Raw genomic sequence first — 57,173 nt, forward strand, 5'->3', positions numbered from 1 at the left:
CGACAACATCACCGACGTGCAGGGCCGCATGAAGGACATCCAGTATTCGAGCCGCACGCGGATGGTCACCGACATGCTGCAACGCTCGCAGCGTTTCCGGCACGTGCTGCGCGAGGTGCTGGAGCGCGTCGCGCCCGAGCATCGGCAGGACAGGTGGATCGAGCTGGCGGACGAACTCTCGTGCTCGAAGAAGTACAACGTGATCCACCTGATCTACCGGCACAAGGAGTACGAAGGCCACTTCAAGGACTTCCAGTTCGGCATTTCGACGATGCGCGAGCACTGGACGAGCGGCTTGCAGGACATCCGCGCGTCGCTCGGGCAACCGGGGTGGCTCGACAAACCCGATAACGATTCGGGCTTCGTCACGCACGATATCCATCGCGATATGCACGGGCACGGTTGAACGCGCGATTTGCGCTCAGGCAGGCGCAGTAGTCTGCGCCCAAACAAAAGGCGTCCGTTCTTGCGAACGGACGCCTTTTTCGTCTCACTTCGACGCGCCGTCCGAAAACGGCGCATCGAGGCGAATCGCTTATTTCGGCACGCTTACTTCAGCACGGCGGCGACGGCGGTCGCGACGGCGTCGAGGTTGCGCGTGTTCAGCGCGGCCACGCAGATGCGGCCGGTGCTCACGGCGTAGATGCCGAACTCTTCGCGCAGGCGGTCGACTTGCGCCGCCGTCAGGCCCGAGTACGAGAACATGCCGCGCTGCACGTTGATGAAGTTGAAGTCGCGGTCGACGCCGGCCGCCGTCAGGCGTTCGACGAGGCCCGTGCGCATCGCGCGGATGCGGTTGCGCATTTCGCCGAGTTCGGCTTCCCACATGGCGCGCAGGTCGGCCGAGCCGAGCACGGCGGCGACCACCGAACCGCCGTGCGTCGGCGGGTTCGAGTAGTTCGTGCGGATCACGCGCTTGAGTTGCGACAGCACGCGCGTCGATTCTTCCTTGCTGCTCGTGATGATCGACAGCGCGCCGACGCGCTCGCCGTACAGCGAGAACGACTTCGAGAACGACGACGACACGAACACGTTCAGTTCCGAAGCGGCGAACAGGCGCACGACTTCGCCGTCTTCGGCGATGCCGTCACCGAAACCCTGGTAGGCGATGTCGAGGAAGGGCACGAGCTCGCGCGCCTTCACGACTTCGATCACCTGCTTCCACTGGTCGATCGTGAGGTCGACGCCGGTCGGGTTGTGGCAGCACGCGTGCAGCACGACGACCGTGCCCGCGGCGTAGCCGTTGAGCGCGCTCAGCATGCCTTCGAAGTTCACGCCGTTGGTCTGCGCGTCGTAGTACGGGTAGGCGATGACTTCGAAGCCGGCGCTTTCGAACAGCGCGCGGTGGTTTTCCCAGCTCGGGTCGCTGATCGCAACCTTGGCGTTCGGGTTCACGCGCTTCAGGAAGTCGGCGCCGATCTTCAGCGCGCCCGTGCCGCCCAGCGCCTGCGCCGTGACGACGCGGCCCGCGGCCAGCAGCGGCGAGTCGTCGCCGAGCAGCAGCTTCTGCACGGCCGCGTCATAGGCGGCGATACCTTCGATCGGCAGATAGCCGCGCGGCAGGCCGGCTTCCACGCGGGCCATTTCCGCATCGCGCACCGCGCGCAGCAGCGGAATCTTGCCGTCCTCGTTGGTGTACACGCCCACACCGAGGTTCACCTTGGTCGCGCGCGTATCGGCGTTATAGGCTTCGTTCAGACCCAGGATCGGGTCGCGGGGGGCGAGTTCGACAGCGGAAAAGAGGGACATGATGGTTCGGCAAAAGTGAAGGGAGAAGCTCGGTGGACCACACGCTGCCGATATTCGCCGGTACTTCGGCAGATTCGGGACTTCTTTGGCGCGCTCCTCGCGAGCGACGAGCGCCGGGCAGCCGGCCACGCAACTCGCTATTGTAACGAATCCGCCGGCCGTATTTCCGCCGACTGCGACGTCAGCGGGGCCATTTGGTCTGCACCTGATGTCGCAGCCGCCGCGCCCGCGCGTGAATTTCCGCCGCAGCGTGCGGCGCGGCCCTTGCAGCGGCGCCTGCGACGCCCCATCTGTTCCTTCTGTCAGCTCTCCGCTTGCCTTTTGCCGATGGCGAAAACGGTTCCGGAACGCACGCCGCAGCCGCGCCGTCGCGCCCCGCAAGACCCGGCAGGCGCCCCCAAGGCTCGCCCCCCGGCAAGATCGGGCGAGACGCTAGAATAGTTGTTTGCTCCGCGCACAGGATGTCACCCATGTCCGACCATTCCGTGGCCGACGCGCCCGCGCTCGACGAGTCGAAATTCGTCCAGTACGAAGGCTCGCCGTTCCAGCTTTATCAGCCCTACCTGCCGGCCGGCGACCAGCCGACGGCCATCGAGACGCTCTGCGAAGGCGTGGGCGACGGCCTCTCGTTCCAGACGCTGCTCGGCGTGACGGGCTCGGGCAAGACCTACACGATGGCGAACACCATCGCGCGCCTCGGCCGTCCGGCCATCGTGTTCGCGCCGAACAAGACGCTCGCCGCGCAGCTCTACGCCGAGTTCCGCGAGTTCTTTCCGCGCAACGCCGTCGAGTACTTCGTCTCGTACTACGACTACTACCAGCCGGAAGCCTATGTGCCGCAGCGCGATCTCTTCATCGAGAAGGATTCGTCGATCAACGAGCACATCGAGCAGATGCGGCTGTCGGCGACCAAGAGCCTGATGGAGCGCCGCGACGTGGTGATCGTCGCGACCGTGTCGGCGATCTACGGTATCGGCAATCCGTCCGAGTATCACCAGATGATTCTCACGCTGCGCCAGGGCGACAAGCTCGGCCAGCGCGACGTCATCGCGCGCCTGATCGCCATGCAGTACAGCCGCAACGAGCAGGATTTCCAGCGTGGCACCTTCCGCGTGCGCGGCGACACCATCGACATCTTCCCCGCCGAGCACGCCGAAATGGCCGTGCGCGTCGAGCTTTTCGACGATGAAGTGGAAACGCTGCAACTGTTCGATCCGCTCACGGGCCGCGTGCGCCAGAAGATTCCGCGCTTCACGGTGTATCCGTCGTCGCACTATGTGACGCCGCGCGAGACCGTGCTGCGCGCCGTCGAGACCATCAAGACCGAGTTGCGCGACCGGCTGGAGTTCTTCCACACCGAAGGCAAGCTCGTGGAGGCGCAGCGCCTCGAACAGCGCACGCGCTTCGACCTCGAAATGCTCCAGGAACTGGGCTTCTGCAAGGGCATCGAGAACTACTCGCGGCACTTTTCGGGCGCGATGCCCGGCGAGCCGCCGCCGACGCTGGTCGACTATCTGCCGCCCGACGCGATGATGTTCCTCGACGAATCGCACGTGCTGATCGGCCAGCTCAACGGCATGTACAACGGCGACCGCGCGCGCAAGGAAAATCTCGTCGATTACGGTTTCCGTCTGCCCTCGGCGCTCGATAACCGGCCGCTCAAGTTCAACGAGTTCGAGCGCAAGATGCGCCAGGTGATCTTCGTGTCGGCAACGCCCGCCGACTACGAGAAGCGCGTCACGGGCCAGATCGCCGAGCAGGTGGTGCGGCCCACGGGCCTCGTCGATCCGGTGATCGAGGTGCGGCCGGCGTCCACCCAGGTCGACGACGTGCTCGGCGAGATCAACGAGCGCGTGGCGGTGGGCGAGCGCGTGCTGGTCACCACGCTGACCAAGCGCATGGCCGAGCAGCTCACGGAGTTCCTCGCCGATCACGGCGTGAAGGTGCGCTATCTGCATAGCGACATCGACACGGTCGAGCGCGTGGAAATCATCCGCGACCTGCGGCTGGGCACCTTCGACGTGCTGGTCGGCATCAACCTGCTGCGCGAGGGCCTCGATATTCCCGAGGTCTCGCTGGTGGCGATTCTCGATTCGGACAAGGAAGGTTTCCTGCGCGCCGAACGCTCGCTGATCCAGACGATCGGGCGCGCGGCGCGTAACGTGAACGGCAAGGCGATTCTCTACGGCGACCGCATCACCGACTCGATGCGCAAGGCGATCGACGAAACCGAACGCCGCCGCGCGAAGCAGATGGCCTTCAACGAGGAGCACGGCATCGTGCCGCGCGGCGTGGTCAAGCGCATCAAGGACATCATCGACGGCGTCTACAACGTGGACGAAGCGCGCGCCGAGCTGCGCGAGGAGCAGGAGCGCGCGAAGTTCGAGGATATGTCCGAGAAGCAGCTCGCCAAGGAAATCAAGAAGCTCGAAAAGCAGATGATGGACTACGCGAAGAACCTCGAATTCGAAAAGGCGGCGCAGACGCGCGATCAACTGGCCGTGCTGCGCCAGCGCGTGTTCGGCGCGAACGTGGGCGACCATCCGGCGTGATCGTGGCGCCTGGCGACGGGCGCGAGGGAAAACCGGCGAAGGCGCGCGGGGTTTTTGATCGCGCGCTTTCTTTTTGGCTTGCGCCGGTTTCAGTGTTTTCCTCGCTTAATCCTGCAATTGGCTTTCGGATCGCCGTATCGCGAAAATAGATTCGGATCCAGTCGTAAGGCGCCGTTAAGCTTACGTGTGTAACGGTGCTAAAACCCTGTTGCGATGGGGCTTTCTGGCTTCCACAAATTGTTCCGCACTGGCTTCGGTGTTAAACTCCGCCATTATTGAGAATTGTTCGCATTAACATTTTCAGGTTGATGCGCGTTGTCGGTTCGGTGGTATCACTCATAAAAAAATCAGGAGTTTCGATGCGGATCCAATCTTTCGTGCGCGGCACCGTCGTCATGGCGGCCGCAGCGGCGGCGTTCTCGGCCCAGGCGGCCGAATACCCGATCGGCAAGCAGGCCATCCAGGGCGGCATGGAAATCGGCGCGGTCTATCTGCAGCCGATCACCATGGAGCCGGAAGGCATGATGCGCAAGGCGTCGGACTCGGACATCCACCTCGAGTCGGACATCCACGCGGTCAAGAACAACCCGACCGGTTTTGCCGAAGGCGACTGGATGCCGTATCTGCAGGTCCATTACGAACTCTCGAAACCGGGTTCGAGCTACGTGCAAAAGGGCGACCTGATGCCGATGGTCGCCAACGACGGCCCGCATTACGGCGACAACGTGAAGCTCGCCGGTCCCGGCAAGTACCACCTGAAGCTGATCGTCGAAGCGCCGATGCAGACGGGCCACATGGCGTTCGGCCGTCACGTCGACAAGGAAACCGGCGTGGGCCCGTGGTTCAAGCCCATCACGATCGAATACGATTTCCCGTTCGCGGGCATCGGCAAGAAGGGCGGTTACTAAATCCGCATGCGGCCCGCGCGCGCCAGTCGTCGCGCGGGCCGCGTCGCGAAGCATTCAGCAGGACCCCGAGTCGCGCGCAGTCGCTGCGCGCAGGACACGAAGGAGCAGGTAAGACTCATGACCGGAATTCGCAAGTTTGCGGCGCTCGCGCTCAGCGCGTCTTTTGCAGCGTCGCTGGCGGGCGTGGCCACGGTGGCGCACGCCGAGGATCTGCCGACGTTCAAGCTCGAAATGACCGACGGCAAGCTGAACCCCGCGCGCATCGAAGTGCCGGCGGGCAAGCGCATCAAGATCGAGGTGCGTAACACGGGCAAGGGCGCGGCCGAATTCGAGAGCGTTCAGTTGCGCAAGGAAAAAGTGCTGGCGCCGGGCGCGGATTCGTTCGTCGTGATCGCGCCGCTCGATCCGGGCGAGTACAAGTTTTTCGACGATTTCCATCAGCAGGCGCAGGGTGTGATCGTCGCGAAGTGATGCGATTCGATCGGCCAGAAGCCGTCATCGTCATGAAGTGAAGAACGCGGCCGGCGCGTGTGCCGGCGGCAGGAGCCAAGGAATGGGTCAGGTATTGTTCATCGTCTGGCGCGAGAGCGTGGAAGCGCTGCTCGTGGTCGGCATTCTGTATGCGTGGCTGAAGAACGGCGACGCCGACGCGCGCCGTGGTCTGCCGTATCTCTGGGCCGGCGTGGGTCTGGGCATTCTCGCGGCGATCGCGCTGGGCGCGGCGCTCGTGGGCTTCACCGAAGTGCTCTCGGGCGACGCCCAGGACTACTTCCAGACCGGCATGGTGCTGGTCGCCTGCGTGCTGATCGTGCAGATGGTGCTGTGGATGAAGCAGCACGGCCGCACGCTCAAGCGCGAGATGGAAGAGTCGCTCGAGAAGAGCACGCGCGATGCGAACTGGTGGGGCATCACGGTGCTGGTCGCGCTGGCCATCGCGCGCGAAGGCAGCGAGACGGTGATCTTCCTCTACGGTCTCGGCTTCGGCCAGTCGGGCCACGTCGACGCGAGCCAGTACGTCGCCGTGCTGCTCGGTCTCGGCCTTGCGTTCCTCACGTTCTATATTCTGCAGCTGGGCGGCAAGTACTTCTCGTGGCGCTATTTCTTCCGCGTCACCGAGATCATGCTGCTGTTCCTCGGTGCGGGCCTGTTTCAGACGGGCGTCGACAAGCTGATCGACAAGGAAATCCTGCCGACCATCGTCGACCAGGTGTGGAATTCGTCGGCGATCCTCGACGATTCGAGCACTTTCGGTTCGCTCGTCGCGACGCTCACGGGTTATCGTGCGCATCCGGCGCTGATGAACCTGATCGCTTACGCGGTGTACTGGCTGGTGGTAGGGTTCCTCGCGCGCCGCGCGAGCGGACGTCACGCCGCCATGACCAAAAGGACAGCAGCATGAGGGAAGCAGTATGAGTTGTGCATCGGCCCCGCCGCTGCAAAAGCGGGGCAAGCTGGCCCAGGCGGGCCAATGGATGCAACGGCACGGTGCGGCTATCCGCGCCGTGCAGTGGGTCGTCGTTGCGGTCTATGCGTTCCTGATTCTCGTGCCCGCGGTCATGCCGCTGCCCGACGATACGGCGCACCTGTGGAACAACCTCACGCTCGCGGCGCAGTTCGTGTTCTGGGGCATCTGGTGGCCGTTCGTGCTGCTCTCGATGGTGATGCTCGGGCGCGTCTGGTGCGGCGTGCTCTGCCCCGAAGGCGCGCTCACCGAGTTCGCCAGCAAGTTCGGGCGCGGCTGGGCGATTCCGCGCTGGATGCGCTGGGGCGGCTGGCCGTTCGTGGCCTTCGGCCTGACCACCATCTACGGTCAGATGGTGAGCGTCTACCAGTACCCGAAGGCGGTGTTGCTGGTGCTGGGCGGATCGACGCTCGGCGCGATGATCATCGGATTCCTGTACGGACGCGAGAAACGCGTCTGGTGCAAATACCTCTGCCCCGTGAACGGGGTTTTTGCGCTTCTGGCGCGCCTCGCGCCGTTCCGCTTCAAGGTCGACGAAGACGCGTGGCGCAACTCGTACACGCACGGCGAGCACGGCGGACATCGCGTGATCCCCGTGAACTGCGCGCCGCTTGTGCCCCTGCGCAACATGAAGGGCGCCGCGCAGTGCCACATGTGCGGACGCTGCAGCGGCCACCGCGACGCCATCGCGCTGACGTGGCGCTCGCCGGCGGAAGAAGTGGTCGAACTCGGCGACAGCCAGGCCAGCGGCTGGGACACGGCGCTGATCCTGTACGGGCTGCTTGGCATCGCGATCGGCGCGTTCCACTGGACCGGTTCGCCGTGGTTCATCGACATCAAGCAGTGGCTCGCGGGCTGGCTGATCGACCGCGACATCACCTGGCCGCTCGACACCAACGCGCCGTGGTTCCTGCTCACGCACTATCCGGCGCAGAACGACGTGTTCTCGTGGCTCGACGGCACCATGATCGTCGGCTACATCATGACGACGGGGCTGATCTACGGCACGGTGCTGTTCGCGATTCTCGCGGCGTCGAGCGCGGTGCTCGGCCGCTTCGAGATGCGTCGCCTGCATCACCTCGCGCAGTCGCTGATTCCGCTCGCGGGCGCGGGCGTGTTCCTCGGCCTCTCGGCCACGACGCTCTCGCTGCTGCGCGCCGAGCACGTGCCGCTCGACTGGGCGACCGAGGTGCGCATCGGCATTCTCGTCGTCACGAATCTGTGGAGCGCGTGGCTCGCGTGGCGCGTGACGGGCCGTTACAGCGCGCGTTTCTGGCAGCGCGGACTCGCTTTCGTGGGCTTCGCGCTCGCGCTGGCGGTGGTCGACAGCGCGTGGTGGCTGATGTTCTGGGGCTGGACGCGTTGATCGTGGCGCGCGTTCACTAAGCGCTTCATCGCGCGCGGCCGCTATATGCGGGATCAGCGTGTCGCCGCGCGCCGTCGGATGTTAATCTCGAAAACCGGGTTGGCCTTTGCCACCCGGTTTTTGACTTTTCGGAGAGACGTATGCGAACGCGAGCAGTTCTGACCGAAGAAGATGTGACGAAGGTAGCCGACGCGGCTGCCGCGCACGCCCGTGCGAACGAGTGGAACGTGACGATCGCGGTCGTCGACGATGGCGGGCATTTGCTGTTCTTGCGCCGCCTCGACGGCGCGCCGCCGATCAGCGCCGAGATGGCGCCCGGCAAGGCGCGCACGGCGGCGCTCGGACGCCGCGAAAGCCGGCTCTACGAAGAGGCGATCCGCCAGGGCCGCACCGCGTTCCTGAGCGCACCGCTCACGGCGATGCTGGAGGGCGGGGTGCCGATCGTCGTGAATGGCGACGTGATCGGCGCGGTGGGCGTGTCGGGCGTGAAGTCCGATCAGGACGCGGAGATCGCGCGCGCCGGCATTGCGGCGCTCGGGATCGAGTGAGATTGCCGGGTCGTGTCCGGATTCGCTTAGGGCTGCCGATCGATGTTTCCGGCAGTCGTCTCGACGATTGACCTGAGTAACCGAGCAAACCGCCAGGGTTTACGCGCGGCGAAGCGGAGCTGTGGTTATAATCGCGGCTCACGCATCGCCGCTGTATCGAGCAACACAGTCGAACAAGCAGGCGAGCGCTGGCTGCCATCCCCAGGCGGCATAAAAAATACCCCATAGAAATGACAAACGCCGCGGACCATGCCGCGGCGCTCGCCTCGGGCGGGCACGCTTTGCGCGCCGCTCCGTCATCACAGGTGAGAACAAAAAAATGGCTTGGCTTGCTGTGACGGCTGGCTTGAAGGATGTCTGCACGAAGGGGTCTAGATCTCGCGTGCAAGCCGTCGTTGCTGGCTACTGCCCAACGCCTCTCGATGGAGGCGGTCCCCACAATACTCGGTACTACAACAAATCTGCCTGCCTCACTTGGTGAGAATCAGCTTGCCCAGACGCGTGGCGCGCAGCTGATACGTCTCGCCGTTGTGCAGGATGCTCACATGGCTTCGGCCTTGCAGCAGGGCCGTGCTGTCGAGCGTTCGCTCGCTGCTGGCCGGTGCTGCCGTGCTGGCGGTGTCGGCACTCTTGCGGGCGGCAGCGGCAGTGACGGGTTTCGCGGGTCGCGAGCCGGTCAGCGCGGAACCGTTGCGGCGCAGGCTGAGTGTCGATGAGCGGTTGAATTCAGTCATGAACGTGACGTCTTGTGTGTGTCTCGATTCGATGGATGAATTCTAAATGATAATCGTTCCCATTTTCAACTGCGATAAATTCATCGGATTCGTGCGCCGATAGTTTTATGCGTGACGCGTGAAATAAGGCTTGAAAAACAAGGTCGACGCGCGCCCGGCAACCTCCGCGCGCGCGTCGTGCATCGGCAAAATTCTCAATGCAGCGGCGCGTCCTGCTCGCCGGGCATCCCCTGCACGTACTGTCGGATCAGCCGCACGGTGTCGATATCCGACTCGCGATACGCCGACTTCACGATCTCCGAGGTCTGGCGATCGTCCTCGTTTTCGGCGGCCGGCAGGGTGGTGCGGTACTCGAAGCGCAGGAACAGCTGCGCCTCCTCCGGTTCCTCGATCGTCATCGTGAGCGAGCCGCCGACGTGTTCGGCGGTCGGCAGGATGTCGTAGCGCACGCTCTCGTTGAGCGTGAACGTCACGCGGTCGCGCACCGTGGCCTGGCCGTAATGCAGCTCGCGCTCCATCGTGTTGGCTTCCTGCGCGAGGATCGTGCAGCCGTCGAGGCCGATCACGAACAGCTGCGGCTGCTCGGCGCGCAGCACGAGGCCTTCCCAGAGCTGGTCGCGTGTCATCGGCAGGACGAGCGGGTTCTGCGGGTCGTTGATCTGGATAAGGTGTTCGAAATTCAAGGCAACGTCCTGTGTGTCTATGTCCGTGCGCCGGGCGCGCCGCCTTCAGGCGACGACGAGCCCCGAGCGGATCGTGATCGTATTCGTGAGCACTTTATGCACCGGGCACGCGTTCGCGATCTGCAGGAGGCGCTCGCGCTGCTCCTCCGTGAGATGGCCTTCGAGCGCGATCTGGCGGTCGATCGTGGTGCCCGCGCTGCCGGTTTCCATCGACAGTTTCACGCGCACGCCTTCGAGCGGCCATTCCTTGCGCTGCGCGTACATCTTCAGCGTGATCGACGTGCAGGCGCCCAGGCTCGACAGCAGCAGCGAAAAGGGCGAGGGCCCGCGGTCGCCGCCGCCGAGCGAGGCCGGTTCGTCGGCGATCCAGGTGTGGGTGCCGTCGTCGAACTGGACTTGATAGTTGGTCGAGCCGATGTGTGCGGTGACTACGGAATCGGTCATGCGCTTCTCGCTAACGGAACGGTTGAACGGAGAACGGCCGCGGCGCCCGCGATACGGCGGGCGACGGGCGGCCAGTGAAACCTCATTGTGACAAAAAGCGCGTGAGCCTGCGGGTTAGCGTCGGTGGCCGGGGTCGGCGACCGACGTAACCGGCAACCGGCTGGCCGGCCTCAGTGCGAGATGCGTCCCATGCGGCCGGCCTGGTAGTCGAGCACGGCCTGGCGGATCTCGTCTTCGGTGTTCATCACGAACGGGCCGTAGCGCACCACCGGCTCGTTGAGCGGCAGTCCGCCGATCAGCAGCACTTCGACCGGCTCCGTGGCGTCGGCGGGCGCGGCGATCGTCACGGTCTCGCCGTCGCCGGCGAAGGCCACCATATGCTGCGCGTCGATCGGCTCAGCGTGGTCGCCGTACAGCGCCTTGCCCGCGAGACCGTAGGCGAACACGTTCCAGGCGTGCGGCACCGGCTGCTCGACGCGCGCGCCGGGCGCGAGCGTGAAGTGCAGATAGAGGATCGGCGTGCGCGTTTCGATCGCGGCTTGCGCGCCGAGCGATTCACCCGCGATCACCTTGACCGTGGCCTTGCCGTCCGCCGAGCGCCCTTGCGGAATGCTCGCGTGCGGCATTTCCTGATAGCGCGGCGCGATCATCTTGTCGCGCGCAGGCAGGTTCACCCACAGCTGCAGGCCGTGCATGCGGCCGCCCGTGCGCGTGAACTCGGGGTCGGGCATCTCGCTGTGGATCACGCCCGCACCGGCCGTCATCCACTGGACGTCGCCCGGATTCAGCGTGCCCGACTGCCCCGACGAATCCTTGTGGCCGAAGCGGCCCGCGAGCATGTACGTGACCGTCTCGAAGCCGCGATGCGGATGGTCGGGCGCGCCCTTGGCGGCGCCGGGCGCGTAGTCGGTGGGCCCCATTTCGTCGAGCAGCAGAAACGGGTCGAAATCCATCAACTGACGGGTGGGGAACGGGCGGTGGACGATGAATCCCCCGCCCTCGGTGGTGCGAACCGCGGGAAAGACGCGTTCGATCGAGCGGATGGCCGGCATGGATATCACCTCGGAAAAATGGGAATTGCGCGATATGCGAAACAAACCGCTATTATAGGTAGCCGATTTGGCCTGTTTGACCGCCTGATCGCAATGGATTGTCCCATCGCTGGAACGACGACATGAAAATCGATTCGCACAACCTGAACGACCTGATGTATTTCTCGCAGGTGGTGGAGCACGGCGGATTCTCGGCGGCCGAACGGGTGCTCGGCATATCGAAGTCGCGCCTGTCGCGGCGCGTGAGTGAGCTGGAGTCGTCGCTCGGCGTGCGTCTGTTGCAGCGCTCCACGCGCAAGCTCGCGCTGACGGAGGCGGGCGAACTGTTCTATCAGCACTGCCGCGCCATGCTCGCCGAAGCGCAGGCCGCCGTGAACGTCGTGCAGTCGCTGCGTTCCTCGCCGCGCGGCACGGTGCGCGTGAGCGTGCCGGTCACGCTGTCGCAGACCATCTTTTCGCAGATCATTCCCGAATTCATGCATCGCTATCCGGAAGTACGGGTGGTGATGCGCGTGACGAATCGCGTGATCGATCTGTTCGAGGATTCGGTCGATATCGCCTTGCGCGTGCGCTCGGAACCGCCGCAGAACGCCAACATCGTGGTGCGTCCGCTGTGGCGCACGGAGCAGATGCTGGTGGGCGCACCGAGCCTGCTCGCGCAGAACGCGCCGCCGCTCACGCCCGACGATCTGTCCCGCTTCGAGACGCTCGACACGCCCACCAGCGACGGCCGTCACGTGTTTCATCTGATCGCGCCGGACGGCACGCGCCACGCGCACGAACACGAGCCGCGCCTCATCAGCGCCGACCTCACGACGATCCGCGAAGCCGCGTTGCAGGGCCTCGGCATCGCCGCGATGCCGGAGATGATGTACGGCGCCGCGCTGCGCTCGGGCAAGCTCTCGCCGGTGATGCCGGGCTGGACGCTGCCGGTGCCGCAGCTTTATGCGGTGTTTCTCTCGCGTCAGGGCATGGTGCCCGCAGTGCGCGCGTTCGTCGATTACCTCGTCGAAGTGCTCGACGCCGACAAGAGTCTTCAGCAGGAATGTCCGCTTCGCAGCGAGATCGCCGCGCTCGCCGCGCAGAATCAGGCGGGGCAGGCCATTCAGGGACCCAGCAGTTCGCTCTCGACCGGCGGCCTGCCGCGCACGAAGTCGCCGAGCAATATCGAAACGGCTTGAGGCGCGCGACGCCTTAAGGCGATCGAAGCTTTGCGAACTTCCGCGCGCGTGTCACGTCTTTGCCTTTTGGCATTTAAGCGCGGCCGGCAATCGTTACTTTCAATGGGCGAAGTCTTGAAGGCGTGCGGCGAGAGGCATATATTGAAGCCGTCTCGCCAAGCACCGGTCTTGAGCGGGATTCGATGGCCGCTATCATAGTGGGCCTTCAGGGCTGAACGCGCAGTCCGTGTCGACCACGGCAGTCGCATGTGCCGATGTGAACCGATCGAATGTCGGGGAGTGTCGCCACCGCCCGAATGCGCCGCGTGCGCACGAAAAAAGGCCTTCATCTGACGATGAAGGCCTTTTACTTTTGAGCCCTGAAAACAAGGCCCGAAAACAAAAACGCGCGGCTAACTGCGCCGCGCGTTCCGGGTTTCGTTCCGTCTTGCGACGATGCGAAGATCAACGCATCAGTGATGCGCCGGATCGGTCACGAAACCGAGCTTCGTCAGACCGCCGCTCTGCGCGGCCGACATCACCTGCGCAACCTTTTCGTATTGCACCTTGCGATCGGCGTTCAGATGCAGTTCGGGCTGCGGTTGCTGCTGCGCGGCGGCCGCAATCTTCGCCGTGAGCTGGTCGTCGCTCACGACGTTGCCGTCCCACAACACCGTGCCGTCCGCTTCGATCGATACGTTGATCTGCGCGGGCTTCGTGTCTTCCTTCACGCTGCTCGCGTGCGGGAGGTCGATCTTCACGGCGTGACGGATCACGGGGATCGTCACCATGAAAACGATCAGGAGAACCAGCATGACGTCGACGAGCGGCGTCATGTTGATCTCGTTCATCAGGCCATCGTCGTCGTCGCTGGCAAAGGGGCTCATCGCCATGTTTGCTGCCTCCGCGAATTAGTGGCTGCGTGCGGCGACGCGCAGGTTGCCGTTCTTCGCCGTGGTCGACGACAGGCGCGCGCCCGTCACGAAGAAAGCGTGCAGGCCGTGAGCGAAGCGGTTGAGCTTCGTGACGATCGTCTTGTTGGCGCGCGTGAGCGCGTTGTAGCCGAGCACCGCCGGAATCGCCACGAACAGGCCGAACGCCGTCATGATCAGCGCTTCGCCGACCGGACCCGCGACCGCGTCGATCGAGGTCTGGCCCGTCGCGCCGATCGTCAGCAGGGCGTGATAGATGCCCCACACCGTACCGAACAGGCCGACGAACGGCGCCGTGCTGCCGATCGAGGCGAGGATCGCGAGGCCGCTTTGCATCTTCGCGACCGACTCGTCCATCGTGTCCTTCAGGCAGCGCGTGACCCAGTCCGACACGTCCATGCGGTCATGCAGATGCGGTTGCGTCTGGTGATGGTGATCGGCGGCTTCCTGGCCCGAGAGCGCCAGCGCGAGGAACGGGTTGTCCTCCGGCGTGCCGGTGCCGAGCTTCTTCACGCCGTCGGCGAGGTCGTCCGAGTGCCAGAACTGCTGCTCGGCGTTCTTCGTGAGGCGCTTGAGGCGCGCGACGTTCCAGCCCTTGATGACGATCACGCACCACGACAGCACCGACATGATCAACAGCGCGAGCGCGATGCCGCGTGTGACGAAATCCCCTTGCGCCCAAACGTGGGCGATACCGTAGCTCTGCATGCTTTTTTCCTTGATTCGATGCGTTAAACGTTGTGATTCTCATTCAGACGGATGGCGCGGCCGATACACCGGGCGCCGTCAATCGTCGAGGGTGAAACCGAAAGGCTGCGTGTAGGCGGCGCGCACGGGCTGGCCGTCCTCCAGGTACGGCTTGCACGAGCTGTCGCGCATGGCGCCCATCGCGGCGTCGTCGAGACGGCTGTAGCCGCTGCTCTTCTTCAGTTCGATATTCTCGATCTTTCCGGTCAAGCCCACCACGAAGTGGACATAGGCCGTGCCGGTTTCGCCCCGGCGGCGCGAGAGCGTCGGGTAGTCGGGCTTGACGATGTTGCACTCCAGGTGCGACACGTTCTTCGGCGCCGTCAGGGCCATGGTCGGCTTGCCGACCGCGGGCGCGGCCTGAGCGGCCGGAGCCGGCGGCGTCGGCGCGGGTGGCGCAGGCTGTGACGGAGCGGGCGTTTCCACGACGTGCTGCGAGGGCGCGTCGGCGACCGGCAGCGGCGGAGTGGGCGTGGGCTTCGGCTTGGGCTGGACCTTGGGCTTTTCGCGCTTGACCGGCACCGGTTTGGGCGGCGGCGGGGTGGGCGTGGACTGGATCGCGGCGGGTGCGGCAACCGGTTCGGGCTTGATCAGCTCGGCGGTGATCGTTTGCGATTCGAGCGCGACCGGCGTGACGGCGTCGCGTTTCATGAGCACGACGGCGATGAGCGCGGCGTGAAGCGCGATGACGATCGCGCTCGCGGTCACGACCCGGCGGTTCGTGCGGACGGCGGGATACGAAAGCGCGCTGGCGGTGGTTTGGGTAGCCTGCATATTAGCGTTGCCGCCCGGATGACGACGGCGCGCAGGCTGGGCAACGCGTCGCTACAGGCAGCTTTATGGGCGAAAAATCAACAGCGAGATGCACACGGTGGTCACGAATCCGATCAGCAATTCCATAGCGGGCATCCTCCGGGAAAAAGGAAACAGGCGCTAGCTGGCTGGTCAAGAAACTGGCTTGCTGTCGGCGGTAAGCGCTCGATGATCGAGCGATGAAGCAAGGCGCGCGCGAGCTGCGGGCGCGCGCCCGTCAAGCTGTTCAGGCTGCCTTGCGCTCGTAGAACGTCATCGGCACCACGTGCGGGACGACGGCCACCTGCGGGCGGGTCACGCCGCAGCGGCTTGCACAGACGCCGCTTTGCGCCATCACGTCGCGCACGGATTCTTCGCACTTGCCGCAGCAGGTCGCGACGCCAAGCTCGAATTGCAGCTCGTCGAAAGAGTCCATGCCTTCGGCAATCGAGGCACGAATCGTCCGGTCGGAGACGGACTTGCACACGCAAACAATCATGATGGAGCGCAATAGAAAGAGTTAATGCGAATTATTATCATTATGTTTGGATCGTTTGGCAAGCATGCGCAGGGAATTTTTGTAACGAAACTCAGGGCTTAGCAGAGAAATGGCTGCTCAGGATCAAGGGTGCGATCCGCCCGGCGGTCGGCGAATCGGGGTGCGATGCGTGTCAAGCGACAGACGGATGGCGGGAAAGCCGTGCCTGGTGGGCGTCGCGGCGCGAGGGGTTAAAGCGTCGCGATGAGGGACCCATCAGCGCGAGCGATGATTGTTCGTCCGGAAAAGGGGCGCGATCTGCGCGAAAATTTTTTGGACGGACGCAGCGCGGGCGGCGAAATGCCGGCATCGACCCTGTCGTTGATAGGGAGATTGAGGTTGGCCGAGGCGGCCAAGGCGATTCAGGCCGCGTCGGGTTCCAGTTCGCGCGTGCGGCGCGACGGAATGCTCACGCATTCCACCTGCGACTCGATGCCGAGCAGCGCGGCCGCGAGCTTGCGCAGGTGCGTGCCGTCGTTCGTCGAGCAAAACCGTGCGGTGGGACTCGCGGACTCGTGCGCGTGCGCGTCGGCGCGCAGACCGTGCTGGTCGAGCACGCGGTCGAGCTGGCGCGCGATGGCCACGCTCGTATCGACGAGCGTCATGCGTTCGCCGACGATCGAGCGAATAGCCGCGTCGAGAAAGGGGTAGTGCGTGCAGCCGAGCACGAGCGTGTCCGCGCCCGCGTCGAGCATGGGCTCGACGTAGCCGCGCAACAGTTGCAGCAGTTCGGGCGAGTCGACGTCGCAGCACTCGACCGCTTCCACCAGGCCATAGCCCGGCTGGCTCAGCACGCGCAGGTCGGCGGCATGGCGCTCGACCAGCGCCTGGAAGCGCGCGCTGCGCAAGGTGACCGGCGTGGCCAGCACGCCGGCGACGCGCGAACGCGACAACTGCGCGGCAGGCTTGATGCCCGGCTCCACGCCCACGAGCGGAATCGGCAGGCGCGCGCGCACGAATTCGATGGACTGCGCCGTGGCGGTGTTGCAGGCCACCACGAGCGCCTTGGCTCCCTGCGCGACCAGCCATTCGCCGATCGCGAGCGTGCGGTCGGCGATGAAGTCGTCGTCGCGCTGGCCGTAGGGCGCATAGCGCGAATCGGCCACGTAGACGAGCCGTTCGGCGGGCAGCAGCGCGCGCACGGCGCGCAGCACCGAGAGGCCGCCCAGACCGGAATCGAAGATGCCGATGGGCGCGGCGCGAGTGGAAGCCGGAAGGTTCAAGTGCGTCGGGAAACCGGAAAAGAAACAGGGCTCGCGGACGGCGTGACTGGACAGAGCAGCCGCGCCGCGCTCGGGGGCCGCACCCGCAATCGCTGCGGATGCGCCGCGTGAGCCCGGGCGATCAGGATTCTACCGAACCCATCATCGTTTGCTGATAGTTCTGCAGGCCGACCTTGTCGATCAGGTCGATTTGCGTTTCGAGCCAGTCGATGTGCTCTTCGGTGTCGTCGAGAATCTTCGTGAAGATTTCACGCGAAATGAAATCGCGAACCGATTCGCAATAAACAATCGCTTCCTTACACGTCGACTGCGAAATCTGTTCGAGTTTCAGATCGCATTCGAGGATTTCCTTGGTCTCTTCGCCGATCAGTAGCTTGTGCAGATCCTGGAGATTGGGCAGGCCGTCGAGCATGAAAATGCGCTCGATAAGCCAGTCGGCGTGCTTCATTTCGCCGATCGATTCGTCGTATTCATGCTTGCCGAGTTTTTCGAGACCCCAGTGCTTGTACATGCGCGCATGCAGAAAATACTGGTTGATCGCGGTGAGCTCATTCTTGAGTTGCGCGTTCAAATACTCGATGACTTTTTTATCGCCTTGCATGATCTTTCCTTCCTTGTGGGGCGTGGGTTTTCAAACACTGGTTCGAACAATAAACGCTCAATACGCAAATGCCAAGGCCGAATCCCGGCTGAAATCAAACACTTGCTTGTGCTGAGAATTAATCTCGTTACGTTTTGCGTCGTCCAAAACAAAAACCGGGGCGTAAGCCCCGGTTTTCAGTTTTCGGTGTGAAACCGAATCATACACATCATGCGGTCGCGACGGGGATTTTCCCGATCTTCGCCTGCCATTCCGCCGGGCCGGTCTTATGCACCGAGGTACCCGACGAATCGACGGCGACCGTCACCGGCATGTCGAGCACGTCGAATTCATAAATAGCTTCCATGCCGAGGTCCTCGAACGCAACGACCTTCGAGCCGCGGATCGCCTTCGACACGAGGTAGGCGGCGCCGCCCACGGCCATCAGGTACGCGGCCTTGTGCTTCTGGATCGCCTCGATCGCGACCGGACCGCGCTCGGCCTTGCCCACCATCGAGATGAGGCCCGTCTGCGAGAGCATCAGTTCGGTGAACTTGTCCATGCGCGTGGCCGTCGTGGGACCTGCCGGGCCGACGACTTCGTCGCGCACCGGATCGACCGGGCCGACGTAGTAGATCACGCGGTTCTTGAAATCGACCGGCAGCTTTTCGCCCTTGGCGAGCATGTCGGCGATGCGCTTGTGCGCCGCGTCGCGGCCCGTGAGCATCTTGCCCGACAGCAGCAGCGTCTGGCCCGGCTTCCACGACGCGACTTCTTCCGGCGTAAGCGTGTTCAGGTCGACGCGCTTGCTGGTTTCCGTGTTCGGCTCCCAGTTGACCTTCGGCCAGGCGTCGAGCGAGGGCGCTTCCAGCTTTGCCGGACCCGAGCCGTCGAGCACGAAGTGCGCGTGGCGCGTGGCCGCGCAGTTCGGGATCATCGCGACCGGCTTCGAGGCCGCGTGCGTCGGTGCGGCGTGAATCTTCACGTCGAGCACGGTGGCGAGACCGCCCAGACCCTGCGCGCCGATGCCGAGCGCGTTGACCTTCTCGTGCAGTTCGACGCGCAGTTCTTCGATCCAGTCCTTCGGTCCGCGCTTGATGATGTCCTGAATGTCGATGGACTCCATCAGCGATTCCTTCGCCATCAGCATCGCCTTTTCAGCGGTGCCGCCGATGCCGATGCCGAGCATGCCCGGCGGGCACCAGCCCGCGCCCATCGTCGGCACGGTCTTGAGCACCCAGTCGACGATCGAGTCGGACGGGTTGAGCATGACGAACTTCGACTTGTTTTCCGAGCCGCCGCCCTTGGCCGCGACCTGCACGTCGACCTTGTCGCCCGGCACGATCTCGTAGTGGATCACGGCCGGCGTGTTGTCCTTCGTGTTCTTGCGGCCGCCTTCGGGCGGCGACACGATCGATGCGCGCAGGACGTTGTCCGGGTTCAGGTAACCGCGGCGCACGCCTTCGTTGATCATGTCGGTGACGCCCATCGTCGCGCCATCCCAGCGCACGTCCATGCCGACCTTCACGAAGATCGTGACGATGCCGGTGTCCTGGCAGATCGGACGGCGGCCTTCGGCGCACATGCGGCTGTTGGTGAGGATCTGCGCGATCGCGTCCTTCGCTGCCGGGCTCTCTTCGAGCTCGTAGGCGCGGCCGAGCGCTTCGATGTAATCCTGCGGATGGTAGTAGCTGATGTACTGGAGCGAATCCGCGATGCTCTGGATCAGGTCTTCCTGCTTGATGACGGTCATGGCTAGCTTCTGTGGGGACAGGGGTGTTTCGAATTGTGGCCTGGCGCGCCGGTATTACTCCGGCGTCGCCGTGTCGCGCACGACACGCTCCGGCACCGGATGGCGCGCGGCGAGGTCGTGGTAATGCTCGGGATGCGTGTGCGTCGTGATGCGGTCGATCCACGCCATCACGAGCGCCGAGAGCAGGAAGGCGATGTGGATCGCCACCTGCCAGATCACGGTGCGCTCGGAAACGGCGTCGGGATTGATGAAGGTTTTCAGCAGATGAATCGACGAAATGCTGATGAGCGCCATCGCGAGCTTCACCTTGAGCACGCCGGCGTTCACATGATCGAGCCATTCGGGTTCGTCGGGGTGGCCTTCGAGGCCCATGCGCGAGACGAAGGTCTCGTAGCCGCCGACAATCACCATGATGAGCAGATTCGAGATCATCACCACGTCGATCAGGCCCAGCACGGCCAGCATGATGCTGGTTTCGTCGAGCGACATCGCGTGCGTGACGAGATGCCAGACTTCCTTGATGAACAGTACGCAATAGACCGTCTGCCCGACGATCAGGCCGAGGTACAGCGGCACCTGCAGCCAGCGGCTCATGAAGATGATGCTGGGCAGCAAACGCATGCGGCGGCGGGACGGCGGCTGGGGACGAGCGGCGGACATGTGCGTTGTGGGTCGCGATGATCGTGGGAACCGGACGAATCACCCGCAGCAGGCCGCGGCGGGTGATTCTGACGATTCGGGCAGGGCCGCGACGGCGTGCGCCGCGCGCGCTGGCACGTTTTTCACGTTTGCGCGCTGCGCCGCAATGCCGCAGGGGCCGGGCGGGCGCTATTGTAACGCGTCGGCGGCGCGCATCGCCGGGATGCGGGCAGACAAACTTTCAGAATTCTTACGTCAGAACAGGGCCGCAGCGCGCTGAAGCCCGCCGGGCGCGGCCCGCACGAGACTTCACGCGCCTTCACGACGCCACGGGCGGCAGCCGTTTCGTCTTGACGCTCGCGAGCGCGATGCCCGCGACCACGCAGGCGAGCGCGACGCCGTGCGCGGGCGTCGGCCGCTCGCCGAGGAAGACCATGCCGTAGACCGCGGCGGCCACCGGCAGCACCGCCGTGAACACGCCCGCGATGCTGCCCGGCACGTGACGGATGCCCATCATCCAGAGCACGAACGAGAACACGCTCGCCGACAGCCCGTACCAGACCACGAGGCCCCAGACACTGGCGGGCACGCTCGCGTAGTCGAACGAGAACGCGCCGGCCAGCCCCACGGGCAGCATCAGCAGAAAGCCGAACAGATGCGTGTACGCGCAGATTTCGAGCGGCGCGAGCGTTTGCGTGAGACGGCGCGAGAGGATCACGTAGAGCGATTCGCAGCACACCGCGCCGAGCACCATCAGATTGCCCGCGAGCGAGCCGGGATTGTGCGAGCCGGCGTCCGTGTGCGCGAGATTGACCACGGCGATGCCCGCGATCGCGAGCGCGATGGACGCGAAGGCGCGCGCGTCGGGACGCTCGCGCAGGAACAGCCAGGCGAACAGCGCGACCACGGCCGGGATCGTGCTCGTGATGACGCCCGCGGCCACCGCGCTGGTGCGATGCACGCCGCCGAGCATCAGCAGCGTAAACCCGAATGTACCGAAGAGGGCCTGAAGGAACAGATTGATCCATTCGTCGCGCTTCACGCGGCGCATGCGCGAGAGACGCAGCAGGGGCCAGAGCACCGCGAGCGCGATCACGAAGCGCAGCAGCGCGAACAGCGGGACCGGCAAAAATGCGACGATCGACTTGCCGATGCCGACGTTGCTGCCCACCAGCAGCATGGCGGCGACGAGGAAAAATGAATAGCGGTTCAAGCTGGAATCCGGGCGCTGAGATCAGTTAGCATTCTAAATGCCCGCTTAATGCCTCGCCAGGGTGACCGGCGAAGGCGCTCGAGCGCCGCGGGGCGTGCCGCCTTGGGGCAAACCCCTGCGCCGCACGCGAGCGCACGTAAGTAGCGGGTAAGTTGTCGCGCTTAACCTTTGAGCGCATGGGTCTTGCCGCACGGGTCTTGCCGCACGGGTTTTGCCGCATGGGTCTTGCGCGCGGACCCGTGCAGACCGCCAGGCGCCAGGCGCATGTGCTTCGCACCATCGAGCGGCAAAGTAAACAACGCGCCGTCGCGCGCCCGCGCAAATCCGGGCGGCAGCGCGGCGGCACACGGAGACGGCGCGCGCGGGCATCCACGATGCCGCGCGCGTCCACGAGTTTGACGTTTCATCTTCACCAAGGGGTTGTCGATGTCTGCGATTGAATCGGTTCTTCAGGAACATCGTGTGTTTGCGCCGACCGCGCAAACGGTGGCGGACGCTACGGTGTCCGGCATGGAAGCCTACAAGGCGCTGTGCGCCGAGGCCGACCGCGATTACGAGGGTTTCTGGGCGCGCCTCGCGCGCGAAACGCTGACCTGGCAAAAGCCCTTCACGAAGGTGCTCGACGAGTCGAAGGCGCCGTTCTACACCTGGTTCGAGGACGGCGAGCTCAACGCCTCGTACAACAGTCTCGACCGTCACGTGGAAGCGGGCAACGGCGAGCGCGTCGCCATCGTCTTCGAAGCCGACGACGGCACCGTCACCAACATCACGTATCAAGATCTGCTCTCGCGCGTCTCGCGCTTCGCGAACGCGCTCAAAAAGCGCGGCGTGAAGAAGGGCGACCGCGTGGTCATCTACATGCCGATGTCGGTCGAAGGCGTGGTGGCCATGCAGGCCTGCGCGCGCATCGGTGCGACGCACTCGGTGGTGTTCGGCGGCTTCTCGTCGAAGTCGCTCAACGAACGCATGGTCGACGTGGGCGCGGTCGCGCTCATCACCGCCGACGAGCAGATGCGCGGCGGCAAGGCGCTGCCGCTGAAGAATATCGCCGACGAAGCCATCGCGATGGGCGGCTGCGAAGCGGTGCAGACCGTGATCGTCTACCAGCGCACGGGCGGCAAGGTCGCGTGGCACGAAGGCCGCGACCTCTGGATGCACGAAGTCTCCGCGGCCGAGAGCGACGTCTGCGCGCCGGAACCCGTCGGCGCGGAACACCCGCTTTTCATCCTCTATACGTCGGGCTCGACGGGCAAGCCCAAGGGCGTGCAGCACAGCACCGGCGGCTATCTGCTGTGGGCCGCGCAGTCGATGAAGTGGACCTTCGACTGGAAGCCGAGCGACGTGTTCTGGTGTACCGCCGACATCGGCTGGATCACGGGCCACAGCTATATCGCCTACGGCCCGCTCACGATCGGCGCGACCCAGGTCGTGTTCGAAGGCGTGCCCACCTACCCGAACGCGGGCCGCTTCTGGGACATGATCGCGCGCCATAAGGTCAGCGTGTTCTACACGGCGCCCACGGCCATCCGCTCGCTGATCAAGGCCGCGGAAGCCGACGCCAAGGTGCATCCGAAGAGCTATGACCTGTCGTCGCTGCGCATCCTCGGCACGGTCGGCGAGCCGATCAATCCGGAAGCGTGGATGTGGTACTACGAGAACGTGGGCGGCAAGCGCTGCCCGATCGTCGACACCTGGTGGCAGACCGAAACCGGCGGCCACATGATCACGCCGCTGCCGGGCGCCACGCCGCTCGTGCCGGGTTCGTGCACGCTGCCGCTGCCGGGCATCATGGCCGCGATCGTCGACGAAACCGGCCAGGACGTGCCGAACGGGCAGGGCGGCATTCTGGTCGTCAAGCGCCCGTGGCCGTCGATGATCCGCAACGTCTGGGGCCAGCCCGAGCGCTACAAGTCGGGCTATTTCCCCGAGGAACTGGGCGGCCGCCTGTACCTCGCCGGCGACGGCAGCGTGCGCGACAAGGAAACCGGCTACTTCACGATCATGGGCCGCATCGACGACGTGCTGAACGTCTCGGGCCACCGTCTGGGCACGATGGAAATCGAGTCGGCGCTGGTGGCGAATCCGCTCGTGGCCGAAGCCGCCGTGGTGGGCCGCCCGGACGACACGACCGGCGAAGCCGTGGTGGCGTTCGTGGTGCTCAAGGCCGACCGTCCGCAAGGCGACGCCGCCGTGAAGCTCGCGAACGAGCTGCGCGCGTGGGTGGGCAAGGAGATCGGGCCGATCGCCAAGCCCAAGGACATCCGCTTCGGCGAAAACCTGCCGAAGACGCGCTCGGGCAAGATCATGCGCCGCCTGCTGCGCTCGCTCGCGAAGGGCGAGGCGATCACGCAGGACGTGTCCACGCTGGAGAATCCCGCGATTCTCGACCAGCTCGGCGAGTCGTTGTAATCCCGGCCGGAGCGCGCGGCGGCCTGCGTCACAGGGCCGCCGCGCGCCTCCCGAGGTTGCCCCCAATTGCCGGTCATGCGCCTTTTTGCTACACAGGCGCATGGCCGCGCCACACACCACCCCTCCGAACCCCGTCAATCCCTTGCCTGAACCGCCCGCGGTGAGCGAGGCGATGGCGCACGCGCATCGGCGCTACTGGCGCTTCAATCTCGCGCTGATCGCCGTGCTCATGACGATCGGCTTCGCGGTCTCGTTCGTCGCGCCGCTGTTCGCGCACGCGCTCGACGGCCTGCGCTTCGCCGGCTTCAGCCTGCCGTTCTACCTCGGCGCGCAAGGGGCGATATTGATCTACGTGGCGCTCGTGGTCGTGTATATCGTGCTGATGCAGCGCGCCGACCGCGTGCTTCAAGCCGCGCGCGAAGCCGACATGGCGATCCGTCAGGCCAGCCAGGCGCCGCAACGATGAAGCTCGCGCATCGGCTCATCCGCTCCTACGCGCTCTATACGCTCGGCTTTCTCGCATTCGTCTTCGTGATGGGGCGCATCGAGCGCGCGACGGGGCCGGGCATGTGGATCGGCTACGTGTTCCTGTTCGTGCCGATCGCCGTCTACGCCGTGATCGGGCTGCTGTCGCGCACCTCGGATCTGGTCGAATACTACGTCGCGGGACGGCGCGTGCCCTCGGTCTTCAACGGCATGGCGACGGCGGCCGACTGGCTCTCGGCGGCGTCGTTCATCGGCCTCGCGGGCTCGCTCTACGCGACCGGCTACGACGGCCTCGCGTACCTGATGGGCTGGACCGGCGGCTACTGCCTCGTCGCCTTCCTGCTCGCGCCGTACGTGCGCAAGCTCGCGCGCTACACCATCGCCGATTTCCTCGGCACGCGTTTTTCGAGCAACCTGGTGCGCGCACTCGCCGTGCTCGCGACGATCCTGTGCTCGTTCGTCTATCTCGTCGCGCAGATCCAGGGCGTGGGCCTGATCGCGGTGCGCTTCATCGGCGTGGACTTCGCTATCGGCATCTTCTGCGGCCTCGCGGGCATCCTCGTGTGCTCGTTTCTCGGCGGCATGCGCGCGGTTACCTGGACGCAGGTCGCGCAATACATCATCCTGATCGCGGCGATCCTGATTCCCGTCTCGCTGATCGCGCATCGCGACGGACTCGGCTGGGTGCCGCAGCTCGACTACGGCAACGTGATGCAGCGCGTGGAAGCGCTCGAACGCGATGTGCGCGCGTCGAGCGCCGAGGCCAACGTGCGCGACGAATACGAGCGGCGCGCAGCGCTGTGGCAGTCGCGGCTCGATGCGCTGCCGGGTTCGTACGTCGAGGAGAAAACGCGTCTCGTCGCGGCGCTGGTCGATCTGCGCCGCCATAACGGCCCGCTGCGCGACATCGATTCGCTCGAACGCGAAGTCGCCCGTTTCCCGCGCGACGTCGAGGCGGCGCGCGCGGCGTGGACGCGCGAGCGCGACGACCTGCTTGCACTCGCGACGCCGCCCGTGCCGATGCACGAAGCGTTTCCCGCGGAAAGCGACGAGGCGCGGCGCGTGCATCAGCGCAATTTTCTTTCGCTGCTGCTGTGTCTTTCGCTGGGGACCGCGAGCTTGCCGCACATTCTCACGCGCTATAACACGACGACTTCGGTGGCGTCGGCGCGGCGCTCGGTGGGCTGGACGCTGTTCTTCGTCGCGCTGTTTTATCTGACCGTGCCGGTGCTGGCGGTGCTGATGAAGTACGAGATTCTTTCGCATCTCGTGGGGCAACATTTTTCGGATCTGCCGCATTGGGTGATGCAGTGGCGGCGCGTGGAGCCGTCGATGATCAGCGTGAGCGACGTGAACGGCGACGGCATCGTGCATTGGGGCGACATTCGAATGCAGGCCGATATGGTCGTGCTCGCGGCGCCGGAGATCGCGGGGCTGCCGTATGTGATGTCGGGGCTGATAGCGTCGGGCGCGCTCGCGGCGGCGCTGTCGACCGCGGATGGTTTGCTGCTCACGATTTCCAACGTGCTCTCGCACGATGTGTATTACCACATGGTCGATCCGAATGCGTCGAGTCAACGACGCGTGACGATGTCGAAGATTCTGCTGCTGGGCGTGGCGTTGTTTGCTTCGTGGGTCGCTTCGTTGAATGCGGGGAATATTCTGTTTCTCGTGGGCGCGGCGTTTTCGCTGGCGGCGTCGAGTCTGTTTCCGGTGCTCGTGCTCGGCGTGTTCTGGAAGCGCACGACGCGCCTCGGCGCCGTGGCGGGGATGATCGCGGGGCTTGTCGTGTGCGTGTATTACATCGTGTCGACGTATCCGTTTTTCACGCAACTTACCGGGTTCGAAGGGGCGCGTTGGTTTGGTATCGATGCGATTTCTTCTGGTGTGTTTGGGGTGCCGGCGGGGTTTCTGGTGGCGATCGTTGTGAGTCTTTTCGATCGGAAACCGGATGAGTATATGGTCGCGTTGGTGGACTATATTCGGCATCCTTAATAATGAGTGCGCGCCGAAAGGGTGACGCAGCGTTTCAGCTTCAGGTCGTGCCGGCTTGCATGGGATGCAGGTCGCCGCAAAGCGTTTCAAGCGCGCGTCGCTTGCCCGCCACCTCCGCTTCATGCAGCAGCAGACCGACGAACTGCGAGCACACTAACCCGAAGCGCTCGGAGACCAGCCGCCGCGGTCCAAAGAGCGAATGCAGCCGGTAGCGCACCTTGTAATCGTAGGTCGCTTGCGCGAGCAAGGTTTCCACCGCATCGGGATTGCCAGCGAGCGCCGGATGTCGGGCGACGATCGAGCGTTCAAGACTGTAGGCGTCGCGAACGTCTGCCCATTGGCGAAATGTCACCCCTTTCCTGGGCATTGCGTCCGCGATGAGCCCGCCACTCAGCACGACGGCGACATGCGTGAATCGCGGTCGGGCGAATCGCGCGACGGATTGAATGGCAAGATTCGCGACGCTGCCGCAAGTCAGGCTGCGTGGGCGCAGTAGCAGGACGTCGCCGGGCTTGACGGGTGTGAGGCGCACGCTGGTGTGGTGGGTCATCGAGGGTTCCCGCTTTTTCATTCTCGTGCGTGGATCCGCCGTGGATAGATTCAAGGCCCCGAAAAACAAAAACCCCGCAAGTCCTTGAACTTACGGGGTTTTGAGAATCTGTCCTGGCGGAGAGAGGGGGATTCGAACCCCCGATAGGCTATTAACCTATACACGCTTTCCAGGCGTGCGACTTAAACCGCTCATCCATCTCTCCGGCGGGACGCGAATTATAGCAGAGTCTGGGCGCCGGGGGGAGGGCGTTGCTGGAGCGTCGAAATTGGGCCTTTGCCAAACCCTCGCCAAACCCCTTAAACAATCGCCGCCTTCCGGCCGCCGCCCACTACAAAGCATCGAAGAATTGCATCGTTCCGCGCCCTGCCTTCATTCCGTATCGTTTTTTGCTCCGATTGCACGCTCCACCTCAGCCAGCCACCGCAAAACGAAGCACCAAAACGGCGGAGCCCGCATCATGATTCAGATCGTGCACGCGGGCGTCGGCTGCAACTACACGTCGCTGACGCTCGCCGTCGTCGGCATCCGTCACAAGTTCTAAAGCTGAGCCCACACGCGCGCGGAAGAGGCGCTCTGCAGACACCCAGCGCTTCGTCGATAATGCATCGTCGATTCTTTGAGGAGTCCGCGCGTGAAGGTCAGTGAAGCCGTCAACAGTCGCAAGTCGGTGCGTCAGTTCTTGCCCGATCCCGTCGATCCCCAACTGATGCGCACGGTGCTCGCCACCGCGTCGCGCGCGCCGTCGGGCGGCAATCTGCAACCGTGGCACATCCACGTGGTGGGCGGCGAGCGGCTCGCGACGTTCAAGTCGATCATGGCCGCGCGCATCGCCGAGGCGCCCGAGGGCGAGCGCGGCGAATACGATGTGTATCCGCGCGAACTCACGCCGCCGTATCGCGACCGGCGCTATCAGGTCGGCGAAGATCTGTATCGCAGCATCGGCATTGCGCGCGACGACCGGCCGGGCAGGCTGCGCCAGTTCGCGCGCAATTTCGCGTTCTTCGACGCGCCGCTCGCGCTCTTTTGCAGCGTCGACCGGCAGATGGGACCGCCGCAATGGTCCGATCTCGGCATGTTCCTGCAAACGGTCATGCTGCTGTTGCGCGAAGCCGGCTTGCATAGCTGCCCGCAAGAATGCTGGGCGCGCTATGCACAGACGGTCGGCGAATTTCTGGTGCTGCCGGACGAGCGCATGCTGTTCAGCGGCATGGCGATCGGCTATGAGGATGTCGCGGCGCCGATCAATCAGTGGCGTTCGGCGCGCGTGCCACTCGAAGCGTTTGCGCAATTCGACGGCATCTGACGATCTCGCCGCCGCGAACCGCGTTTTAAGCTATTTGAAAGCTGGTTGCGTCACATCGTGACGCATTGCTTTACAGCGCCGCGCGAATGCGCGCGGCGACGGCTTCCAGTTCTGCCTTGTCGGCCATGTCGCGCGCGTGCATGCGCAGTTCCTCGCCGTTGCGGCGCGGAATCAGATGGAAATGCACATGCGGCACGGTCTGGCCGGCAGCCGCGCCGTTGAACTGCGCGATCATCAGGCCGTCGGGCGTGAGTGCCTTGCGCAGCGCCGCGGCCAGCGTGTGCACCATCGCCATCGCCGCGCTCAGCGCTTCGGGCGACAGTTCGTAAATCTCTTCCGCGCCTTCCTTCGGCAACACCAGCACGTGGCCTTCCGACTGCGGCATCACGTCCATGATCGCGACGGCGGCGTCGTTTTCGGCCAGCTTGATGGAAGGAATTTCGCCGCGCAGCAGCTTCGCGAAGATGTTGTTGGTGTCGTATGCCATGGGTTGTCCTCGGGTTATTGCCTGGGTTTTCCTGCGTGATTGCTGGAGGCTTTCAGGCGGCTGTCGCAGCCGCAGCGGTCGATTATCGCCTGGCCGGGTGACGAAAGCGGTGTGTCGGTGTCCCTGCACTTTTTTTGAAGCGGGTGCATCATAGAGGTTCTCGCAGCGAGCGCGACGACGAAGTCTTGATAGCAACCTCTTGCATGTGGCCGGAGCGAGGCGCAGGGCGCCAGTGCCGGTCTTGACGGAGCACGTATGGCAACGACCGATCTCGAAGCAGCCCAACCCGCCCGCGAGGCCACCGGTTCGGGGGCCTGGCGATTTGCATCCCAACTCCTCGCGCGCGCCGACGTCAAGATGAACGGCACGCGCCCCTGGGACATGCGCATCCACGACAACCAGGTGCCCGAGCGGGTGCTGGCGTTCGGCAATCTGGGCCTCGGCGAAGCCTATATGGATGGCCAGTGGGATTGCGAACAACTCGACGAGTTCTTCGCACATGTGTTGCGGGCGCATCTGGATGATCAGATCGATCCCGCGCGCCTCGTCTTCCACGCGCTCCGGGCGCGCCTCATGAACCGCCAGACCGTGCGTCGCGCATGGAAGGTCGGTCAGCAGCACTACGATATCGGCAATGCGTTTTACGAGGCCATGCTCGACAAGCGCATGACCTACACCTGCGGTTACTGGTCGGGCGGCGCGAAAACGCTCGAAGAAGCGCAGGAAGCGAAGCTCGACATGATTTGCCGCAAGCTTGGCTTGCAGCCGGGCATGCGTCTGCTCGACATCGGCTGCGGCTGGGGCAGTCTCATGAAGTTCGCCGCCGAGCACTACGGCGTTGCATGCGTGGGCGTGACCATTTCGAAGGAGCAGGCCGCGCTGGGCGCCGCGCGCTGCGAAGGGCTGCCGGTCGAGTTTCGCCTGCAGGACTATCGTCTGCTCGACGAGAAGTTCGATCGCATCGCCAGCGTGGGCATGTTCGAGCACGTCGGGCCGAAAAACTACCGCACGTATATGGAAGTCGCGCATCGTTGTCTCGACAGCGAAGGCCTCTTCCTGCTGCACACGATCGGCAAGAACCGGCGCGACACCACGCCCGATCCGTGGATCGACAAATACATTTTCCCGAACGGCGAATTGCCGACCATCGGCCAGGTCGCCGATGCATCGGGCGGTTTGTTCGTCACCGAAGATCTGCATAATTTCGGCGCCGATTACGACCGCACGCTAATGGCATGGCACGCGAATTTCGAAGCCGCGTGGCCGCGTTTCGAAGCCGAAATGGGCCAGCGTTTCTATCGCATGTGGCGTTACTACCTGCTGTCGTGCGCGGGCGCGTTCCGTGCGCGCGATATTCAGCTCTGGCAATTCGTGCTGTCGAAAAATGGTCGGGTGGGCGGTTACGTGCGGCCTGAAATGCCGTCGGCGGAATAATCGAATGAAAAAAGGCCTTGAAACAAGGCCTTTTTTAATGCCGTCGCCTGATAAGTCATAACCGCGTGCGCGTTCATGGAATGCGCGACGCGGTTTTTTATTGCTCGCGCGTTTAGCGCATGACGGCCGCGACCGTTGCGATGCCGAGTATCGTCATCAGCACGGAAGCGCAGACGTGAATGACGATCTCGCCCGCCGCCCAGCCAAAGCGGCCGTTTTGCAGATGCGAAACCACTTCGGCGGAGAAGGTCGAAAAGGTCGAGAGGCCGCCCATGCAGCCGGTGATGACGAACAGACGCCATTGCGGCGAGACCTCGGGCAAACGCATGAACGCGGCGACCGCCACGCCAATGACGTAACCGGCGATCACATTGGACGCCAGCGTGCCGAGCGGCAACGAAGGAAACAGCGCGTTCAGCCGCAGGCCGAGCACCCAGCGCAGCAGCGAACCGAGCGCGCCGCCAATACCGACGGCGAGTATGGACAGATACATGTCAGGGGTCGTGGTGAGCGCAATGAAAGGCGCACACGGCTGGCGGCGAACGGTCTGTGCCGGCTGCCGGCGCGCTCCGGCCTGGACCCCGAAAGTGTAGCATCGCGCCGCAGGGCAGCAGGCGCTGCGCTGCGCGGCGCGATGTGCGACTTGATGCGATGCTGCGCTTACACCATCACGCGAGTCCGCCGTTGGCGCGCAGCGTCTGGCCGTCGACCCAACCGCTGTCCGGCCCGGCGAGGAACGACACGACCGAGGCGATGTCCTCCGGCTGGCCGAGGCGTTCGAGCGGCGGCAGGCTCGCGAAATGGCGGATCTGCTCCTCGGTCTTGCCTTCAAGGAAGAGGGCGGTGGCAACCGGTCCCGGCGCGACGGCGTTGACCGTGATGCCGCGCCCGCGCAATTCCTTCGCGAACACGCGCGTGAGCGCTTCGACCGCATTCTTGGTGGCGTTGTAAATGCCGTATCCCGGCAGATTCAGCGCGAGCGCCGTCGTCGAAAAGTTGATGATGCGCCCGCCGTTCGCGAGTTTCGTGGCGGCTTCGCGCATCGTGTTCAGCGTGCCGCGCACGTTGATGTCGAACATCTCGTCGTAGAGCGCGTCGGTCGAATCGGCGAGCGTGACCACCTTCATCACGCCCGCATTGTTGACGAGCACCGTGGGTTGGCCGAGTTGCGCGATGGTCGTGTCGAACAGCGCGCGCACTTCGTCGGCCTTCGCGATATTGGCTTTCACGGCGATGGCGCGACCGCCCGCCGCCGTGATGGTGGCGACCAGCGCTTCGGCCTCGCGCGCGCTCGACGCATAGTTGACGACGACCGCGTGGCCGTCGCGCGCCAGCCGCTCGGCCACGGCGGCGCCGATGCCGCGCGACGCGCCGGTCACGATCGCCACGCCGCGCGTGCCGCTGTTTGAGGTCGTGGTTGCGTTGCTCATGCTCGATCTCCTTTCGATGGATGTCCGCCGCAGCGGGAATGGAGTCGATCATGCGGGAATTCGCGCCGCCGGTCATTGCGCGGCGGCGGGTTTCATCATTCCATTTCGATTAACAATCGATCGAGGGCGGACGCAGGTTAGCGAACGTATTTCATATCGTCACGTGCGCCTGCGAAGACGCTCAATACGCGATGCAGACCGATTTCGTCTCGGTGTACGCATCGATGATCGCGCGGCCATGTTCGCGTCCGATCCCCGACGACTTGAACCCGCCGAACGGCAGCGCGGGATCGACCATGTTGTGCGTATTCACCCAAACGGTGCCCGCCTGCACGGCATCGACCACGCGCATCGCGCGATCGAGCTGATTGGTCCACACGCTCGCGCCCAACCCGTATTCCGAGGCGTTGGCGGCGTCGATCGCTTCTTCCACGTCGTCGTAGGGCATCGCCACGAGCACCGGGCCGAAGACCTCTTCGCGCACGACGGTCAGCGCACGATTGCCGGCGTTCGCGATCACGGTCGGTTCGACGAAAAAGCCCGCGCGCTGAGCGTCGCCGCCGCCTGCGAGAATCTCGCCGCCTTCCGCGCGGCCCTGCGCGATCATGGCCGCCACCTTGTCGCGATGACGCGCCGAAACCATCGGCCCCATCTGCGTGGCCGCCTCGAAGCCGGAGCCGAGCACCGTGTTGCGCGCGACGTCCGCAATGCCGCCGACGATCTCGTCGAAGCGCGCGCGCGGCACGTAGAGCCGCGAGCCCGCCGTGCAGACCTGGCCGTGATTGAAGAAGATCGCGCCCGCCGCGCCTTCGATCGCGCGCTGCGTATCGCAGTCGTCGAGCACGATCACGGGGCTCTTGCCGCCGAGTTCGAGCGAAACGCGCTTCAGATCGCTCGCGCATTGCTTGCCGATGATGCGGCCCACTTCGGTCGAGCCGGTGAACGTGACCTTGTCGACGTGCGGATGGCGCACGAGTGCTGCGCCCGCCGTCTCGCCCTGGCCGGTGACGACGTTGAACACGCCCGGCGGAAAGCCCGCTTCGTGCGCGAGTTCGGCGAGACGGATCGCGGTGAGCGGCGTTTCCTCCGCGGGTTTGAGCACGACGGTGCAGCCGCACGCGAGCGCGGGCGCGATCTTCCACACGGCCATCAGCAGCGGAAAATTCCACGGCACGATGGCGGCGACCACGCCCGCGGGCACGCGACGCGTGGAGGCGTTGTAGCGCACGCCCAGCGGAAACGCGAGCGAGAGATCGACCGTGCTGCCTTCGATCTTGGTCGCCCAGCCCGCCATGTAACGCAGCCATTGCACGCTGCCGCCCACTTCCAGCATTTTCGAAAAGCCCAGCAATTTGCCTTGATTGAGCGTTTCGAGCGCGGCGAGTTCGTCGCCGTTCTGCTCGACGAGATCGGCGAGCTTGAGCAGCAGACGCTCGCGCGCGGCGGGCGGCAGGCGTCGCCACGTATCGGCTTCGAAGGCGCGGCGCGCGGCGCTCACGGCTGCGTCGATGTCGGCGTCGCCGGCGTCGGGCACCTGCGCGATTTCATGGCCGGTGGCCGGATTGAACACGGCGAAATGGCGGCCGTTGCCGCTCTCGACAAAGCGTCCGTCAACGAACATCTGCGTGCGGATCGTGTGTGTGAAATCCTGGCGGTCCATCTTGTCTCCTTGATTCGATGATGGGTTCAGCGAAGTTCGATTGCGCCGCGCGTGGCGAGCGCGGACGACGCGACGTATTGCGTCCCGGCGACGCGGCGATGGGCGAGTGCATACGCACAGGCGAGATTGAGCGCGCCGCCGAGCAAGTAAAGCGCGTAGAAGCCCTGGCCGAAGCCCCAGGACGTCGTGGCGAGCGCCGCGCCCGCGAGCATGCCGCCGTGATGAACCACGCCCGGACAACCCGCGTGCGCGGCGCGCTGCATGCGTGACGCGCGGATGAGCGCGGGCAGCGTGAGCGCATCGAGCAGCGCGAAGGCGGGCGCGGCGAAAACGGTCCAGGCGGAAAACGCCGCGAGCGTGAGCGCGGCGAGTAATGCGCCGCGCACGACAAAGAGTGCGAGCAGCGTGTGCCGATGATCGGCGCGATCCGCGATCAAACCGAGCAACGCGACGAGGCAGAGCGACATAGCCGCGTGCGAAAACGAGAACGGTCCGGACCCGCAGATCGAAAAGAATTGAAAGCGGGCGAGCACGCCGCTCGACAAACCGGCAAGCAACGCGGCGGCCAGCATGGCTGCGTTGCTGCGCAACGCGCTATTCACCTCGCTGCGTCTAATTTTATGATTGGGAATCCTTGGTAAATTTTTAAATTGAGAGAAATTCACCATCGGAGTAAGCAGTGAAACGCCAAACAAAATCAATATCGCCGCTTGACCGATCGATATGGAATTCGCCTGCGCCGAAGCCGCGCTTATCGCGAGCATCGTTGTCGCGAGCGCGGTGGCGATGGGCGTAATGGACGTAATGGGCGTAATGGACGTAATGGACGTAATGGGCCGCGTTGCGAATCGCCGCGCCAGCATAGCGGGCAAGCACGCCATCGCCGCAAGCGCAAGCCCGCTGGCGGCGAGCGCGCCGGTTTGCGTGCCCGCGCGCATCGCCGTCGCCATCACGCCCGCCGCCAACGCGGCCGCGCCGCCCGTCACGGCGCACCACGCGCGCGCAGCGGCGAACGTGTCGCGAACGTTCATGCCCGGGAGGCGGCGCGCGCGTGGCTGCATGGTCCGCTTACTTCTTGCTGCCGCAGCAGGTGGGGGCGCTGTCCGGCGCGCCGTCCTGCACGCTATGCGGATCGCGTCCGCCTGGCAGATCCATCGCCGGATTGCCGTCGAAGAAGTTATTCGGCTTGAGCATGAATCCCGCGTATTCCACCGGCATCACCGGGAAATCCTCGGGCTTGCAAACGTGCGTATGACCGAAGCTGTGCCACAGCACGATGTCCTCGTTTTCGACGTTGCGATTCGCCTCGATATAACGCGGCAGACCGTCGCCGCCCGCATGCTGATTCGGATAGTCGCCGCTCGCATAGCGTTGCGTGGTGTCGTACGGCGTGACCCATACGTGACGCGTCGCGAAGCCGCCGCGCTGGCGTACCTTCGAGTTCGGATCGGCGAGCATTAGCGGCGAGTCGTTGACGATCAGTTTGTAGCCAGGATTCGCACCCACACGGTTTTTCACGTTCGGATTCACGACTTTCCAGAAGCGGCCGGTCTGACCGTTCGCATTGCGCGCCGCTTCCTGCTCGGTTTTCAGCACGCGCTTCGTGGTGTCGAATACATTGCCGTACGGATTGCCTTCGCCCATCGGACGCGGCACGAATTCATGCTCGGTCACGGCGTTCTTTTCGCCGTCGACCATCATGTGCAGGCGCGCGTTGAAGAAGTGCTGATGCGTCGGGCCGCCGAGATTTTCGGTGACCATGCCGCCCCACGGATACGAGCCGCCGTCGGCAACTGCCGAGGTCTGGATAATGCCCGTGAGTTTGCATTCGAGCTGAATCGTGCCGTCCTGATAGAAGTACCAGTAAAAACCGTAATCGTAATTGCCGACCGTTGCGAAGAACGAAATCACCAGGCGGCGCGAGCGGCGCATTTCGAATACGCCGGTGCGGAATTCATAATGCTTCCAGAGCGTGCCGTAATCTTCTTCGTGCAGACAGACAGCGTTTTTCATCGTGAAGCTATTGCCGAAATCGTCGGCGGACGGAATGTCGAAATAGCGGATCGTGCCCAGACAATCGCAACCGAGTTCGAGCTGATTCGCGAGTTTGCCGAGTCCGTATTCGCCTGCGTCGAACGCGCTTTTCCAGTAGTGATTCGTGGTGGGATCGGAGTAGGGCACGCACATCTCCGTCACGCTCGCGCGATAGATGATGGGGCGCGGCGCATGCTTGCCGTCGTCCCATGTGATCTGATTCAGCACGAGACCTTCGCGCGGCGTGAAGCCCACGCGGAAGCTCCAGTTTTGCCATTTCACCTGCCAGCCGTCGATGGTGAAACTCGGACCTTCGGGCTGGCTGATCGACAGCGGTTTGACCGTGTCGCGCGGCTCGCCGAGACTCGGCGTGTCGTAGTTATGCTTTGCGCGCGGAATTGGAATGATGCGGCCGTCGTCGACGAGTTCGATGACTTTCTGTTCGAGCAGATCGACTACCGCGACCACGCCTTCGATCGGATGCGCATAGCCGTTGTCGCTCACGTGCTCGCGGTAGTAACTCACGCAGCGCACGAGGCGACGGCCGCCTTCGTTGGGGCGATCGAACGCGCCTGCCGAAAACGGGTCCACCTGCACGCGTTCGAGATCGTCTTCGGTGAGGCCGCGCTTGAGCACGGCTGCGCGCCACGCCGGATCTTCCTTAACGATGCGCTCGGCATTGATGAAGTCTTCGATCATCACGGGCGGCTGACCGAACGGCGCGCTTTGCAGTGCGAGCGGCGTGCGCGATTCCACTTTCTTCTCACGCAGATCGACGACGAATTCGATCGTCCGCGCGCGTGTGCGATCGATGGCGATCACAAACGCGCGGCGCGAAAAATAATCGCCTTGCTGCCAGGCCAGCACTTCCGCTTTGGGCGGATCGCGCAATTCGGTCACGGGAAAGCGGCCAAATTCGTCGAGCTGTTCGGCGGCTTTCACGATGTCACAGGCGAGCTGCATTTCGGCGAGGCTCAGCGGGTCGAGCGGATGCGAATTCGAGGTCGTGTTCATAAGCATTTCGTAAGGATGTCGTTGAGCCGGAACAGCGCCGCCTGCAACGCAAGAAACCCTGTATGAAGTGCTGAATGCAGGGTGATTCGAGTGGCGATGCCGTGAGCGATGTCGTGCATCCATCGTAGAAACGCCGTATTTTTTTCGCGCTTGCAGAACGCGCCAAAGGGGCGATAGAGTGCGCCATACGCAGAGCGAACGAAGCTGTCAGGCGAACGGAGCGAGACATGAAAAGAGTGCCGGTGAACAGCGGTTATCCGATGATTCGCGGCGCCGTGATGGGTCCCATCGTGCGCGCGCTCGACGCCGCGGGCGCCAATTGCGACGCGCTGCTCGACGAGTTCGGCTTGAGCCGCCGACAGTTGTCGGACCCTTATGAAATCCTGCCGCTGGGGCGTTATGTCGAGGTGTTCGAACGCGCCGCGCAGGTGCTCGACGAGCCGTGGCTCGGGCTGCGTCTGGGCAACGAATTGCAGCTCACGGAACTCGGTCCGGCCGGGCTCGTGTTCATGTCGTCGCCGACGCTCGGCTCCGCAATCCGTAGATTCACCGATGCGTTGGCCTCATGGCAAAGCGCCACGCTCGTCGACCTCGTGAGCGACAATGAATGGCCGATGTGGAGCTATCGCATCGCGCATGCGAACATCTGGCCGCGTCGTCAGGATGCCGAATACAGCGTGAGCGCGATGTGCCACATGATTCGCCTCGTGCGCGGCGCGCAATGGACGCCGGTCGAGATCCATTTCGAGCACGCCGCGCCCGCCGATATCAAACCCTATATGCGGATTTTCCGCGTGCCGGTGCGTTTTCAGCAGCCTGCGAGCGGTGTGGTCCTGCATCCGCACGATCTCGACGCGCCGCTCAAAAGCGCCGACACCCAGCTTGCGCGCCTGATGGAGCGTCACGCCACCGACCTCATTTCGCGCGATACCGTGCCCCATAATCTCGTCGATCAGGTTCGCGATCTCGTCACGCGACGGCTCGCGCGCGAGAAACTCGTGGTGGCCGATATCGCACGCGACCTCGGACTTTCGAACCGCTCCTTGCAGCGCCATCTCGCGGAGGCGGGCACCTCCGTGCGCGAGATCATTCGCGACGAGCGCCAACGCAGCGTGGCCGTGCTGCGCGATCAGGAAGGCATGACGAACGCAGCGGTCGCGCGCGCCGTTGGTTATGCCGACGCCACCGTGCTCTGGCGCGCCACGCGCAACTGGGCGCGGCCGGAAAAATAGCGACCGTCCGCGAATCGCCGCGCGCTTACAAATAGAAAGCTATACCGGCGCGAGCGGCGTTCGACCGCTCCGTTCATTGATTCGTCATCCGAATCAAATTCGGAATTTTTGCCTCGTTAAGTAAAAACCCGCAGGGGTGTTGGCGCACTTTATCGAAAATTTGGCGCGGAAAGCCAGGTCGCCGGATTTTTTAGCTGCCTACCATGCGCTCCAATCGATTCACGAAATGGCATCGCGAATGCCGTCCGCGAGATTCGATTCCCCGAGCGCCAGGGCACGCGGTTCCCATCGTGTCGAATGGCGAATGACAGTCCAGACACCAGCAGAGGCAACGATGAACGAACCGTTTTCAACCGCCGGCCTCGTCGGCGATGACGCCGCAGACGCCTCGGCGCCGCAGCGCAGCCGCCTCGGCCTGTGGCAGATCGTGTTTCTCGTGATTTCGGCGGCCGCGCCGCTGACCGGCATGCTGGGCGCGGTGCCGCCCGCCATCAGCCTCGGCAACGGCGCGGGCATTCCGGGCGCGTTCGTGATCGCGGGCGTGGTGCTGCTCGTGTTCAGCGTGGGCTTCGCCTCGATGAGCCGCCACATCGTGCGCGCCGGTGCGTTTTACGCCTACATCACGGCGGGTTTCGGGCGACCGCTCGGCATGGCGGGCGCGCTCGTCGCGCTGCTGTCGTACACCTGCATCCAGATCGCGCTCTACGGCCTGTTTGGATTTTTCTGCACGGTGGTACTCGGCCCGATGCTGCATAGCGCGCTGCCGTGGTACGCGTATTCGCTCGCTTGTCTTGCCATCGTGCAGATCACGGGATTGCGCGGCATCGATCTCAACAGCCGCCTGCTCGGCGTGCTGATGTGCCTCGAAATGGGCATTCTGCTCGTGCTCTCGCTCGCCATCGTGACGCATCACGGCGGCCCCGATGGACTCACGCTCGAACCGTTCGCGCCGAAGCACGTTTTCAGCGGTCATATGGGCATTGCGGTGATGTTCGCGCTCGCGTCGTTCATCGGTTTCGAGGCGACGGCCATCTACGGCAAGGAGTGTCGCGATCCGAAAGTCACGGTGCCGCGCGCGACCTATGTGTCGGTGTCGTTGATTCTGGTGTTCTTCGCGTTCGTTACGTGGGCCATCGTGTGCGCATACGGCTTGAAAGACGTGGCCGATGTCGCGACGAAACAGCCTGGCGATTTTTGGTTCATGCAGTCGGCGAAATATCTCGGCGGCACGATGACGACCGCGATGAGCCTGTTGCTGCTCTCCAGTATTTTCGCGAGCCTGCTGTCGTTTCATAACACGATCGTGCGCTACATTCACGCGCTGTCGGTCGAAGGTCTGCTGCCCGCGAAACTCGATCGCCTGCATCCGAAGTACGGTTCGCCGTATCTCGCGAGCTATCTGCAAACGCTCTCGGTGCTGGCGCCGATCGGCATCTTCGTGATGGTGGGCGCGGACCCGTTCAATATCGTCTTTAGCTGCACGTCGGCGTTGGGCACGATCGGCATCGTGATGTTGCAGGCGGTGACGAGTTTCGCGGTGGTCGCGTATTTTCGCGCGACGAAAAAGGACACGCGCTTCTGGCACGCACTCGCGGCGCCGGTGCTGGGCGGCATCGGGCTGCTGTGGATCGGCTTCGTGCTGATCGGCAATCTGGACGCGCTCTCGGGCTCCGATAGCGCCATCGTGCGCGCGTTTCCGTGGATCGTGCTCACGGTCGCCGTGCTCGGCATCGTGCTGGGCTTCGCGCTCAAGCGCGCGCGGCCCGACATCTACGCGCGCTTCGGGCAGTAGCAGGCAGGGCGAGGGCGCGTTCCCCGCGCCTCGCTGAAGGCTTCATTCAGCACGACCTCCAGCAGTCAACTCTGGCAGCAGCTACGCGGGCGGCGCGTGCGAACGACGCGCGCCGTGGCCCGGTCGCGTCCGGCGCATGACGGCCCGCGCGATCTCTCACTTCAAAAAGACAACGACATGGCAGATCTTTTCGTCAAGCGCGCGGCGCTGGCGCTGGCTTCGTGCACCCTCGCGATCGGCGCACACGCGCAATCTTCCGTCACGCTGTACGGCACCGTGGATGCGGGCATCGTCTATTCGACGAACCAGCAAACCACGCACGCCGATGGCAGCACCGACGGCCACTCGAACTGGCAACTGGGCGGCGGCAATCTCGTGCCGTCGCGCTGGGGGCTCACGGGCAGTGAAGACATCGGCGGCGGCACGACGGTGAATTTCACGCTGGAAAACAGCCTGCTTACGCAGAACGGCGCAATGCTGCAAAGCGGCACGCTGTTCAATCGCAATGCGTGGGTGGGCGTCGCGAACGCGAACTACGGCACGCTCACGCTGGGGCGTCAGTACGATCCGTTCTCCGATTACCTGGGTGCGTATGCATCGAGCAATAACTGGGCAACGCTTTACGGTTCGCATTTCGGCGACGTCGATAACCTCAACGAAGCGTTCAATTTCAATAACTCGATCAAATATCTGAGCCCGAATTTCGGCGGCCTGACCGTGGGCGGCTTGTTCAGTCTCGGCGGCATCGCCGGTGACTTCTCGCGCAATCGCGGCTGGTCGCTCGCGGCCAATTACACGCACGGTCCGCTGTCGCTGTCGGTGGGCTATCTGCAATTGCATAATCCCTTGCAGGCGGCATTGGGCGGGGAGAGCGGCTATATCGGCGACTTCAGTTGCGCGAATGCCGACGCCTCGTATTGCGAATTGCAGAATGCGCAGAAGATCGATATCTGGGGCGCGGGCGGTTCGTACGTCGTCGGTCCGGTGACGGTGGCGCTGAGCTATACGCACACGCGGCTGTCGCAAAGTCAGTACTTCGCCAGCGCCGCGCAACCGCAAGGCGCGAATATCTCATTCGATATCGCGGAGTTGAATACGATGTGGCAATACTCGCCTGCGCTGCAATTCGGCTTTGCGTATATTTTCAACGACGCCCATCCGGGCGACAGTTCGTCGACGCGCGTGCATCAGATTAATCTCGGCGCGGTCTACAACCTCTCCAAGCGGACCGCGCTCTATGCGGTGGCGATCGGCCAGAAGTCGTCGGGGGCGGGCATCGGGATTGACGCATCGACTGGCGCATCGCGCAATCTCGCGCAGATTCCGAACCTCGTGAATTCGGACACCGACAAGCAACTCGCGGTGATCGCCGGGATTCGCCACAACTTCTGAGCGAGGGCGCGCGCGGGCGCGCTGCGTTGCACCGCGCAAAAAAAGCGCGGGGCAGGCCGGACAAGCGGGGCAAGCGGGGCGGCGCCTGGCCGCTTCGCGCGCCCGGCGGGCGGATCGGCGCTAAAATGAGCCGGTCCGCTTTCCGCGTGAGCCCTCGCATGAAAGTTGCCCTGTTCATCCCGTGTTTCATCGACGCGTTCTACCCCGAGGTGGGGATCGCCACGCTCGAATTGCTGGAGCGGCTCGGCTGCGAGGTCGACTATCCGCTGGAGCAGACCTGCTGCGGCCAGCCGATGGCCAACAGCGGCGCTCAGGCCGACGCCGCGGGCGCGGAACGCGTGTTCGTGCGCGCCTTCGCGGGCTACGATCATATCGTCGGGCCGTCGGCGAGCTGCGTGAACCACGTGCGCGACCATCTCACCGCTATCGAGCAGACCGACGAAGTGCGCCGCGTGCGCGCCAACACTTACGAGCTGGTCGAATTCCTGCACGACGTGCTCGGCGCACGCGATTTTCCGTGGGCCGAATTCCCCTGGCGTGTGGGCTTGCACAATAGCTGCAGCGCGCTGCGTCATCTGCACGAAGCGTCGATGTCCGAAATCGCCGGCGCGCCGTTTTCGAAACCGCTCGCACTGCTGCAACACATCAAGGGTATCGAGTTCGTGCAGCCTAAACGCCCCGACGAATGCTGCGGTTTTGGCGGCACGTTCGCGGTGACCGAAGAAGCGGTCTCGGTACGCATGGGCCAGGACAAGATCGTCGATCACGTGAGCGCGGGCGCGCAGTACATCGTCTCGGGCGACATGTCGTGCCTCATGCACCAGCAGGGCTGCGCGGAGCGTATGAAGGCCGACGTGCGTTTCATCCACATCGCCCAGGTGCTCAACGGAGCGCGCGCATGAGTACCGGTTCCCCCACGAGGACGAATCCGAATCCGAATCCGAATCCGAGCGTGAGCCCGCTCGAACCGCCGCGTCAAGCCAACGCGAACTCTGGAAAGCGCGTCGAGCACGCGAAACTCGCGGGCTCGTTTCTCGCGCATCCCGAACATGTCGACTTTCACGACAAACGACTCTGGGATCTGCGCACGAAACGCGACGCCCAGGCGCACGCAATTCCCGAATGGGAAACGTTGCGCACGCTCGCTTCGCAGATCAAGGCGCACACGCTTTCGCACCTGGCCGATTATCTCGACCAGTTCACGCGCGTGGCCGAAGCGAATGGCGTAAAAGTCCATTTCGCCGATACGGCGGGCGAGCATAACGAAACGGTCTTCCGCATTCTCAGCGAACGCGGCATTACGGCGCTCGTGAAAAGCAAGTCGATGCTCACCGACGAATGCGAGATGCGCCCTTATCTGGAGCAGCGCGGCATTGCGGTGATGGAAACCGATCTCGGCGAGCGTATCCAGCAACTCGATCAACAGCCGCCGAGCCATATCGTCGTGCCGGCCGTGCACAAATTGCGCGACGACGTGGCCCAGGTCTTCGGCCGTACGATCGGCACCGATCCGCACAACAACGATATTCATTATCTGGCCGAAAGTCAGCGCATGAATACGCGTCCGTGGTTCGTGCGCGATCGCACGGCGGGCATGACGGGCTGCAATTTCGCGGTGGCGGAAACCGGCACGGTGGTGGTGTGCACGAATGAAGGCAACGCCGATCTCTCGGCCAATGTGCCGCCCATTCATATTGTGTCGATGGGCATCGAGAAGTTGATTCCGCGTCTGTCCGATCTCGGTGTGTTTATCCGCATGCTTTCGCGCAGCGCGCTCGGCTCGCCGATCACGCAATACACCTCGCATTTCCGTGCGCCGCGCGAAGGCGCAGAACTGCATTTCGTGCTTGTCGATAATGGCCGCAGCGCGCGGCTCGCGATGCCCGACTTCTGGTATTCGCTCAAATGCATTCGCTGTGGCGCGTGCATGAATACGTGTCCGGTGTATCGGCGCAGCGGCGGGCTGTCTTATGGCAGCACCTACGCGGGACCGATCGGCGCGATCATCAATCCCACCTTCGATCTGAAACGATTCAGCGCGCTGCCGTTCGCGTCCACACTCAACGGCAGTTGCACCAATGTGTGCCCGGTGAAAATCAATATTCACGAACAGATTTATCAATGGCGCGAAGTGATCGCCGCTCAACATGCGGTGCCGTTCGTGAAGCAGGAAGTGCTCAAAATGGCGGGCAAACTGCTCGCGAGCCCGAAGCTCTACCGCACGGCCGTGAGTTCGCTCGATGGCGCGCTGCGACGCCTGCCGAATTTCGTGCTGTATAACCCGCTGAATATCTGGGGACGCCAACGCACGCTGCCGCAGGCGCCATCCACGACGTTTCATGCGTGGTATCGCAAACACCGTGGCAAGGGAGGCGGCGATGGCCAGTCGTGAGACTTTTCTGGCGCGCGTGCGCGCGGCGCAACCGGCCGCCGAACCGCTGCCCGAAGTGCCGGGCTTCGATGCGCCGCCGGGCGATGTGCGCGAGCGTTTCGTCGCAAGTCTGGCGCTGATGGGCGGAAAGACCGCACAAGTTGCATCGGGCGGCGAGGTGCTTGCGCAGATTCAGGCGCGCTTCGGCGCGGACGTGTCCATCGTGTCCAGCGCGCCGGAAGTGCCCGGCACGCGCGCGATCGATGCACATACGCCGCCTGCCTCGCTCGAAGACGTGCAGGTGGGCGTGGTGCGGGCGCGCTTCGGCGTGGCGGAAACGGGTTCGGTGTGGCTGAGCGAGCGCGAATACGGCGTGAACGCGCTCGGCTATCTCGTGCAGCATCTTTATGTGCTGCTCGATCCCGCTGCGGTCGTGGCGGGTTTGCAGGACGCGTATTGGCGCGACGACTTCCGTCACGCGCGTTACGCGGTGCTGGTCACGGGCCCGTCCGCGACCGCCGATATCGAGGGCGTGCTCATTCAGGGCGCGCAAGGGGTGAGATCGCTGACCGTCGTGTGGTTGCCCGCGCCGTGACGGTGCCGCGCGCGCTCGACACGCACGACATCGAGGCGATCTCGCAAGCCGGGCAGTCACGCGAGCGACGATGGTCATCCACATTCTTCTACTGAGCGGTTTTCTGCTGGCGAGTATCGCGCTGGTGCAAGCCGTGAGTCTGCGATTCGCGCTGTCCGAATCCGTGCTGCTCGCGGCGTGGGGTTTCGCGCTGGGCGGCATCTATATGGCGAGCGGCGATCTGTGGCCGCAACTCGCGTCGAGCTTCGTCACGCCCGCGCTCGAGCCGCGCCTGCCGCCCGAAGCCTATCTCTGGATCTTCCTGCCGCTGCTGCTGTTCCAGGCCGCGCTCAGCGTGAACGTGCGCGAGATGCTCGGCGACGCCGCGCCCATCCTGCTGCTCGCGGTCGTCGCCGTGTTCGTGGCGACGGCGATGGTCGGCGGCGGCATCGGCCTCACGGGACTCGGGCCGGTCACCGACGGCCTGTTGCTCGGCGCGATGGTCGCCACCACCGATCCCTCGGCGGTGCTCGCCGTGTTCCGCGAAGTGGGCGCGCCCGCGCGCCTCGTGCGCCTCGTGGAAGGCGAGAGCCTGCTCAACGACGCGGCCGCGATCGCCATCGCGAGCGTGCTGATTGCCGCCATCACCGGTGACGCCGCCGCGGCAACGGCGAGCGCCGCGCTGCGCACGCTCGCCGTCGAACTCGTTGGCGGCCTCGCGGTGGGCGCGCTGGCCGGACGCGCCGTCGCGTATCTGCTGCCGAATCTGGGCGGCGAGGGCAAGGCCGAAATCTCGCTGAGCTTCGCACTGCCGTATCCGCTCTATCTGCTCGCCGATCAGGTGCTGCACGTGTCGGGGGTGGTGGCGGTGGTGGCGGCCGGCCTCGTTATCAGCGGGCTGGGGCGCACGCGTCTGTCGCCGCGTAACTGGGAGCATCTGCAACTGATCTGGGAACAGGTCGCGGCGATGGCGGGCGCGGCGATCTTTTTGCTCGCGGCCATGCAGATTCCCGCCACCTTGAGCGCGGCGCACTGGGGCGATCTGCTCGCGCTCGTGGTGGTCGTGATCGCCGCGTTGCTCGCGCGCCTCGTGGTGGCGTTCGGCATGCTGCCGCTGTTGAGCAAGCTGAAACTCACCGAGCCCGTGAGCGCCGCCTACAAACTCGTGATCGCATGGGGCGGATTGCGCGGCGCGGTCACGCTGGTGCTCGCACTCGGCCTCGCGCAGAACGAGGCGCTGCCGGAAAGCACGCGCCGCTTCGTGGCGATCCTCGCGACCGGCTTCGTGCTGGTGAGCCTGATCGTCAACGGCTCGTCGCTGAAACTGCTGATCAAGCGGCTCAAACTCGATCTGCTCTCGCCGCAAGAGACCGCATTGCAGCAGCAAGCGGTGCAGCTTTCGTCGATCCGCGTCTCCGAGGAAGTGCATGCGGCGGCCCGCACGTTCCGCATTTCCGATGTGATCGCCGACGAAGCGTGCAGCACGTTCCGCCGCAGCATCGACCTCTGCACGACGGCTTTCGATATCGAAGTGGCGTTGTCCGAGCGCGAGCGTCTGGCGATCGGGCTCGTCACGCTGGCGTCGAAAGAGCGCGATCTGATTCCGCGCTATGGCAGCGGCATCATCACGGTCCGCAATCTGGATGCGATGATGCAGAACACCGACGCCATGATCGAGGAGTCGCGCGTGTCGGGCCGCATCGGCTATCAGCGCGCGGCAGCACGCATTCTCGAAGATACGCCGGGCCTGCGTCTCGCGCGTTTCGTCGCGCGCTGGGTGCATATCACGCAGCCCTACTCGGATGCGCTCGCGGACCGTTTCGAACTCTTGATGTGCCGGCGCGTCGTGCTGCACGAGTTGTACGCGTTCTCGGAAACGAGCCTGACGCCGCTGCTCGGCGCGCGGCTCGCGAAGCTGCTGGGCACCATACTGAAGGGGCGCATCGAAGCGGTGGAGCGTGGGCTCGATGAAGTGCGCGCCTGCTTTGGACATGGCGCCGACGTGCTGGAGCGCCGCATGATGTTGCTGTACGCGCTGCGCGAAGGCCGCGCGCGCGTGGTGGCGATGTACGAGGACCGCTCGATCTCGAAGGAGATCTACGATTCGATTCGCCGCGAGCTGGACGTGGCGTGGAAGCTCGCGGTGCCGCGCGCGCATCCGGGCGTGCTGCTGCCTTCGGAGGCGGCGCTCGCGCACGAGGACGCCACGCCGATTTCGATCGACGAAGCCGATGCGTCGCGCGACGCGGCGGCGGCACGCAGCGAGTCCGTCGAGCAGGCGCCGCGCGAGGAAAGCGCGCATGAAGGCACGAATGAAAGCGCGCATGAAAGCGCCCCCGAACAGCGAGCCGCGCCATGACCGAACTCGGCTACGCGGCGCTCGTCTTCGTGCTGCTGCTTGGCGGCACCGGCCTGGGGCTGTTGCTCAAGCCTCTGCTGCCCGAGGAACATCGCAAGCACGAGACCGTGCAGCTCGTGCAACTCGTTGTCGGCATGCTCGTGACGTTCGCGGCGCTGGTGCTGAGCCTGCTCACCGCATCGGCGAAAACGAGCTACGACACCGCCACCGACGACATGCGCGCTTACGCGGCGGACCTGATCCAGCTCGACTCGCGGCTGCGCGACTATGGCGAAGGCGCCGACGCCACGCGCCACGCGCTGCGTGTCTACACGGCGGCGGCGATCGCCTCGACGTGGCCGCAGGAGGGCGCGCCGCCGGGCGATTATTATCCGCGCGTCCAGGGCGCGCGCGACGGCGAGCTGGAAAGCACGCAACTCGGCGCGATGCTCAACACGGTCGGTCATCAGATTGCGTTGTTCGATCCGCACGACCGCTATCAGGCGGCGCTCGCGACACGTCTGGGCGACCTGTTCGCGCGCGTGCGCGATACGCGCTGGCGACTGATCGAGGAGGCGCACGGCACGATCTCACGGCCGTTCTTCGCCATGCTCACGCTCTGGCTCATGCTGATCTTTCTGAGCTTCGGACTGGTCGCGCCACATAACTCGCTGGCCGCCGTGATGATCGTGCTGGGTGCGGTGTCGATCTCGTCGTCGGTGTATGTGATCGTCGATCTCGATACGCCGTTCACGGGGCAGATCATTATCGCCAGCGATGCCATGCGCGACGCGCTCCGGCACATGAACGTGCCGCGCGATCCCGGCGTGCTGCTGCCGCGTGCGCAGTAACGTCCCTGGTAACGCGCGCAGCGACGTGCGGCATTGCGCTAGACTCGCGCATCGCATCGGATCGATGTGATCGGGAAACCGGCAAACAGGAACAGGAGTTCACCGATGCTGCGCAAGACACTCAACGCATCGCGATTGCAGGACGAGGTGAAGCGCCGCCTTCAGCGCTTGCAGGAAGTGGTGGAGGACGGCGTGAAGATCGTCGTGCCGCGTCCGCAAATTCAGGCCGTCGACCGCACGGGCTGCAACTGGACGATGAAGCACTTCGGCAATGCGGCGGGCTTTGAAGCGAGCATCGCGGGCGTGCTCGCGCAGGTGCAGAAAGCGTACAACCTCGCGGAAGGCGACGAAGCAGCGGACGCCACCGAAGGGGAGGAAACGCCGCGCCGTGCAGCGGCCGATCCGTTCGGCGGCGCGGGCGCATCGAATGCACCCGTCAATCCGTTCGGCGACACGACGCGCGCCGCGAAGGCGAATCCGTTTGGCGATGCCACGCCCGCGAAGTCGGGCGGCGATCCGTTCGGCGCGCCGCCGGCTCCCGATGACGAAGCGAACGAGCCGCCGCGCAAGCGCCCGGCGAACCCGTTCGGCGACTGAGGCCGCCTAGCTTTCCGGCGTGGCCGTCTTGCGCGGACTGCGCGGGCGCGCCGGGGTTTTCTTCGGCGCCTTCTTGCTGGGCGCCGCGGCTTGCGCAGACGCGGATTCGGCCGGCTCGGCCGCTGATTCCGGCGCGACATCGTGCGTAACGTCGTGCACGGCCTCGGCGGTTTCTACAGCCTCAACAGCAGGCTTCGCGGCCTTCTTGCGCGCCGTGCTCTTGCGCGAAGCGGTCTTGCGGGCGCGACGGGGCGCTTCGGGCTCGGCTGCGGCCTGAGCTTGCGGCGCGTCAGCCGTATCGACGTCGAAAGGCGGCACTTCGAACAGCGGCATCGCCGCGTCGTGACGGCGCGTGTCGGCGAACAGGTCGCCGTGCTGCGTGTCGGCTTCGAACACCTGCACGTCTTCGCGCTCGCTCGCTTCGAATGCCACCGCGGCGTCGTTCGATTCATTCGCGTGATTCGACTCGCGCGCCTCGTCGCCCTGAGCCTGCGCGTTGCGGCCATTGCGGCGACCCTTGCGGCGCGAGCGCGATTCGTCGTTGCGCGGTGCGGGCGTTTCCTCGGCAGCGAGCGTCGTAGCGGCCGTGGTGGCGCTCGTGGACGCCGCAGGCGTGCCCGCCACCGCCGGCGGGCTCGTGCGCGTCACGTAGGTGCCGGACTTCTCGTCGCGGCCCACTTCGAGCAGGCCGCGCGCCTGCGCTTCCTCCAGCAGATTGCCGAACGCGCGGAAGCCGTAGCGCGCCTCGTTGAAGTCCGGACGGCGGCGCTTGATCGCGCTCTTGAGCACCGAGGCCCAGATCTTGCCGCTGTCGCCGCGCTCGTAACCGAGCGCATCGAGCGTTTCCACGGTGAGCGCGATGGCCTTGGCCTTGCGCTCCTCGCCGCGCTCCTCGGCGCTCTCCGGCTTTGCCTGACGCTCGTCGCCGCCCTGGCGCTTCGCGTTCGCGCCGCCGTCGCGGCCCTTGCCGCGCGACTGCTGTTCGCGCACGAGTTCGCGCACCAGATCGTCGTAAAAAATGAATTCGTCGCAATTGGCGACCAGCAGGTCGGACGTGGAGTGCCGCACGCCCACGCCAATCACTTTCTTCGCGTTCTCCCGCAGCTTCGAGACGAGCGGCGAGAAGTCGGAGTCGCCGCTCACGATCACGAACGTGTCGACGTGCGATTTCGTATAGCAGAGATCGAGCGCGTCCACGACGAGGCGGATATCGGCGGAATTCTTGCCCGACTGGCGCACGTGCGGGATTTCGATCAGCTCGAAACTCGCTTCGTGCATCGAGGCCTTGAAGCCCTTGTAGCGTTCCCAGTCGCAATAGGCCTTCTTCACGACGATGCTGCCCTTGAGCAGCAGGCGCTCGAGCACCGGCTTGATATCGAAGCGGTCGATCTTCGCGTCGCGCACGCCGAGCGCGACGTTCTCGAAGTCGCAGAACACCGCCATGCTGACGTTTTCCTGAGGGGAGGCCATGTGATTCGTTTGTTCCATCTACGGTACGAACGTACATGATAGCCCCTCGCGGCCAGGCGGGCTGAAAACCGGCAACCGGCCACCCGCGATCAAGACGATTTCGATCTCGATCGCCCGCCGATCCGCGCTCGACGAAACCCCTCGCAGTTCATATGTGAAACGCCGCGCGCGCGATGGAGTCCGTTGCGCGCGCAAGCATGCTGCGTTTCTGTGGTTTTTGCACGAACGTGCCTGAAAGGCTGGTTTTTTCATGGTTTGGTCACACACGCTACCTAAGCTTGCGCGGCCCATTCACTCAGCGTCGGATGGGTACCAAAAAAATCGATAACGACTCGACACAACAGAGGACTCCCATGGCTGTTTGCTTCAAGGGCAAATTCGGCGCGTTTTGCGCGACCGTCTTCGCCGCGCTATTCGTTGCGCTTTTCGTGAGCGCGTGTGGCTCGTCGGTGAATTCCACCGTCGCGGGCACGACCCAGCAGATTCGTCACGTGTTCGTGATCACGCTCGAAAACGAGAACTACACGACGACGTTCAGCTCGACCACCAAGGCGCCGTATCTGGCGAATACGCTGACTTCGCAGGGCGCGCTCGTGCAGCAGTATTACGGTACGGGCCACGTCAGCCTCGACAACTATATTTCGATGATCAGCGGTCAGTCGCCGACGCTGCAGACCGATAACGACTGCACTACCTACGAGGACTTCAGCCTCACGGGCATGACCTCGGACGGTCAGGCTATCGGCACGGGCTGCGTGTATCCGGCCAGCGTGAAGACCATCGCCGACCAGCTCACGGCCGCGAACCTCACGTGGAAAGGCTACGAAGGCGACATGGGCAACGACCCGGCGCGCGAGGCGGCGACCTGCGGCCACCCGACGCTGAACACCACCGACCTGACGAACACCCAGGAAGCGCCGAACGCCACGACGCCGCTGGGCGACTCGTACGCGACGCGTCACAACCCGTTCATGTATTTCCACTCGATCATCGACTCGCCGGACTGCGAGAAGAACGTGGTGAATCTGGACAACCTGACGACCGACCTCAAGACGGTCGCGACCACGGCGAACTTCAACCTGATCACGCCGAGCACCTGTGACGACGGCCACGACTCGCCGTGCGCGAACGGCGCGACGGGCGGTCTCGTGTCCGCCGATGCGTTCCTGCAAAAGTGGGTGCCCATCATCATGGCGTCGCCGGCGTATCAGCAGGACGGTCTGCTGATCATCAACTTCGACGAAAGCAGCTATGCCTCGGTGAGCATGCCGAGTTCGAGCGAGGTGGACTTCACCTTCGCGGGCGACACCTGCTGCAGCCAGCAGGAAGGCCCGAATCTCGGCACCTTCCCGCAGTCGGCGACGATGGGCACGGTGCCCGCCGCGTACCTGACGAAGCTCGGCATGACCGTGCCGTCCGGCGTGACCGGCAACATCAATCTCGTGCTCACGAAGACGAGCTACGGCGGCGACCGCACGGGCGCCGTCATGCTCTCGAAGTTCATCAAGCCGGGTACGGTGTCGACGGTGCAGTACAACCATTATTCGATGCTCAAGAGCATCGAGGACATCTTCGGTCTGACCCACCTTGGTTATGCGGGGCAGTCGGGGCTGGTCGGTTTCGGCAAGGACATCTTCACGAGCCTCTAAGCCGATGACCGTTTTCCACGCACGTCAGGCGGCGCGTCGCGCCGTCGCGACTGCGCTGGCCGCCGGCGCAACCGCGCTGGCGGCTTTGGCCGCATCGGGTATCGGTGCGGCGCATGCGCAGTCTTCGTCACCCGGTTCGCCCGCGCAATCCCAGCCCGCGCTCAGCGACGTTGCCTCGCTCGGCAAGCTCATCTTCAACGACCCGTCGCTGTCCGCGTCGGGCCGCATGTCGTGCGCGAGCTGCCACAGTCCCGCGCATGCCTACGGTCCGCCCAACGGCCTCGCCGCGCAACCCGGCGGCGCCGATCTGCATGCGCAGGGCACGCGCGCGGTGCCCACGCTCGGCTACGTGCTCAACCGCACGCCGGTGTGGACGCACGTGCAGGCCGCGAGCGTCTTCGAGCGTCTGACCGATGCCGACAGCCCGCCCGCCGGCGGCTTCGCGTGGGACGGCCGCTACAACACGCTGCACGATCAGGCGCTGTTCCCGCTGTTCAATCCGAACGAGATGGCCAATCGCGATAGCGCGCAAGTGGCCGCGAAGCTGGAGCGCGCGCCGTACGCCGCGCGGTTCAAGCAACTGTTCGGCGAGACGATTTTCGTCTCGAAGGATGCGGCCGTGCATCAGGCGATGCAGGCGGTCGAGCGCTTCGAACTCGAAGAGCCGGGCTTCCATTCGTACACCAGCAAGTTCGACGCGGTGCTCGACCGCAAAGCCGAATTCACCGCGAGCGAAATGCGCGGCAAGAAGCTGTTCGACGATCCGAACGGCGGCAATTGCGCGTCGTGCCATATCGATCAGGTCGGCGCGAACGGCGCGCATCCGCTCTTCACCGATTACCAGTTCGAAGCGCTTGGCGTGCCGCGTAATCCGGAACTGCGCGCGAACCGCGATCCGAAGTATTTCGACAAAGGTTTGTGCGGCCCGGTGCGCACCGACGTGTCGAGCAACAAGAATTACTGCGGTCTGTTTAAAACGCCCACGCTGCGCAACGTCGCCACGCGCGAGGTGTTTTTCCATAACGGGCGTTTTCATACGCTGCGCGACGCACTGCGTTTCTACGTGGAACGCGATACGAATCCGGAGAAGTGGTATCCGAAGGATCGCCACGGCCATGTCGTGAAGTTCGACGATCTGCCTGCCGCGGAGCGCGTGAATGTCGATACTGTCGATGAGCCGTTGACGCGCAAGCCGGGCGGCAAGCCCGCCTGGAATGCGCGCGATATCGACGATGTGATTGCGTTCCTCAAAACGCTCGACGACGGTTACCTGCCGACCAATCCGCCTACGGCGGGCGCGAGATTCGTGAAGATCAGCACGACGAGCGCGCCAATCAAACGGCAATGAAGCGGCAATGAAGCGGCAATAAAATTCGCGGCGCGCGTAATTAAAAGAGCGCGCCGCGATTTAATCAAACAACGGTTTTAAACTGCGGGCGCACTATACCCGAGCAACGCGCTCGCGGCGGCCGCTTCGTCGCGCAGCGCGCGTCCGATCGGACCATCGGGCGTGGCGTCGAAGCCGCCCGTCGCGCCGAGCGCCGTGAGCACCGCGCAGAGCTTGCCGGTGTGATCGAACAGCGGTGCCGATACCGCGCTGATCCCCTTGAGATTCGTATCCTTCACGCTCGCGCAGCGCGCGCGTTGCACGGCGCTGCGCAGCGCGCCGATCGGATCGCGCGCGTCGAATTGCGCGAGCTGGCCGAGCAGATCGGCGTCGGCGTGCGCGAGTTCTTCCTGCGCCTGTGCGAGCACGCGCGTATCGTCGAGCAGGCCCAGAAACACGCGTCCCGTCGACGACCAGAGCAGCGACATCACCGAGCCCACACGCACGTTCACCGTGACGGGCAGGCCCGGTTCCTCGAAGCGGATGATCGTCGGCCCCTTGTTGCCCATCACCGCGACGAACGACGTCACTTCGAGCGATTCGCGCAGCCGCACGAGTGCAGGCTCGGCGATGCGCACGGGATCGGCCTGACGCATCGCGGCCACGCCGATCATCATCGCCTCGGGGCCGAGTTGATATTGCTGCGTGGCGCTGTCCTGCGCGACCAGTCCTTCTTCGATCAGACTCACCAGATAGCGATGCACCTTCGCGGGACTTTCGCTCACGAAGGCGGCGAGTCCCGAGAGACTCGCGCGGCCGCCGAGGCGCGCGAGACCCTTGAGCACGGCCATGCCGGTCTGCGCGGACTGCACGCGCTGGCGGCGCTCGCGAGTCACCGGCGTGACGGGCGCGTCGGCGTTTTCAGGGGCGGATGAGGCGGGCGCGGCGCGTGACGATTTGCGTCGTGCGGCGGCGGGCGCGGCATGCCTGGCGTTCGTGGCGTTCGTGGCGGTCGTGGCGGAAGCCGCGGGCGTGGACGTTGCGGTTTTTTTCATACGGCGATTCTAGTGTCAGGGCCGCTCCGCGCGGATGACGGCGTGGGCCGAGGTTAACCCCTATCTCACAATTACGCAATGCGTACTAGAGTTACGCAAAATGAAATCGACGTAACGTCGACGCACCCAGCAGGAGGCAGGACGATGAGCGAGACACCTTCACAAACGTCCGGGCGATGCCCGTTTCCCCACGCCGCGCAGGCGGTCCCGAATACGCAGGACGCCGCGCGCTGTCCGATGCATGCGAATCATGCGGTGAGCACCCACGCCGCCGCATTCGACCCTTTCAGCGACGGCTATCAGCAGGACCCGCCCGAATACGTGCGCTGGGCGCGCGAGCAGGAGCCGGTGTTCTACAGCCCGCAACTCGGCTATTGGGTCGTCACGCGCTACGACGACATCAAGGCGATCTTCCGCGACAACCTCACGTTCTCGCCGTCCATCGCGCTCGAAAAGATCACGCCCACAGGGCCGGAAGCGAATGCAGTGCTGGCGTCGTATGGCTACGCGATGAACCGCACGCTCGTGAACGAGGACGAACCGGCGCACATGCCGCGTCGCCGCGCGCTGATGGAGCCGTTCACGCCCGAGCATCTGAAGCATCACGAGCCGATGGTGCGCCGTCTCACGCGCGAGTACGTCGATCGTTTCATCGACTCGGGCCGCGCCGATCTCGTCGATCAGATGCTCTGGGAAGTGCCGCTCACGGTGGCGCTGCATTTTCTCGGCGTGCCCGAGGAGGACATGGATCTGCTGCGCCAGTATTCGATCGCGCATACGGTCAATACGTGGGGACGTCCGCGTCCCGAGGAGCAGGTCGCGGTCGCGCACGCGGTGGGCAACTTCTGGCAGTTCGCGGGCAAGGTGCTCGACAAGATGCGCCAGCAGCCCGACGGTCCCGGCTGGATGCAATACGGCATTCGCAAACAGCAGGAACAGCCGGACGTCGTCACCGACTCGTATCTGCATTCGATGATGATGGCGGGTATCGTGGCCGCCCACGAAACCACCGCGAACGCCACGGCCAATGCGATGAAGCTGCTGTTGCAGCATCCGCGCGCGTGGCGCGAGATCTGCGAGGACCCGAGCCTGATTCCGAACGCGGTGGAGGAGTGTTTGCGCCACAACGGTTCGGTGGCTGCGTGGCGTCGGCTCGTCACGAAAGACGTGCGGATTGGCGGCATCGAGATTGCGGCGGGCGCGAAGTTGTTGATCGTGACGTCGTCGGCGAATCACGACGAACGTCATTTCGCCGACGCCGATCTGTTCGATATTCGCCGCGACAACGCCAGCGATCACGTGACCTTCGGCTATGGCTCGCATCAGTGCATGGGCAAGAATCTCGCGCGCATGGAGATGCAGATTTTCCTCGAGGAGTTCACGCGCCGCCTGCCGCATATGCGGCTCGCCGAGCAGCAATTCTCTTATGTGCCGAACACGTCGTTCCGGGGTCCGGAGCATGTCTGGGTCGAGTGGGACGCGACGCAGAATCCCGAACGCGCGAACCGCGCGCTGCTGGACGCCGAGGTGCCGGTGCGTATCGGCGAGCCGTCGGCGCATGCGTTGAGCCGCCCGGTGGTGGTCGAGCGCGTGGAGCGCGTGGCGCAGGACATCGTGCGCCTGCGTCTGGTCGCGCCCGATGGCGGCGTGCTGCCGCGCTGGGCGCCGGGCGCGCATATCGACGTCGAATGCGGCGAGAGCGGCGTCTCGCGTCAGTACTCGCTGTGCGGCGATCCGGCCGACACGCACGCGTTCGAGATCGCGGTGCTGCGCGAAACTGAAAGTCGCGGCGGTTCCGTGTGGGTGCACGACACGCTGCGCGAAGGCATGCGTCTGAAGATTCGCGGCCCGCGCAATCATTTCCGGCTCGATGAAGAAGGACGCCGCGCGATTTTCATCGCGGGCGGCATCGGCATCACGCCGGTCAGTGCGATGGCGCGCCGCGCGCGCGAACTCGGCATCGACTACGAACTGCATTACAGCGGCCGTGCGCGCGCAAATATGGCGCTGATCGACGAACTCACGCAGTTGCATGGCGAGCGGCTTTGCGTGCATGTGTCGGAGGAAGGCACGCGCAACGACTTCGGCGCGCTGCGCGTGGATGCGCTGACGCGCGTCTATGCGTGCGGTCCGGCGCGCATGCTGGAAGCGCTCGAAGCCGCGAGCGCGGCGTGGCCCGAAGACGCGTTGCGCGTGGAGCATTTCGCGGCGAGCGTGGGCAAGCTCGATCCGGCTGACGAACATGCCTTCGAGGTCGAACTCAAGGATTCGGGACTCGTGCTGCCGGTCGCCGCCGATCAGACCGTGCTGGACGCACTGCGCCGCGCGAATATCGACGTGCAGAGCGACTGCGAAGAAGGCCTGTGCGGATCGTGCGAAGTGCGCGTGCTGGCGGGCGAGATCGATCATCGCGATGTCGTGCTTACGCGCGCCGAACGCGACACGCAGACACGCATGATGGCTTGCTGTTCGCGTGCGAAAGGACAGCGCATCGTGCTCGAACTCTAGCGTCGCCCAAGACTGCCGCGCGAGCGAGACCGCATCAAGACACCATCAAGACTAAAAAGATATCGTTTGGAGACACAAGGATGAGCAAGACCGTGGAGGTGACGGGCGTCGTCGACGCGAGCCGGTTCGGCCCGTATCAATTGCTGGTGGTGGCGCTGTGCGCGCTGTGCCTCGTGATGGACGGCTTCGACGTCCAGGCAATGGGCTACGTTGCGCCGGTCGTGATCCGCGAATGGGGCATTGCGAGGGAAACGCTTGCGCCGGTGTTCGGTGCGGGGTTGTTCGGCATGCTCATCGGTTCGCTCACGTTCAGTGCGCTCGCCGACAAGATCGGCCGCCGTCCCGTGCTGATCGGCGCGACGCTGTTTTTCTCGGCGTGCATGATCGCCACCGGTTTTGCGCAGACGATCGAGCAACTGATCGTCTGGCGTTTTCTCGCCGGTCTCGGTCTCGGCTGCATCATGCCGAACGCGATGGCGCTCGCGGGCGAATACAGCCCGCGCCGGATCCGCGTCACGCTGATGATGATCGTGTCCTGCGGTTTCACGCTCGGCGGCGTGGTGGGCGGCCTCATCACCGCTGTGCTGATTCCGGCGTTTGGCTGGCGCGCGGTGTTCTTCGTCGGCGGCGCCATTCCGCTTGCGATGGGCGTGCTGATGTGGCTCGCGTTGCCGGAATCGATCCAGTTCCTGCTGTTTCGCCAGCAGGGCAGCGCACGCGGCGCGGCGCGCGTGCGCCGGCAACTTGCGCGTATCGCGCCCACGCTCGCGTTGCCCGACGACGTCGTGCTCACGAGTGCCGAAACGCGCTCGCGCGGCCTGCCGTTCGTCGAGCTGTTCAAGGAAGGCCGCGCACGCGTGACGGTGCTGCTGTGGATCGTGAACTTCGCGAATCTGCTCGATATGTATTTCCTCTCGAACTGGCTGCCGACCGTGATCCGCGACGCCGGCTATTCGACCCAGACCGCCGTGCTCGCGGGCACCGCGCTGTGGGGTGGCGGCGTGATCGGCACGCTGCTGCTCGGGCGCATCATCGACATGGCGGGGTTTACGCGCGTGCTGGCCAGCACGTTCCTGATCGCCATCGTGTCGACGGCGGCCATCGGCAATCCGGCGGTGATGGTTTCGGTGGTCGCGATGTTCGTGGCGATTTTCCTCACGGGTTTCTCGATCATCGGCGGGCAGCCCGCGCTCAACGCGCTCGCCGCGACCTACTATCCGACGTCGCTGCGCTCGACAGGCATCGGCTGGAGCCTCGGCGTGGGACGCATCGGGTCCGTGGTCGGCCCGGTGCTCGGCGGCGCGCTGCTGCATCTGAACTGGTCGTCGTCGGCGCTGTTCGTGGCGGCGGCCGTGCCGGCATGCATTTCGCTCCTCGGCATCATGGCGATCCATCGCGCGAACGCCGCACAAACGCGCACCGAAATACGGGTTTCTCCGTAGCCACTCCGGGCGAATGCCGACTTCCGGCCTGACGAATGCCGGCTTCTTCGAAAACGAATTGTTGGTCGTGCGCTGCTCCACCAAACTGGTGCCTGTCGCGACGCGGTGCGAGATAACGCCGCGCGCAGAAAACAAGGCATAGAGAGGAGGTGACGGTGGAGAGGCGAGCGGCGCGCAAGATCAGCGACATCGCGCGGCACTGGGCGCAAACAACGCCCGATGCCACGGCGATACGCGAAGAGGGCCGGGAAACCGGCTTCGGCCAGCTCTGGCAGAACGTGGAGGCGGCGCAACGCTTCCTGCGCGAACAGGGCGTGGGCACGGGCGACCGCGTGATGGTGGTCGCCGAAAACTGTTCCGCCGTGATCGCGCTGCTGTTCGCGCTCTCGGAGATCGGTGCGTGGCCGGCCATCGTCAACGCGCGGCTGTCCGAGCGCGAAATCGAAACCATCCGCGCGCACTGCGGGCCGCGTCTCGTGCTGTTCACGCACGCCGCGTCGCCCGACGCGCTGCGTCATGGCGTGCGTCATCGCGCGAAGGAAATTGCGCCCGAAGGCCTCGGCCCGCTCATGATGGCCGACGCCGATCCCGCAGCCACGCGCGAGCCCGAGGCGCTCGCGCATGAAGTCGCGCTGCTGATCTACACCTCGGGCACGACGGGCCAGCCCAAGGGCGTGATGGCCACGCATCGCGGG

The 57,173-nt window shown here is 64.5% G+C and carries 51 protein-coding genes, 1 tRNA gene and 1 pseudogene (2 of these 53 cut by a window edge); 28 read left to right on the forward strand and 25 right to left on the reverse strand.

Annotated features, from left to right (window positions below; translation table 11 throughout):
- Window positions 1-406: the final stretch of a DUF3734 domain-containing protein gene (locus SB764_RS17070; RefSeq protein ID WP_065061367.1), read on the forward strand. Its footprint begins 905 nt before the window's first position; only the last 406 of its 1,311 coding nucleotides appear in the window; its start codon lies off the left edge, out of view; the stop codon is at window positions 404-406.
- A 143-nt stretch (window positions 407-549) separates the two neighbouring features.
- On the opposite strand, the gene SB764_RS17075 is transcribed toward SB764_RS17070, so the two are convergent.
- A complete protein-coding gene (locus tag SB764_RS17075; protein ID WP_065061368.1) occupies window positions 550-1,749 on the reverse strand; it encodes an amino acid aminotransferase in 1,200 nt (399 codons plus the stop codon).
- Between the two features lie 470 nt (window positions 1,750-2,219).
- Here SB764_RS17075 and uvrB point away from each other — a divergent pair, with 470 nt between their 5' ends.
- The 6 genes from uvrB to SB764_RS17105 all read left to right on the forward strand — a co-directional run bounded on the left by uvrB (window position 2,220) and on the right by SB764_RS17105 (window position 8,585).
- Complete coding sequence (gene uvrB / locus SB764_RS17080) at window positions 2,220-4,301, forward strand: excinuclease ABC subunit UvrB (RefSeq protein WP_074986421.1); 2,082 nt, start codon at window positions 2,220-2,222, stop codon at window positions 4,299-4,301.
- A 359-nt stretch (window positions 4,302-4,660) separates the two neighbouring features.
- On the forward strand, window positions 4,661-5,209 hold the full coding sequence (locus SB764_RS17085) for an iron transporter (protein ID WP_065061370.1): 549 nt from the start codon (window positions 4,661-4,663) through the stop codon (window positions 5,207-5,209).
- A gap of 117 nt (window positions 5,210-5,326) precedes the next feature.
- Window positions 5,327-5,680 (forward strand): cupredoxin domain-containing protein, encoded by a 354-nt coding sequence (locus SB764_RS17090; protein WP_065061371.1) that lies wholly within the window; start codon window positions 5,327-5,329, stop codon window positions 5,678-5,680.
- A gap of 82 nt (window positions 5,681-5,762) precedes the next feature.
- Window positions 5,763-6,608, forward strand: a complete 846-nt coding sequence (locus SB764_RS17095) for an FTR1 family protein (RefSeq protein WP_065061414.1) — start codon at window positions 5,763-5,765, stop codon at window positions 6,606-6,608.
- Between the two features lie 10 nt (window positions 6,609-6,618).
- On the forward strand, window positions 6,619-8,037 hold the full coding sequence (locus tag SB764_RS17100; protein ID WP_065061372.1) for a 4Fe-4S binding protein: 1,419 nt from the start codon (window positions 6,619-6,621) through the stop codon (window positions 8,035-8,037).
- A gap of 140 nt (window positions 8,038-8,177) precedes the next feature.
- Complete coding sequence (locus SB764_RS17105) at window positions 8,178-8,585, forward strand: GlcG/HbpS family heme-binding protein (protein ID WP_065061373.1); 408 nt, start codon at window positions 8,178-8,180, stop codon at window positions 8,583-8,585.
- 470 nt (window positions 8,586-9,055) lie between these two features.
- Here the strand turns inward: SB764_RS17105 and hemP are convergent, their stop codons facing one another.
- From hemP to SB764_RS17125, 4 genes are all read right to left on the reverse strand, one after another.
- Entirely contained in the window at window positions 9,056-9,319 is a 264-nt protein-coding gene (gene hemP, locus SB764_RS17110) for a hemin uptake protein HemP (RefSeq protein ID WP_074986415.1), read from the reverse strand.
- Between the two features lie 194 nt (window positions 9,320-9,513).
- On the reverse strand, window positions 9,514-10,002 hold the full coding sequence (locus SB764_RS17115) for an SRPBCC family protein (RefSeq protein ID WP_065061375.1): 489 nt from the start codon (window positions 10,000-10,002) through the stop codon (window positions 9,514-9,516).
- 45 nt (window positions 10,003-10,047) lie between these two features.
- Window positions 10,048-10,446 carry an OsmC family protein gene (locus SB764_RS17120; RefSeq protein ID WP_065061376.1) on the reverse strand — a complete coding sequence of 133 codons (399 nt, stop codon included), beginning with the start codon at window positions 10,444-10,446 and terminating at the stop codon, window positions 10,048-10,050.
- Window positions 10,447-10,616: 170 nt separating this feature from the next.
- On the reverse strand, window positions 10,617-11,498 hold the full coding sequence (locus SB764_RS17125) for a pirin family protein (RefSeq protein ID WP_065061377.1): 882 nt from the start codon (window positions 11,496-11,498) through the stop codon (window positions 10,617-10,619).
- A 122-nt stretch (window positions 11,499-11,620) separates the two neighbouring features.
- Here SB764_RS17125 and SB764_RS17130 point away from each other — a divergent pair, with 122 nt between their 5' ends.
- Complete coding sequence (locus SB764_RS17130) at window positions 11,621-12,679, forward strand: LysR family transcriptional regulator (protein WP_065061378.1); 1,059 nt, start codon at window positions 11,621-11,623, stop codon at window positions 12,677-12,679.
- Between the two features lie 452 nt (window positions 12,680-13,131).
- Here SB764_RS17130 and SB764_RS17135 read toward each other — a convergent pair whose 3' ends face one another.
- From SB764_RS17135 to SB764_RS17175, 9 genes are all read right to left on the reverse strand, one after another.
- Entirely contained in the window at window positions 13,132-13,551 is a 420-nt protein-coding gene (locus SB764_RS17135) for an ExbD/TolR family protein (RefSeq protein ID WP_065061379.1), read from the reverse strand.
- 18 nt (window positions 13,552-13,569) lie between these two features.
- Window positions 13,570-14,298 carry a MotA/TolQ/ExbB proton channel family protein gene (locus tag SB764_RS17140; RefSeq protein ID WP_074986410.1) on the reverse strand — a complete coding sequence of 243 codons (729 nt, stop codon included), beginning with the start codon at window positions 14,296-14,298 and terminating at the stop codon, window positions 13,570-13,572.
- Window positions 14,299-14,376: 78 nt separating this feature from the next.
- A complete protein-coding gene (locus tag SB764_RS17145) occupies window positions 14,377-15,111 on the reverse strand; it encodes an energy transducer TonB (protein ID WP_065061381.1) in 735 nt (244 codons plus the stop codon).
- A gap of 265 nt (window positions 15,112-15,376) precedes the next feature.
- Complete coding sequence (locus SB764_RS17150) at window positions 15,377-15,628, reverse strand: bacterioferritin-associated ferredoxin (RefSeq protein WP_065061382.1); 252 nt, start codon at window positions 15,626-15,628, stop codon at window positions 15,377-15,379.
- A 401-nt stretch (window positions 15,629-16,029) separates the two neighbouring features.
- Window positions 16,030-16,890 (reverse strand): glutamate racemase, encoded by an 861-nt coding sequence (murI, locus tag SB764_RS17155; protein WP_065061383.1) that lies wholly within the window; start codon window positions 16,888-16,890, stop codon window positions 16,030-16,032.
- 121 nt (window positions 16,891-17,011) lie between these two features.
- The gene (gene bfr / locus SB764_RS17160; RefSeq protein WP_065061384.1) at window positions 17,012-17,491 is read right to left on the reverse strand and encodes a bacterioferritin; all 480 of its coding nucleotides are present in this window, start codon (window positions 17,489-17,491) and stop codon (window positions 17,012-17,014) included.
- A 208-nt stretch (window positions 17,492-17,699) separates the two neighbouring features.
- Window positions 17,700-19,223: a fumarate hydratase gene (locus SB764_RS17165; protein WP_065061385.1), complete on the reverse strand. Its 1,524-nt coding sequence runs from the start codon at window positions 19,221-19,223 to the stop codon at window positions 17,700-17,702.
- Between the two features lie 54 nt (window positions 19,224-19,277).
- Window positions 19,278-19,883 (reverse strand): TIGR00645 family protein, encoded by a 606-nt coding sequence (locus SB764_RS17170; RefSeq protein WP_074986405.1) that lies wholly within the window; start codon window positions 19,881-19,883, stop codon window positions 19,278-19,280.
- Window positions 19,884-20,181: 298 nt separating this feature from the next.
- Window positions 20,182-21,075, reverse strand: a complete 894-nt coding sequence (locus tag SB764_RS17175) for a DMT family transporter (protein ID WP_110328372.1) — start codon at window positions 21,073-21,075, stop codon at window positions 20,182-20,184.
- Between the two features lie 426 nt (window positions 21,076-21,501).
- Between SB764_RS17175 and acs the strand changes: the two genes are divergently transcribed.
- From acs to SB764_RS17190, 3 genes are all read left to right on the forward strand, one after another.
- Window positions 21,502-23,484 (forward strand): acetate--CoA ligase, encoded by a 1,983-nt coding sequence (acs, locus tag SB764_RS17180; RefSeq protein WP_410864140.1) that lies wholly within the window; start codon window positions 21,502-21,504, stop codon window positions 23,482-23,484.
- Window positions 23,485-23,584: 100 nt separating this feature from the next.
- Entirely contained in the window at window positions 23,585-23,950 is a 366-nt protein-coding gene (locus SB764_RS17185) for a DUF4212 domain-containing protein (protein WP_065061389.1), read from the forward strand.
- The gene (locus SB764_RS17190) at window positions 23,947-25,965 is read left to right on the forward strand and encodes a sodium:solute symporter family protein (RefSeq protein ID WP_065061390.1); all 2,019 of its coding nucleotides are present in this window, start codon (window positions 23,947-23,949) and stop codon (window positions 25,963-25,965) included. Before SB764_RS17185 ends, SB764_RS17190 begins: the two co-directional genes overlap by 4 nt.
- 40 nt (window positions 25,966-26,005) lie before the next feature.
- Here the strand turns inward: SB764_RS17190 and SB764_RS17195 are convergent, their stop codons facing one another.
- Both SB764_RS17195 and SB764_RS17200 read right to left on the reverse strand, forming a co-directional pair.
- Entirely contained in the window at window positions 26,006-26,515 is a 510-nt protein-coding gene (locus SB764_RS17195; protein WP_124260856.1) for a hypothetical protein, read from the reverse strand.
- A gap of 114 nt (window positions 26,516-26,629) precedes the next feature.
- A tRNA-Ser gene (locus tag SB764_RS17200) sits at window positions 26,630-26,720 on the reverse strand.
- A 63-nt stretch (window positions 26,721-26,783) separates the two neighbouring features.
- Between SB764_RS17200 and SB764_RS17205 the strand changes: the two genes are divergently transcribed.
- Window positions 26,784-27,059: a hypothetical protein gene (locus SB764_RS17205; RefSeq protein ID WP_321902935.1), complete on the forward strand. Its 276-nt coding sequence runs from the start codon at window positions 26,784-26,786 to the stop codon at window positions 27,057-27,059.
- 90 nt (window positions 27,060-27,149) lie between these two features.
- Window positions 27,150-27,821, forward strand: coding sequence for a nitroreductase (locus SB764_RS17210; protein WP_065061133.1), 672 nt, complete (start codon window positions 27,150-27,152; stop codon window positions 27,819-27,821).
- Between the two features lie 70 nt (window positions 27,822-27,891).
- On the opposite strand, the gene SB764_RS17215 is transcribed toward SB764_RS17210, so the two are convergent.
- Window positions 27,892-28,308, reverse strand: a complete 417-nt coding sequence (locus SB764_RS17215) for an HIT family protein (RefSeq protein ID WP_065061134.1) — start codon at window positions 28,306-28,308, stop codon at window positions 27,892-27,894.
- A 255-nt stretch (window positions 28,309-28,563) separates the two neighbouring features.
- Here SB764_RS17215 and cfa point away from each other — a divergent pair, with 255 nt between their 5' ends.
- A complete protein-coding gene (gene cfa / locus SB764_RS17220; RefSeq protein ID WP_065061135.1) occupies window positions 28,564-29,742 on the forward strand; it encodes a cyclopropane fatty acyl phospholipid synthase in 1,179 nt (392 codons plus the stop codon).
- Between the two features lie 112 nt (window positions 29,743-29,854).
- On the opposite strand, the gene crcB is transcribed toward cfa, so the two are convergent.
- The 6 genes from crcB to SB764_RS17250 all read right to left on the reverse strand — a co-directional run bounded on the left by crcB (window position 29,855) and on the right by SB764_RS17250 (window position 35,880).
- The gene (gene crcB / locus SB764_RS17225) at window positions 29,855-30,235 is read right to left on the reverse strand and encodes a fluoride efflux transporter CrcB (protein ID WP_065061136.1); all 381 of its coding nucleotides are present in this window, start codon (window positions 30,233-30,235) and stop codon (window positions 29,855-29,857) included.
- Between the two features lie 175 nt (window positions 30,236-30,410).
- Entirely contained in the window at window positions 30,411-31,172 is a 762-nt protein-coding gene (locus SB764_RS17230) for an SDR family oxidoreductase (RefSeq protein WP_065061137.1), read from the reverse strand.
- Between the two features lie 181 nt (window positions 31,173-31,353).
- Window positions 31,354-32,832: a phenylacetaldehyde dehydrogenase StyD gene (gene styD, locus SB764_RS17235; protein WP_410864144.1), complete on the reverse strand. Its 1,479-nt coding sequence runs from the start codon at window positions 32,830-32,832 to the stop codon at window positions 31,354-31,356.
- 26 nt (window positions 32,833-32,858) lie between these two features.
- Complete coding sequence (locus SB764_RS17240; protein WP_410864146.1) at window positions 32,859-33,434, reverse strand: hypothetical protein; 576 nt, start codon at window positions 33,432-33,434, stop codon at window positions 32,859-32,861.
- A gap of 43 nt (window positions 33,435-33,477) precedes the next feature.
- Complete coding sequence (locus tag SB764_RS17245; RefSeq protein WP_410864147.1) at window positions 33,478-33,708, reverse strand: hypothetical protein; 231 nt, start codon at window positions 33,706-33,708, stop codon at window positions 33,478-33,480.
- Window positions 33,709-33,900: 192 nt separating this feature from the next.
- The gene (locus tag SB764_RS17250; RefSeq protein WP_336753162.1) at window positions 33,901-35,880 is read right to left on the reverse strand and encodes a primary-amine oxidase; all 1,980 of its coding nucleotides are present in this window, start codon (window positions 35,878-35,880) and stop codon (window positions 33,901-33,903) included.
- 227 nt (window positions 35,881-36,107) lie between these two features.
- On the opposite strand from SB764_RS17250, the gene SB764_RS17255 reads away from it, so the two are divergent.
- The 9 genes and pseudogenes from SB764_RS17255 to SB764_RS17295 all read left to right on the forward strand — a co-directional run.
- Window positions 36,108-37,112, forward strand: coding sequence for an AraC family transcriptional regulator (locus SB764_RS17255; RefSeq protein WP_065061141.1), 1,005 nt, complete (start codon window positions 36,108-36,110; stop codon window positions 37,110-37,112).
- A 334-nt stretch (window positions 37,113-37,446) separates the two neighbouring features.
- Window positions 37,447-38,904 carry an APC family permease gene (locus tag SB764_RS17260; RefSeq protein WP_321866121.1) on the forward strand — a complete coding sequence of 486 codons (1,458 nt, stop codon included), beginning with the start codon at window positions 37,447-37,449 and terminating at the stop codon, window positions 38,902-38,904.
- 177 nt (window positions 38,905-39,081) lie between these two features.
- Window positions 39,082-40,296: a porin gene (locus tag SB764_RS17265; protein ID WP_410864149.1), complete on the forward strand. Its 1,215-nt coding sequence runs from the start codon at window positions 39,082-39,084 to the stop codon at window positions 40,294-40,296.
- A gap of 158 nt (window positions 40,297-40,454) precedes the next feature.
- Window positions 40,455-41,198 carry a (Fe-S)-binding protein gene (locus SB764_RS17270; protein WP_110329310.1) on the forward strand — a complete coding sequence of 248 codons (744 nt, stop codon included), beginning with the start codon at window positions 40,455-40,457 and terminating at the stop codon, window positions 41,196-41,198.
- Window positions 41,195-42,688 carry a lactate utilization protein B gene (locus tag SB764_RS17275; protein WP_410864151.1) on the forward strand — a complete coding sequence of 498 codons (1,494 nt, stop codon included), beginning with the start codon at window positions 41,195-41,197 and terminating at the stop codon, window positions 42,686-42,688. The genes SB764_RS17270 and SB764_RS17275 overlap by 4 nt, the downstream gene beginning before the upstream one ends.
- Entirely contained in the window at window positions 42,675-43,262 is a 588-nt protein-coding gene (locus tag SB764_RS17280; protein ID WP_110329308.1) for a lactate utilization protein C, read from the forward strand. The genes SB764_RS17275 and SB764_RS17280 overlap by 14 nt, the downstream gene beginning before the upstream one ends.
- A gap of 70 nt (window positions 43,263-43,332) precedes the next feature.
- Window positions 43,333-45,600: a cation:proton antiporter gene (locus SB764_RS17285; protein WP_176080997.1), complete on the forward strand. Its 2,268-nt coding sequence runs from the start codon at window positions 43,333-43,335 to the stop codon at window positions 45,598-45,600.
- Window positions 45,597-46,430 carry a hypothetical protein gene (locus tag SB764_RS17290; protein WP_410864154.1) on the forward strand — a complete coding sequence of 278 codons (834 nt, stop codon included), beginning with the start codon at window positions 45,597-45,599 and terminating at the stop codon, window positions 46,428-46,430. The genes SB764_RS17285 and SB764_RS17290 overlap by 4 nt, the downstream gene beginning before the upstream one ends.
- Before the next feature lie 105 nt (window positions 46,431-46,535).
- A pseudogene (locus tag SB764_RS17295) lies at window positions 46,536-46,769 on the forward strand (hypothetical protein); the annotation flags it as partial.
- 264 nt (window positions 46,770-47,033) lie between these two features.
- On the opposite strand, the gene SB764_RS17300 reads toward SB764_RS17295, so the two are convergent.
- Window positions 47,034-48,497: an NYN domain-containing protein gene (locus SB764_RS17300; protein WP_410864156.1), complete on the reverse strand. Its 1,464-nt coding sequence runs from the start codon at window positions 48,495-48,497 to the stop codon at window positions 47,034-47,036.
- A gap of 353 nt (window positions 48,498-48,850) precedes the next feature.
- On the opposite strand from SB764_RS17300, the gene SB764_RS17305 reads away from it, so the two are divergent.
- Together SB764_RS17305 and SB764_RS17310 are read left to right on the forward strand one after the other, a co-directional pair.
- Complete coding sequence (locus SB764_RS17305) at window positions 48,851-50,146, forward strand: alkaline phosphatase family protein (protein WP_410864157.1); 1,296 nt, start codon at window positions 48,851-48,853, stop codon at window positions 50,144-50,146.
- A 4-nt stretch (window positions 50,147-50,150) separates the two neighbouring features.
- Window positions 50,151-51,494: a cytochrome-c peroxidase gene (locus SB764_RS17310; RefSeq protein WP_322007790.1), complete on the forward strand. Its 1,344-nt coding sequence runs from the start codon at window positions 50,151-50,153 to the stop codon at window positions 51,492-51,494.
- 77 nt (window positions 51,495-51,571) lie between these two features.
- On the opposite strand, the gene SB764_RS17315 is transcribed toward SB764_RS17310, so the two are convergent.
- The gene (locus SB764_RS17315; protein ID WP_410864159.1) at window positions 51,572-52,528 is read right to left on the reverse strand and encodes an IclR family transcriptional regulator; all 957 of its coding nucleotides are present in this window, start codon (window positions 52,526-52,528) and stop codon (window positions 51,572-51,574) included.
- 144 nt (window positions 52,529-52,672) lie between these two features.
- On the opposite strand from SB764_RS17315, the gene SB764_RS17320 reads away from it, so the two are divergent.
- The 3 genes from SB764_RS17320 to SB764_RS17330 form a co-directional block, all read left to right on the forward strand.
- On the forward strand, window positions 52,673-55,036 hold the full coding sequence (locus tag SB764_RS17320; protein ID WP_410864161.1) for a cytochrome P450/oxidoreductase: 2,364 nt from the start codon (window positions 52,673-52,675) through the stop codon (window positions 55,034-55,036).
- Between the two features lie 80 nt (window positions 55,037-55,116).
- A complete protein-coding gene (locus tag SB764_RS17325) occupies window positions 55,117-56,478 on the forward strand; it encodes an MFS transporter (RefSeq protein ID WP_065061149.1) in 1,362 nt (453 codons plus the stop codon).
- A 149-nt stretch (window positions 56,479-56,627) separates the two neighbouring features.
- Window positions 56,628-57,173, forward strand: the beginning of a protein-coding gene (locus SB764_RS17330) for a class I adenylate-forming enzyme family protein (RefSeq protein ID WP_080180559.1). It continues 984 nt past the right edge of the window; 546 of the gene's 1,530 nt are visible here — the first part of the coding sequence; it begins with the start codon at window positions 56,628-56,630; its stop codon lies off the right edge, out of view.

The sequence above is a fragment of the Paraburkholderia sp. SIMBA_027 genome, from assembly GCF_046535315.1.
In the GTDB taxonomy this organism is placed as follows: Bacteria; Pseudomonadota; Gammaproteobacteria; order Burkholderiales; family Burkholderiaceae; genus Paraburkholderia; species Paraburkholderia tropica.

Bases quoted from the DNA above. Each gene is read 5' to 3' on its own strand.
- SB764_RS17075 (WP_065061368.1), bottom strand. From the start codon at position 1,749: ATGTCCCTCTTTTCCGCTGTCGAACTCGCCCCCCGCGACCCGATCCTG.
- uvrB (WP_074986421.1), top strand. From the start codon at position 2,220: ATGTCCGACCATTCCGTGGCCGACGCGCCCGCGCTCGACGAGTCGAAA.
- SB764_RS17085 (WP_065061370.1), top strand. From the start codon at position 4,661: ATGCGGATCCAATCTTTCGTGCGCGGCACCGTCGTCATGGCGGCCGCA.
- SB764_RS17090 (WP_065061371.1), top strand. From the start codon at position 5,327: ATGACCGGAATTCGCAAGTTTGCGGCGCTCGCGCTCAGCGCGTCTTTT.
- SB764_RS17095 (WP_065061414.1), top strand. From the start codon at position 5,763: ATGGGTCAGGTATTGTTCATCGTCTGGCGCGAGAGCGTGGAAGCGCTG.
- SB764_RS17100 (WP_065061372.1), top strand. From the start codon at position 6,619: ATGAGTTGTGCATCGGCCCCGCCGCTGCAAAAGCGGGGCAAGCTGGCC.
- SB764_RS17105 (WP_065061373.1), top strand. From the start codon at position 8,178: ATGCGAACGCGAGCAGTTCTGACCGAAGAAGATGTGACGAAGGTAGCC.
- hemP (WP_074986415.1), bottom strand. From the start codon at position 9,319: ATGACTGAATTCAACCGCTCATCGACACTCAGCCTGCGCCGCAACGGT.
- SB764_RS17120 (WP_065061376.1), bottom strand. From the start codon at position 10,446: ATGACCGATTCCGTAGTCACCGCACACATCGGCTCGACCAACTATCAA.
- SB764_RS17125 (WP_065061377.1), bottom strand. From the start codon at position 11,498: ATGCCGGCCATCCGCTCGATCGAACGCGTCTTTCCCGCGGTTCGCACC.
- SB764_RS17130 (WP_065061378.1), top strand. From the start codon at position 11,621: ATGAAAATCGATTCGCACAACCTGAACGACCTGATGTATTTCTCGCAG.
- SB764_RS17135 (WP_065061379.1), bottom strand. From the start codon at position 13,551: ATGGCGATGAGCCCCTTTGCCAGCGACGACGACGATGGCCTGATGAAC.
- SB764_RS17140 (WP_074986410.1), bottom strand. From the start codon at position 14,298: ATGCAGAGCTACGGTATCGCCCACGTTTGGGCGCAAGGGGATTTCGTC.
- SB764_RS17145 (WP_065061381.1), bottom strand. From the start codon at position 15,111: ATGCAGGCTACCCAAACCACCGCCAGCGCGCTTTCGTATCCCGCCGTC.
- SB764_RS17150 (WP_065061382.1), bottom strand. From the start codon at position 15,628: ATGATTGTTTGCGTGTGCAAGTCCGTCTCCGACCGGACGATTCGTGCC.
- bfr (WP_065061384.1), bottom strand. From the start codon at position 17,491: ATGCAAGGCGATAAAAAAGTCATCGAGTATTTGAACGCGCAACTCAAG.
- SB764_RS17165 (WP_065061385.1), bottom strand. From the start codon at position 19,223: ATGACCGTCATCAAGCAGGAAGACCTGATCCAGAGCATCGCGGATTCG.
- SB764_RS17170 (WP_074986405.1), bottom strand. From the start codon at position 19,883: ATGTCCGCCGCTCGTCCCCAGCCGCCGTCCCGCCGCCGCATGCGTTTG.
- acs (WP_410864140.1), top strand. From the start codon at position 21,502: ATGTCTGCGATTGAATCGGTTCTTCAGGAACATCGTGTGTTTGCGCCG.
- SB764_RS17185 (WP_065061389.1), top strand. From the start codon at position 23,585: ATGGCCGCGCCACACACCACCCCTCCGAACCCCGTCAATCCCTTGCCT.
- SB764_RS17190 (WP_065061390.1), top strand. From the start codon at position 23,947: ATGAAGCTCGCGCATCGGCTCATCCGCTCCTACGCGCTCTATACGCTC.
- SB764_RS17195 (WP_124260856.1), bottom strand. From the start codon at position 26,515: ATGACCCACCACACCAGCGTGCGCCTCACACCCGTCAAGCCCGGCGAC.
- SB764_RS17215 (WP_065061134.1), bottom strand. From the start codon at position 28,308: ATGGCATACGACACCAACAACATCTTCGCGAAGCTGCTGCGCGGCGAA.
- cfa (WP_065061135.1), top strand. From the start codon at position 28,564: ATGGCAACGACCGATCTCGAAGCAGCCCAACCCGCCCGCGAGGCCACC.
- crcB (WP_065061136.1), bottom strand. From the start codon at position 30,235: ATGTATCTGTCCATACTCGCCGTCGGTATTGGCGGCGCGCTCGGTTCG.
- SB764_RS17230 (WP_065061137.1), bottom strand. From the start codon at position 31,172: ATGAGCAACGCAACCACGACCTCAAACAGCGGCACGCGCGGCGTGGCG.
- styD (WP_410864144.1), bottom strand. From the start codon at position 32,832: ATGGACCGCCAGGATTTCACACACACGATCCGCACGCAGATGTTCGTT.
- SB764_RS17250 (WP_336753162.1), bottom strand. From the start codon at position 35,880: ATGAACACGACCTCGAATTCGCATCCGCTCGACCCGCTGAGCCTCGCC.
- SB764_RS17255 (WP_065061141.1), top strand. From the start codon at position 36,108: ATGAAAAGAGTGCCGGTGAACAGCGGTTATCCGATGATTCGCGGCGCC.
- SB764_RS17260 (WP_321866121.1), top strand. From the start codon at position 37,447: ATGAACGAACCGTTTTCAACCGCCGGCCTCGTCGGCGATGACGCCGCA.
- SB764_RS17265 (WP_410864149.1), top strand. From the start codon at position 39,082: ATGGCAGATCTTTTCGTCAAGCGCGCGGCGCTGGCGCTGGCTTCGTGC.
- SB764_RS17270 (WP_110329310.1), top strand. From the start codon at position 40,455: ATGAAAGTTGCCCTGTTCATCCCGTGTTTCATCGACGCGTTCTACCCC.
- SB764_RS17275 (WP_410864151.1), top strand. From the start codon at position 41,195: ATGAGTACCGGTTCCCCCACGAGGACGAATCCGAATCCGAATCCGAAT.
- SB764_RS17280 (WP_110329308.1), top strand. From the start codon at position 42,675: ATGGCCAGTCGTGAGACTTTTCTGGCGCGCGTGCGCGCGGCGCAACCG.
- SB764_RS17285 (WP_176080997.1), top strand. From the start codon at position 43,333: ATGGTCATCCACATTCTTCTACTGAGCGGTTTTCTGCTGGCGAGTATC.
- SB764_RS17290 (WP_410864154.1), top strand. From the start codon at position 45,597: ATGACCGAACTCGGCTACGCGGCGCTCGTCTTCGTGCTGCTGCTTGGC.
- SB764_RS17300 (WP_410864156.1), bottom strand. From the start codon at position 48,497: ATGGCCTCCCCTCAGGAAAACGTCAGCATGGCGGTGTTCTGCGACTTC.
- SB764_RS17305 (WP_410864157.1), top strand. From the start codon at position 48,851: ATGGCTGTTTGCTTCAAGGGCAAATTCGGCGCGTTTTGCGCGACCGTC.
- SB764_RS17310 (WP_322007790.1), top strand. From the start codon at position 50,151: ATGACCGTTTTCCACGCACGTCAGGCGGCGCGTCGCGCCGTCGCGACT.
- SB764_RS17315 (WP_410864159.1), bottom strand. From the start codon at position 52,528: ATGAAAAAAACCGCAACGTCCACGCCCGCGGCTTCCGCCACGACCGCC.
- SB764_RS17320 (WP_410864161.1), top strand. From the start codon at position 52,673: ATGAGCGAGACACCTTCACAAACGTCCGGGCGATGCCCGTTTCCCCAC.
- SB764_RS17325 (WP_065061149.1), top strand. From the start codon at position 55,117: ATGAGCAAGACCGTGGAGGTGACGGGCGTCGTCGACGCGAGCCGGTTC.